Annotated in this window: 50 protein-coding genes (1 of these 50 only partly in view); 21 read left to right on the plus strand and 29 right to left on the minus strand. The window is 58.8% G+C overall.

The genetic code is table 11. The annotated features are described in order from the left end of the window. Positions 1 to 1,457: the 5' portion of a DNA primase gene (gene dnaG, locus HMPREF2614_RS00415; protein ID WP_083300179.1), read on the minus strand. Its footprint begins 475 nt before the window's first position; 1,457 of the gene's 1,932 nt are visible here — the first part of the coding sequence; its start codon is at positions 1,455 to 1,457; the stop codon falls past the left edge of the window. A gap of 120 nt (positions 1,458 to 1,577) precedes the next feature. On the opposite strand from dnaG, the gene HMPREF2614_RS00420 reads away from it, so the two are divergent. After that, on the plus strand, positions 1,578 to 2,084 hold the full coding sequence (locus tag HMPREF2614_RS00420) for a guanyl-specific ribonuclease (RefSeq protein ID WP_070559727.1): 507 nt from the start codon (positions 1,578 to 1,580) through the stop codon (positions 2,082 to 2,084). 27 nt (positions 2,085 to 2,111) lie between these two features. On the opposite strand, the gene HMPREF2614_RS00425 is transcribed toward HMPREF2614_RS00420, so the two are convergent. Continuing rightward, on the minus strand, positions 2,112 to 2,801 hold the full coding sequence (locus HMPREF2614_RS00425; protein ID WP_070559760.1) for a GAP family protein: 690 nt from the start codon (positions 2,799 to 2,801) through the stop codon (positions 2,112 to 2,114). A gap of 90 nt (positions 2,802 to 2,891) precedes the next feature. Between HMPREF2614_RS00425 and HMPREF2614_RS00430 the strand changes: the two genes are divergently transcribed. Further along, complete coding sequence (locus tag HMPREF2614_RS00430; protein ID WP_070559729.1) at positions 2,892 to 3,470, plus strand: TetR/AcrR family transcriptional regulator; 579 nt, start codon at positions 2,892 to 2,894, stop codon at positions 3,468 to 3,470. Between the two features lie 12 nt (positions 3,471 to 3,482). On the opposite strand, the gene HMPREF2614_RS00435 is transcribed toward HMPREF2614_RS00430, so the two are convergent. After that, a complete protein-coding gene (locus HMPREF2614_RS00435) occupies positions 3,483 to 4,775 on the minus strand; it encodes a deoxyguanosinetriphosphate triphosphohydrolase (protein ID WP_070559731.1) in 1,293 nt (430 codons plus the stop codon). Between the two features lie 28 nt (positions 4,776 to 4,803). Here HMPREF2614_RS00435 and HMPREF2614_RS00440 point away from each other — a divergent pair, with 28 nt between their 5' ends. Next, positions 4,804 to 6,837 carry a TPM domain-containing protein gene (locus HMPREF2614_RS00440; protein WP_222867288.1) on the plus strand — a complete coding sequence of 678 codons (2,034 nt, stop codon included), beginning with the start codon at positions 4,804 to 4,806 and terminating at the stop codon, positions 6,835 to 6,837. Between the two features lie 8 nt (positions 6,838 to 6,845). Here HMPREF2614_RS00440 and HMPREF2614_RS10990 read toward each other — a convergent pair whose 3' ends face one another. From HMPREF2614_RS10990 to HMPREF2614_RS00455, 3 genes are all read right to left on the minus strand, one after another. Beyond that, on the minus strand, positions 6,846 to 7,091 hold the full coding sequence (locus HMPREF2614_RS10990; RefSeq protein WP_038626020.1) for a hypothetical protein: 246 nt from the start codon (positions 7,089 to 7,091) through the stop codon (positions 6,846 to 6,848). Between the two features lie 158 nt (positions 7,092 to 7,249). Next, positions 7,250 to 7,819 (minus strand): hypothetical protein, encoded by a 570-nt coding sequence (locus HMPREF2614_RS00450; RefSeq protein ID WP_070559738.1) that lies wholly within the window; start codon positions 7,817 to 7,819, stop codon positions 7,250 to 7,252. Next, entirely contained in the window at positions 7,819 to 9,204 is a 1,386-nt protein-coding gene (locus tag HMPREF2614_RS00455; protein ID WP_048732689.1) for a glycine--tRNA ligase, read from the minus strand. Before HMPREF2614_RS00455 ends, HMPREF2614_RS00450 begins: the two co-directional genes overlap by 1 nt. Positions 9,205 to 9,394: 190 nt before the next feature. Here HMPREF2614_RS00455 and HMPREF2614_RS00460 point away from each other — a divergent pair, with 190 nt between their 5' ends. Beyond that, on the plus strand, positions 9,395 to 9,889 hold the full coding sequence (locus tag HMPREF2614_RS00460; RefSeq protein ID WP_038626026.1) for a Fur family transcriptional regulator: 495 nt from the start codon (positions 9,395 to 9,397) through the stop codon (positions 9,887 to 9,889). A 29-nt stretch (positions 9,890 to 9,918) separates the two neighbouring features. On the opposite strand, the gene HMPREF2614_RS00465 is transcribed toward HMPREF2614_RS00460, so the two are convergent. From HMPREF2614_RS00465 to HMPREF2614_RS00520, 12 genes are all read right to left on the minus strand, one after another. Next, positions 9,919 to 10,641, minus strand: coding sequence for an isoprenyl transferase (locus tag HMPREF2614_RS00465; RefSeq protein WP_016423112.1), 723 nt, complete (start codon positions 10,639 to 10,641; stop codon positions 9,919 to 9,921). Positions 10,642 to 10,669: 28 nt separating this feature from the next. Continuing rightward, the gene (gene recO / locus HMPREF2614_RS00470; RefSeq protein WP_016423113.1) at positions 10,670 to 11,419 is read right to left on the minus strand and encodes a DNA repair protein RecO; all 750 of its coding nucleotides are present in this window, start codon (positions 11,417 to 11,419) and stop codon (positions 10,670 to 10,672) included. A gap of 4 nt (positions 11,420 to 11,423) precedes the next feature. Further along, on the minus strand, positions 11,424 to 12,365 hold the full coding sequence (era, locus tag HMPREF2614_RS00475) for a GTPase Era (RefSeq protein ID WP_052155617.1): 942 nt from the start codon (positions 12,363 to 12,365) through the stop codon (positions 11,424 to 11,426). A gap of 4 nt (positions 12,366 to 12,369) precedes the next feature. Beyond that, on the minus strand, positions 12,370 to 13,698 hold the full coding sequence (locus HMPREF2614_RS00480; protein ID WP_038626034.1) for a hemolysin family protein: 1,329 nt from the start codon (positions 13,696 to 13,698) through the stop codon (positions 12,370 to 12,372). Continuing rightward, complete coding sequence (gene ybeY, locus HMPREF2614_RS00485; RefSeq protein WP_005511056.1) at positions 13,695 to 14,228, minus strand: rRNA maturation RNase YbeY; 534 nt, start codon at positions 14,226 to 14,228, stop codon at positions 13,695 to 13,697. Before ybeY ends, HMPREF2614_RS00480 begins: the two co-directional genes overlap by 4 nt. Before the next feature lie 16 nt (positions 14,229 to 14,244). Beyond that, a complete protein-coding gene (locus tag HMPREF2614_RS00490) occupies positions 14,245 to 15,273 on the minus strand; it encodes a PhoH family protein (RefSeq protein ID WP_070559740.1) in 1,029 nt (342 codons plus the stop codon). A gap of 12 nt (positions 15,274 to 15,285) precedes the next feature. Next, a complete protein-coding gene (locus HMPREF2614_RS00495) occupies positions 15,286 to 16,065 on the minus strand; it encodes a 16S rRNA (uracil(1498)-N(3))-methyltransferase (RefSeq protein ID WP_038626038.1) in 780 nt (259 codons plus the stop codon). A gap of 44 nt (positions 16,066 to 16,109) precedes the next feature. Beyond that, positions 16,110 to 17,240, minus strand: a complete 1,131-nt coding sequence (gene dnaJ, locus HMPREF2614_RS00500; RefSeq protein WP_070559742.1) for a molecular chaperone DnaJ — start codon at positions 17,238 to 17,240, stop codon at positions 16,110 to 16,112. Between the two features lie 2 nt (positions 17,241 to 17,242). Beyond that, positions 17,243 to 18,280 (minus strand): heat-inducible transcriptional repressor HrcA, encoded by a 1,038-nt coding sequence (gene hrcA, locus HMPREF2614_RS00505; protein ID WP_070559744.1) that lies wholly within the window; start codon positions 18,278 to 18,280, stop codon positions 17,243 to 17,245. Between the two features lie 9 nt (positions 18,281 to 18,289). Continuing rightward, the gene (gene hemW / locus HMPREF2614_RS00510; protein WP_038626044.1) at positions 18,290 to 19,453 is read right to left on the minus strand and encodes a radical SAM family heme chaperone HemW; all 1,164 of its coding nucleotides are present in this window, start codon (positions 19,451 to 19,453) and stop codon (positions 18,290 to 18,292) included. Next, positions 19,450 to 20,136 carry a hypothetical protein gene (locus HMPREF2614_RS00515; protein ID WP_016423121.1) on the minus strand — a complete coding sequence of 229 codons (687 nt, stop codon included), beginning with the start codon at positions 20,134 to 20,136 and terminating at the stop codon, positions 19,450 to 19,452. The genes hemW and HMPREF2614_RS00515 overlap by 4 nt, the downstream gene beginning before the upstream one ends. 224 nt (positions 20,137 to 20,360) lie before the next feature. After that, positions 20,361 to 22,193 (minus strand): AMP-dependent synthetase/ligase, encoded by a 1,833-nt coding sequence (locus HMPREF2614_RS00520; protein WP_038626047.1) that lies wholly within the window; start codon positions 22,191 to 22,193, stop codon positions 20,361 to 20,363. Between the two features lie 154 nt (positions 22,194 to 22,347). On the opposite strand from HMPREF2614_RS00520, the gene malQ reads away from it, so the two are divergent. Then, the gene (malQ, locus tag HMPREF2614_RS00525) at positions 22,348 to 24,567 is read left to right on the plus strand and encodes a 4-alpha-glucanotransferase (protein WP_070559745.1); all 2,220 of its coding nucleotides are present in this window, start codon (positions 22,348 to 22,350) and stop codon (positions 24,565 to 24,567) included. A 358-nt stretch (positions 24,568 to 24,925) separates the two neighbouring features. On the opposite strand, the gene HMPREF2614_RS10995 is transcribed toward malQ, so the two are convergent. Then, entirely contained in the window at positions 24,926 to 25,141 is a 216-nt protein-coding gene (locus HMPREF2614_RS10995; protein WP_141745455.1) for a hypothetical protein, read from the minus strand. 75 nt (positions 25,142 to 25,216) lie between these two features. After that, complete coding sequence (locus HMPREF2614_RS00530; RefSeq protein ID WP_070559763.1) at positions 25,217 to 27,271, minus strand: M3 family metallopeptidase; 2,055 nt, start codon at positions 27,269 to 27,271, stop codon at positions 25,217 to 25,219. A 100-nt stretch (positions 27,272 to 27,371) separates the two neighbouring features. On the opposite strand from HMPREF2614_RS00530, the gene HMPREF2614_RS00535 reads away from it, so the two are divergent. The 6 genes from HMPREF2614_RS00535 (at position 27,372) to HMPREF2614_RS00560 (ending at position 36,020) form a co-directional block, all read left to right on the plus strand. Further along, complete coding sequence (locus HMPREF2614_RS00535; RefSeq protein ID WP_038626053.1) at positions 27,372 to 28,646, plus strand: carboxylesterase family protein; 1,275 nt, start codon at positions 27,372 to 27,374, stop codon at positions 28,644 to 28,646. A gap of 224 nt (positions 28,647 to 28,870) precedes the next feature. Continuing rightward, positions 28,871 to 29,359: a PH domain-containing protein gene (locus HMPREF2614_RS00540; RefSeq protein ID WP_038626055.1), complete on the plus strand. Its 489-nt coding sequence runs from the start codon at positions 28,871 to 28,873 to the stop codon at positions 29,357 to 29,359. Beyond that, on the plus strand, positions 29,360 to 30,739 hold the full coding sequence (locus HMPREF2614_RS00545) for a PH domain-containing protein (RefSeq protein ID WP_070559747.1): 1,380 nt from the start codon (positions 29,360 to 29,362) through the stop codon (positions 30,737 to 30,739). A 107-nt stretch (positions 30,740 to 30,846) separates the two neighbouring features. After that, entirely contained in the window at positions 30,847 to 32,658 is a 1,812-nt protein-coding gene (gene treS, locus HMPREF2614_RS00550) for a maltose alpha-D-glucosyltransferase (protein ID WP_070559749.1), read from the plus strand. A 32-nt stretch (positions 32,659 to 32,690) separates the two neighbouring features. Continuing rightward, positions 32,691 to 34,043 carry a maltokinase N-terminal cap-like domain-containing protein gene (locus HMPREF2614_RS00555; protein ID WP_038626062.1) on the plus strand — a complete coding sequence of 451 codons (1,353 nt, stop codon included), beginning with the start codon at positions 32,691 to 32,693 and terminating at the stop codon, positions 34,041 to 34,043. Positions 34,044 to 34,103: 60 nt separating this feature from the next. Further along, positions 34,104 to 36,020 carry an ABC transporter ATP-binding protein gene (locus HMPREF2614_RS00560; RefSeq protein WP_038626064.1) on the plus strand — a complete coding sequence of 639 codons (1,917 nt, stop codon included), beginning with the start codon at positions 34,104 to 34,106 and terminating at the stop codon, positions 36,018 to 36,020. A 57-nt stretch (positions 36,021 to 36,077) separates the two neighbouring features. On the opposite strand, the gene HMPREF2614_RS00565 is transcribed toward HMPREF2614_RS00560, so the two are convergent. Beyond that, positions 36,078 to 37,037, minus strand: a complete 960-nt coding sequence (locus HMPREF2614_RS00565; RefSeq protein ID WP_038626066.1) for a diacylglycerol kinase — start codon at positions 37,035 to 37,037, stop codon at positions 36,078 to 36,080. A 225-nt stretch (positions 37,038 to 37,262) separates the two neighbouring features. On the opposite strand from HMPREF2614_RS00565, the gene HMPREF2614_RS00570 reads away from it, so the two are divergent. The 3 genes from HMPREF2614_RS00570 (at position 37,263) to HMPREF2614_RS00580 (ending at position 42,475) form a co-directional block, all read left to right on the plus strand. Continuing rightward, the gene (locus HMPREF2614_RS00570; RefSeq protein ID WP_083300178.1) at positions 37,263 to 38,957 is read left to right on the plus strand and encodes an FAD-binding oxidoreductase; all 1,695 of its coding nucleotides are present in this window, start codon (positions 37,263 to 37,265) and stop codon (positions 38,955 to 38,957) included. Between the two features lie 685 nt (positions 38,958 to 39,642). Then, positions 39,643 to 41,226 (plus strand): glycerol-3-phosphate dehydrogenase/oxidase, encoded by a 1,584-nt coding sequence (locus HMPREF2614_RS00575; RefSeq protein WP_038626068.1) that lies wholly within the window; start codon positions 39,643 to 39,645, stop codon positions 41,224 to 41,226. Between the two features lie 97 nt (positions 41,227 to 41,323). Continuing rightward, positions 41,324 to 42,475, plus strand: coding sequence for a MalY/PatB family protein (locus HMPREF2614_RS00580; RefSeq protein WP_038626070.1), 1,152 nt, complete (start codon positions 41,324 to 41,326; stop codon positions 42,473 to 42,475). A gap of 8 nt (positions 42,476 to 42,483) precedes the next feature. Here the strand turns inward: HMPREF2614_RS00580 and HMPREF2614_RS00585 are convergent, their stop codons facing one another. The 4 genes from HMPREF2614_RS00585 to HMPREF2614_RS00600 form a co-directional block, all read right to left on the minus strand. After that, a complete protein-coding gene (locus HMPREF2614_RS00585) occupies positions 42,484 to 43,842 on the minus strand; it encodes an acid phosphatase (protein WP_038626072.1) in 1,359 nt (452 codons plus the stop codon). A 280-nt stretch (positions 43,843 to 44,122) separates the two neighbouring features. Beyond that, positions 44,123 to 44,989 (minus strand): 3-hydroxybutyryl-CoA dehydrogenase, encoded by an 867-nt coding sequence (locus HMPREF2614_RS00590; RefSeq protein WP_005510660.1) that lies wholly within the window; start codon positions 44,987 to 44,989, stop codon positions 44,123 to 44,125. Positions 44,990 to 45,179: 190 nt separating this feature from the next. Then, a complete protein-coding gene (locus HMPREF2614_RS00595; protein ID WP_038626076.1) occupies positions 45,180 to 45,797 on the minus strand; it encodes a hypothetical protein in 618 nt (205 codons plus the stop codon). Next, a complete protein-coding gene (locus tag HMPREF2614_RS00600; protein ID WP_038629105.1) occupies positions 45,797 to 46,120 on the minus strand; it encodes a putative quinol monooxygenase in 324 nt (107 codons plus the stop codon). Before HMPREF2614_RS00600 ends, HMPREF2614_RS00595 begins: the two co-directional genes overlap by 1 nt. 109 nt (positions 46,121 to 46,229) lie before the next feature. Here HMPREF2614_RS00600 and HMPREF2614_RS00605 point away from each other — a divergent pair, with 109 nt between their 5' ends. Then, positions 46,230 to 46,781 (plus strand): gamma carbonic anhydrase family protein, encoded by a 552-nt coding sequence (locus tag HMPREF2614_RS00605; RefSeq protein ID WP_370547258.1) that lies wholly within the window; start codon positions 46,230 to 46,232, stop codon positions 46,779 to 46,781. Between the two features lie 62 nt (positions 46,782 to 46,843). Here HMPREF2614_RS00605 and HMPREF2614_RS00610 read toward each other — a convergent pair whose 3' ends face one another. After that, entirely contained in the window at positions 46,844 to 47,551 is a 708-nt protein-coding gene (locus tag HMPREF2614_RS00610) for an isochorismatase family protein (RefSeq protein ID WP_070431908.1), read from the minus strand. A gap of 171 nt (positions 47,552 to 47,722) precedes the next feature. Here HMPREF2614_RS00610 and HMPREF2614_RS00615 point away from each other — a divergent pair, with 171 nt between their 5' ends. Then, entirely contained in the window at positions 47,723 to 48,709 is a 987-nt protein-coding gene (locus HMPREF2614_RS00615) for a DUF808 domain-containing protein (RefSeq protein ID WP_038626080.1), read from the plus strand. Between the two features lie 3 nt (positions 48,710 to 48,712). Here the strand turns inward: HMPREF2614_RS00615 and HMPREF2614_RS00620 are convergent, their stop codons facing one another. Then, positions 48,713 to 49,249: a YchJ family protein gene (locus HMPREF2614_RS00620; protein ID WP_311199638.1), complete on the minus strand. Its 537-nt coding sequence runs from the start codon at positions 49,247 to 49,249 to the stop codon at positions 48,713 to 48,715. A gap of 80 nt (positions 49,250 to 49,329) precedes the next feature. After that, positions 49,330 to 50,763, minus strand: a complete 1,434-nt coding sequence (locus HMPREF2614_RS00625; protein WP_049181340.1) for a GuaB1 family IMP dehydrogenase-related protein — start codon at positions 50,761 to 50,763, stop codon at positions 49,330 to 49,332. Between the two features lie 152 nt (positions 50,764 to 50,915). Here HMPREF2614_RS00625 and HMPREF2614_RS00630 point away from each other — a divergent pair, with 152 nt between their 5' ends. From HMPREF2614_RS00630 to HMPREF2614_RS00650, 5 genes are all read left to right on the plus strand, one after another. After that, entirely contained in the window at positions 50,916 to 52,166 is a 1,251-nt protein-coding gene (locus HMPREF2614_RS00630) for a glutaminase (RefSeq protein ID WP_069359252.1), read from the plus strand. A gap of 96 nt (positions 52,167 to 52,262) precedes the next feature. After that, positions 52,263 to 53,135, plus strand: coding sequence for a patatin-like phospholipase family protein (locus HMPREF2614_RS00635; protein WP_038626088.1), 873 nt, complete (start codon positions 52,263 to 52,265; stop codon positions 53,133 to 53,135). A gap of 296 nt (positions 53,136 to 53,431) precedes the next feature. Further along, positions 53,432 to 53,956, plus strand: coding sequence for a CBS domain-containing protein (locus HMPREF2614_RS00640; protein ID WP_070559751.1), 525 nt, complete (start codon positions 53,432 to 53,434; stop codon positions 53,954 to 53,956). A 124-nt stretch (positions 53,957 to 54,080) separates the two neighbouring features. Further along, positions 54,081 to 55,253, plus strand: a complete 1,173-nt coding sequence (locus HMPREF2614_RS00645; protein WP_053088410.1) for an MFS transporter — start codon at positions 54,081 to 54,083, stop codon at positions 55,251 to 55,253. 146 nt (positions 55,254 to 55,399) lie between these two features. Next, entirely contained in the window at positions 55,400 to 56,284 is an 885-nt protein-coding gene (locus HMPREF2614_RS00650; protein WP_070559753.1) for a hypothetical protein, read from the plus strand. 98 nt (positions 56,285 to 56,382) lie between these two features. Here HMPREF2614_RS00650 and HMPREF2614_RS00655 read toward each other — a convergent pair whose 3' ends face one another. Beyond that, positions 56,383 to 56,877 (minus strand): 2'-5' RNA ligase family protein, encoded by a 495-nt coding sequence (locus tag HMPREF2614_RS00655; protein ID WP_070559755.1) that lies wholly within the window; start codon positions 56,875 to 56,877, stop codon positions 56,383 to 56,385. Positions 56,878 to 57,143: the final 266 nt, after the last annotated feature.

Consider the following 57,143-nt stretch of genomic DNA (forward strand, 5'->3'; position numbering starts at 1 on the left):
ACAGAGTCCCGCGGATTTGGATACGGCAGTGCCGGGTTGCGCCGGCGCCGCGCTTCCTCCGCCTCTTCGCGGGCACGGGCCTCTTCTTGGCGACGCTGGTAGGGAGTGCGTTTTTCGCTCTGTGGCCGACTGGCCTCCTCGCGGACGCGCTGTACCAGCTCGGCCTCATCATTCCAGCCGATCCAGCCGGCAACTTCGCGGGCATACTCATCGCGCAGCGCCGCGTCCTTGAGCTGGGCCAGGACAGGCACCACGCGGCGCAGCCCGGAGACCCTGCCATTAGCGGTGGTCAGGTCGTAGTCGGCCAGAAGTGTGCGGAGGACGAATTCGATCAATGGTCGTCGTGAAGCGACGAGGTCGCGCACTGCGGCCTCGCCCTTCTTCTGGCGCAAGTCGCACGGATCCATGCCGTCCGGCGCGACTGCGACATAGGACTGGCCAGTGAAATTCTGCTCCCCCTCGAAGGCGCGCATGGCGGCCTTCTGCCCTGCCTCGTCGCCGTCGAAGGTGTAGATGAGTTCGCCGCGGAAGAAGTTGTCGTCGAGCATGAGACGGCGCAGCAGCTGGAGGTGTTCCTCGCCAAAAGCGGTACCACAGGACGCGACGGCCGTGGTCACACCCGAGGCGTGCATGGCCATGACGTCGGTGTAGCCCTCAACGATCACGGCCTGGTGGCCAACAGCAATGTCCTTCTTGGCCAAATCCAGGCCGAAGAGCACCTTGGACTTCTTGTACAGCATGGTCTCGGGAGTGTTCATGTACTTGCCCAGGTTGTCATCGTCGAAAAGCTTGCGGGCACCGAAGCCGATGACATCGCCGGACATATTGCGAATCGGCCACATGAGACGACGGTGGAAACGATCGATCGGCCCCATCCGCCCCATCTTGGAAAGACCCGCCTTATCCAGCTCTTCGAAGCTGAAGCCCAGACGCTGCAGGTGCTTGGTTAGAGTGTCCCAGCTGGCCGGCGAGTAGCCACAGCCGAACTGTGCCGCGTGCTCGGCGGTGAAGCCACGGTTTTCCAGAAACTCTCGCGCGGGTGCTGCCGCTGGCGTGGAGAACTGTTCGCGGTAGAACTTCTGTGCCTCGCGGTTTGCGGCGATGAGACGCTGTCGGGTTCCCGGTTCCTCGCGACGACCTGTGCCGCCGCCCTCATAGTTAATGTGGAAGCCAATTTTCTCCGCACAGGCTTCGACAGCCTCCGGGAAAGACAGGTGTTCCATCTCCATGAGGAAGCTAAATACATCACCGCCCTTGCCAGTGGAAAAGCAGTGGTAATAGCCATGATTGGGGCGTACGTGGAACGACGGCGTGCGCTCGTCTTTAAAAGGCGAAAGCCCTTTCAGAGAGTCCGCGCCAGCCGGTTTGAGGTTCACGTATTCCGCAACGATCTCCTCAATCGGAGTCCGCTCGCGGATCGCCGCGATATCGGAGTCCGGAATTCTTCCCCTAGCCATGAAAATAACCTTACCCAACCCGTCCAATCGACTCCGCCGTAGAGGTTTCGCTTAACGACGAGCCGCCCGCGCCCAACCCAAAAACGTGCCGGTGGCAACAGATATGGAAAGATACTAGCCATGGCTGAATGGAAGAAGATTGCGAGCGGCGTAGGCGCTGCCGCCCTGGTGTTGGCTGGTAGCTATCTGGGGCTCGATGGTGGAGATCAGAACTCTACGGCACCCGAGAACTCACAGGGGTCGCAGAATTCCGAATCGCAGAGTTCCACTGCCTCCAGCGCTAAACCTGGACCCAACTCGGGCAGCAACAAGGCTGGTGCCAAGGGTGCCACTTGCACGGTAAATACCCTGCCGGAGGAGGCCGACGATGTTATCGACCGCATCCTGACCGACCAGGACCACATTTATTCGCAGCACGACGGCAAGCACTTCGGCAACTACGAGGGACGCCTGCCGAGGCAGCGCGGTGAGTACTACCGCGAATACACCGTGACCACCCCGGGCAATTCCAGCCGCGGTGCACGTCGCATTGTTGTCGGCGGCGGTTCCGAAAATGACCCGGATGTCTGGTACTACACCGACGACCACTACGAGAGCTTCTGCGAAATTCCAGACGCGGAGGACTGAGCCAAGGTAGCACGGCGGCGATTAGCGCTAGCCGATAAAACCGAGTTGATTCGCGCTCCGGGCAATAAGAACGATGCCAATTATTGCTGCCACCCACAAAACAGTGACCTTTGTTTCATATTCCAACCGGGGGATAACGCTCACTACCTGGTTATAGACCTTGTCTCCAAAGGTCGCGAAGAGCACTCCAACAATCACTGCAGGCGCAATCATCACTACGCAGTAGAGCGCGAGGATAAGCAGTTGCACTACGAAAGGCACTGCCATCGTCTCAATGATTCCGATTGCCGCCAAGTACGGCAACATCGTACCGACCTCGACAACTGCTGCCGCTAAGGCTAAACCCACCATCGCAGGGAGGCCGGCAGAACCTTTCTTAGTGTCCTCCGATCGAGATTCAAGTACCTCTTCGACGGTCCGTTTCTTGGGATTCGGTGCCAGGATTCCATAAGCAGCTAACAAAATACCCAAAATCATCATCACCCAACTGAACCAAGTGTTGGATGCAATGCCTGAGACTGCGTCTAAAGCCTGACGCAAGCCGAAAAAGAGCGCGATGCCAACTGCAAAGTAGGACAAGACAATTGTCCCTAAATAGGTAACGTATGCGGCACCCCTCATCCTCCGCCAGACGATTAGCAGAACTACTGGAATCAGCAGGGTTCCAGCACTGAGGATGTCAAGAAGCGCAAGCCCCACAAGAACAAGATAGTCCATCTCCGTCACTCCCTCGTACATTCGTACAGTAAACTACCATACAGTCGTACGGGAAGTAGCGCGAATGAATCCCCAAAGGAGTTTTAGGACATGAGCACGATGTCACCTCAAGAAAAATCGATTTCCGATGCAGCAATCAAAGTAATTGTTAACCAGGGATTCGACGTCGTAAGCGTTCGAAAAGTGGCTCAACAGGCGGGCGTAGCCCCTGGAACAGTGCAGTATTTTATGGGCACGAAAGACGAACTACTCAGCAGGGCACTCCTGCGCTCGGCAGCACGACAACATGAAAGAGTCTCGTCGCTACGCTTTCCATCAAATACCCCGCCGTTAGAACAGCTCACCCAATCACTGCTCGAACTGCTCCCCATCGGCCCAATACAGCGCGAAGACGCAGCACTGTGGGTTATCCTCGGTGCCGCTGCATCAACACGCAAAGTCCTGGCCCAGGAGTACCAGAACGAACTCAGTAGATTCCAGGACCGTCTCATTTCAGCACTGTCCGCCGCAGACGTCCCTGGAGATACAACTCAGACGGCCCGCCTCGTCACCGCCCTCGTTAATGGCCTAACCCTCGATTACATGCATGCAAAGCCCAACGCAGAAACTACAAAGGCGCTTTCCGCTGACCTCAGCAATGGCCTTCAGCGGATACTGCAAAAATGGTAATCGCCGACCGCACTATCCCCACGCCGCGGCCACACCGGCAATCTGGCGATCAAGCCGCTCTACACGCGACTCCGTCATCGACGCTAGCTGATCAACGATAACCCGCAGCCGCGCTTGGTCACTCTCCGCCCGGGAATAGAGCCACTGGAACATCGGATCAAGCGTTCCCGGAGCGCCCTCCTGCAGATACTCGGCCACCCGGAAAAGACGATCGCGCTCACGCTCCTGACGGCGAATATGACGCGGAAGATCCATCACATACAACACGGCGATGGTCTTCAGCATGGTGACCTCCGCCAGAATCGAGCTGGGCACGGCGAGGTCCGCGTCGTAACGCCCGAGCGGAAGCGTCGACCCGGAGGCAGCACGCGTACCCGCGACGGAAGCCGTGACAAAACGGCCAACCAGCTCCGAGGTCATCCGTTTCAGCGCGACCAGCGAACGCAGCGAACCATCATAGGACGCCGCAGCTGATACCACCGGCAAGCTGGCAAGACGCCCGGCAGCTTCGACGAGCTCTGCCGGATCGCCGCCGAATGCGGCAGCACCCTTGTCAGCGAGCGCGGCCAGCTCCACGGTGTCCCACAGAACGCCCAGATCAACGCGGCCAGAGACGATGCCATCCTCGACATCGTGGACGGAATAGGCGACATCGTCAGACCAGTCCATGATCTGCGCCTCAAGACACTGCTTGCCGTGCGGAACGCCCTGTCGAATCCACTGCAGAATCGCGGCATCTTCCTGGTAGGCGCCGTACTTGTGGCGGAGCTGACCATCGGGACCGATTGGTGTCCAAGGGTACTTACAAGCGGCATCGAGCGCCGCCCGCGTGAGATTGAGTCCACAGGGCTCACCTGTACCATCGAGTACTTTCGGCTCGAGGCGAGTGAGAATACGCAGCGTCTGCGCGTTGCCCTCGAACCCGCCGCAACCAGCGGCAATCTCGTTGAGAGCGCGCTCACCGTTGTGGCCATACGGCGGATGCCCGATGTCATGCGTCAGGCCGGCCAACTCTGCGAGATCCTCATCTGCACCGAGTTCGCTGGCGATTCCGCGGGAAATCTGTGCGACCTCCAGCGAGTGAGTCAGGCGTGTGCGCGGAGTATCGCCCTCACCTGGTCCCACAACCTGAGTTTTGTCAGCCAGCCTCCGCAGCGCTGCGGAGTGCAGGACGCGAGCGCGATCTCGTGCAAACGCCGCCCGGTGGGATTCCAAGGACTGCACCCCGGGCAGCAATGACTGCTTCGGAGACTCCTCGACAATACGAGCGAGTTCAAAAGATGAATACGAATATTTACCGGCCACGTAATTATTGTTACGTATCCTTGTAGATATGTCTGACAGGAATCGCGTGTTTCGCCCCCTTTACCTTGCCGCATCGGGTGCTTTCCTCGGCCTGAGCATGCCGCTCATCACAGCTGCGATACCAACACAGCCGCCGGTTCATGCACCTGCATCGCTACTGGCACTCGTACCGTCAGCACCGTTGGCGCACGCCGAAGCACCGGCGGATGTGTCAGGTGCCGTGGACGATCTCGCAGGTGTGCTGAGCAGCGGCGAAGAGGCTCGCTTAAAGGAGCAGATTCAGCAGCTCAAGACCGACAAGCGGCTCCTGTTCTCGGTGTTTTACATCAAGAGCTTCGACGGCATTCAGGGCGAACAATGGGCGCAGCAGGCCTGGGAGCACCTCGGTGCTGCTGACAACCGCGGTGTCCTGGTCGTCGCGGTGGAAGACCGCAATCTCGGCGCTTTCGTCGGCAACTCCTTCCCCAGCAATGCAGAAGCCGTCAACAGCGCCGCTCAAGGGCAGTTGTTAGAGGACGACAACTGGGCGGCTGCGGGCGAAGCTGCCATCGCCGAGGCAGGCGGTGGCAGCGGCTCCGCCGGTGGGTGGGCACTCGGCGCCGGCCTCGGTGGTGCCGCCGTTGTCGGTGGCACCACCTGGGCCGTGGGCCGTCGCAATAAGAAGAAGCGCGACGAGGAAGAGATTGCTCGTGGCCACAACATCGACCCCAAGGATGTCTCTTCGCTGGACTCGCTGAGTACCAGCTCGCTCGATGTTCTTGCGCGCGATGAGATTGTCAGTACCGATGAGTCCATCCGCAAAGCCAGCACCGAACTCGACCTCGCTCGCGCTGAGTTCGGCACCGAACGCATCCGCAGCTTCGACAACGCACTGAAGCACTCTCAGTCCACGCTCGAGCGCGCGTTTGCACTTCGCCAACAGCTTGACGACGGCTCCGTAGCCGACGAAATCGAGCGCCGCAGTGTCCTGCTAGAGATTATCTCCACCTGTGGTGTAGCGGATGACCAGCTCGACGGCGAGGCCGCAAACTTCCAGAAACTCCGCCAGGAGTTGATGAATGCTGAAGCGACCATTTCGAAGCTCACTCAGCGAAGTGTCGAGCTGCGCTCACGTATGCCGCGTGCCAGCGAAATTCTCGACGGTCTGCGCGCACGTTACGAAGAGCAGATGCTCAGCTCTGTGACCGACAATATCGACATGGCCACGGAGCACCTGAATCAGGCTGACCAGTCAATGACTGAAGCCCGCCGCATCGCGGACCTACCCGCCGGTGAGCAAGGTGGTCTGATTGATGCACTGTCGGCCACCGACTTCGCGCTCACACAGGCGGAGAGTCTTCTGGAGGCCATTGAACACGCCGATAGCGATATTCACGCTGCAGTCGCTGGACTGGCTTCCCTTATCGCCGAAGTCCGCGGTGAAATCGATGAGGCCTCGCACCTGATGTCGGCACCGCAAGGCGCCAACATCAACCGCGAGCGTCTCAATGCGGCCATCGAAGCAGGCCGTGAAGCACTCGGCGTGGCAGCCAATAAGTCCGAAGCGGATCCACTGAGTTCCTGGACCGCACTGACCGATGCCGATGAGCTGCTCGACGAAGCCCTGGACTCCGCTCGAGACAAGGCCGCGTCGTTCGCCCGAGCTACCGCCACTTTGCAGCACAGCATGCAGGATGCCGACAATCACATTCGCGCCGCAGCTGACTTGATTGCTACCCGCCGCCGTGTGGTTGGCGCTGAGGCTCGCACTCGCCTGGCGGAGGCGCAGCGTGCTTACGGTTCTGCTCAGGGCTTGGCCAATGACGATCCGCGAAAGGCGTTGGCCTACGCACGTCGTGCGCGCAAGCTCGCGGCCGAGGCCGCTGACCTGGCTCGCCGTGACATCCGCCGCTACCAGGATCAGCGCCGCGGTGGCGGCAGCAATGGGTCGATGGTCGCTGGCATGGTGCTGGGCAGCATGCTCAGCAACAACAGCGGCTTTGGTGGCAGCATCGGCGGCTTCGGCGGTTTCGGCGGAGGTTCGAGCCGACCAGGCGGCTCCGGCAGCACAATGGGCTTCTAGATTCCCGCCTAAATTCGCATCTGGCGTGGTCCATCCACAGACCACGTCGCAAGTGCGGCGGCAATCAGCCAGTCTTCGAAACTCCCCCGGAAGTCTCCCTCCTGGGCATAGACACCAAATACCCCTCGGCCTAGGCTGTCCTCTCTGACGATTCGGGCGAGCTCATAGCCTGGACGCTCGATGTCGAAGACCGTGCGAATTCCCCGTCCTTCTCTGTTGAGGACGAAAGACTCCCCCTCGTCCGAATTCGTCATTACTAGCGCGTTCGTGCTAAAAAAGCGGGCTTTCACCTGCCAACCACGCCCTTGTGGCGAGGTGATCCAAAAAGCACTAAAGACCCCGTCCTGACAGCTCCAACCGTCGGACAGGGCCTTTTTGTTCTCGTCGTAAACGACGCCGTCTGCAATAGTTGCTACACGATCCACACCCAAATCATATAGGCAATCAGTAAGAGCAAGCAGACAGTGAGAATCCAGGTTGAGGAAACCATGCGGGACTCCAGCACTCGACGAGCACTGTAGACCAGGAAGATTTTCTCCTCTTCCGGCAGCGCACGGCCTTCGTCGGTGTCGAACTGCACCTCTGCGTGGCGCACGCCACGGGATGCACCGGTGAACTGGCCCCACTTCTCGCCGGTCTTTGCATTCTCGATGACGTAGTTCGTCGATCCCTCACACACCAGCTTGCCTTCGGGGCGATCCGGCCCAAAGGTCACTGAAAGCTGCTTGGCTCGCGAAATCTTGTCACGGTCAGCAGCAACGGTCGAGAACACGCGACCGTCGGGAAGCGTGGCGGAAACACGGTGATTAGCAGAGGCGTCAATGACCCACTCCCCTTCCGGGGTGTTGAGGCGATCGCCCTGCTCATCACGGCTGTACGTGCCGACTTCGGTGCTTTCCTTCAGAATCGGCCAGGTTTGCTCGGATTTTTCCCGGGAGCCGTCGCCGAGACTATAGGATTCCCAAAAAACTTCTTCGGCCATTAGCAGCCCACCAGGCGAGCTGCGAGGTAGCTCTCCAGCTCGTCAATCTTGACGCGCTCCTGCTCCATGGTGTCGCGGTCACGGACGGTCACAGCGTTGTCTTCGAGAGTATCGAAGTCAACGGTGACACAGAACGGAGTACCAATCTCATCCTGGCGACGGTAACGACGGCCGATAGCACCGGAGGTGTCGTAATCGACGGCCCAGTGCTGGCGCAGCTTGTCCGCGACAGCCTCAGCAGTCGGAGTCAGGGTGTCCTTCTTCGACAGCGGCAGAACAGCAACCTTAACCGGCGACAGACGCGGGTCGAGCTTCAGCACGGTACGGGTGTCGGTGCCGCCCTTTGCGTTCGGCACCTCTTCCTCGGTGTAGGCATCGCACAGGAAGGCCATCAGGGCGCGGGTCAGGCCGAAGGACGGCTCGATGACGTACGGGACGTACTTTTCGCCGGTGACCTGGTCGTGGTAGCGCAGATCTTCCTTGGAGTGCTCGATGTGGCAGCCGAGGTCGTAGTCCGTACGATTGGCGACACCCATCAGCTCGCCCCACTCGTTGCCCTGGAAGTGGAAGCGGTACTCGAAGTCAATCGTGCGTGCAGAGTAGTGCGCGCGCTCGTCCTTCGGAACGTCGAACTGACGCATGTTCTCCGGGTTAACGCCCAGGTCAATGAACCAGTTCCAGCAGGCGTCGACCCACTCGTCGAACTTCTCTTCCGCCTGGTCCGGTGCGACGAAGTACTCGATCTCCATCTGCTCGAACTCGCGAGTACGGAAGATGAAGTTACCCGGGGTAATCTCGTTGCGGAATGCCTTACCGGTCTGGCCGATACCGAACGGTGGCTTCATACGAGCCGTGGTCATAACGTTCTTGAAGTTGACGAAGATACCCTGAGCGGTCTCCGGACGCATGTAGTGCAGGCCCTGCTCATTGTCGACCGGGCCGAGGAAGGTCTTCATCAGACCGGAGAACATCTGCGGCTCGGTCCAATTGCCCGGCTGACCGGTCTCCGGGTCCGGAACGTCTGCCAGACCATTGGCCGGCGGGTGACCATGCTTGGCCTCGTAGGCCTCCAGCAGGTGGTCAGCGCGGTAGCGCTTGTGGGTATGCAGGGACTCCACCAGCGGGTCAGTGAAGGTAGCGACGTGGCCGGAAGCTTCCCAGACCTGGCGCGGCAGGATAATGGAGGAATCCAGGCCGACGACATCCTTACGACCGGTGACGAAGGTCTTCCACCACTGGCGCTTGATGTTTTCCTTCAGCTCCACACCCAGGGGACCGTAATCCCATGCCGAGCGGGTACCGCCGTAAATTTCACCACACGGGTAAACGAATCCCCTGCGCTTACACAGGTTGGCGACGGTATCGACAACTGACTTAGGTGCCACGGTCTAGACCACTCCTTATAAATGGCTTCGCATCGCACACCACACGCCTTTTCCGGACACTCGATTCAGCCCGTTCCGTGCGGCGAACGACGTAATGAAAAGCAAAATGTACTGACCCCGAGAGGCCAGTTAAAAGTTCCCCTATACTCTAGCGCATCTTGTCCAACCGATACCGGGTAGTGTCGTTTACATGGCTGGCGAAGATATGCACGAAGTTAGTTCTGGCGAAAACCCACGTGGTACGGGCTCCTCCGCTAGCCCCGGGGCGCACGCCTCCGCGCGGCCGACCGCAACGCGCATCGGCCAGCGCAGTACTCGCCAACGCCGCGCCGTCGTGTCGATTATGAGTGAAGCGCCGAATTTTCGCTCCGCAGCTGACATTCATAAGTCGCTGACGGAACGTGGGGACAAAGTCGGCTTGACGACGGTCTATCGGACGCTCCAGTCCCTTGCAGAAATGGACATTGTCGATGTTCTGCACAATGCTTCCGGAGAGGCTCTCTACCGGCTGTGCGGTGACCACCACCATCATCACCTAGTCTGCACCGATTGCGGCAGCACCGTTGAAGTCGCTGGCGGCCCCGTCGAGCAGTGGGCTCACAGCCTGGCGGAGGAGCACGGTTTTAATCTGACCGGGCACACTGCCGAGGTCTTCGGCCTGTGCAGGGACTGCCAGAAGAAGTAGCCCGGCTCCCCTCCCCAAAAATACCGGCTCTAGGCCTTGCCGAACCTACGGTCGCGCTTGGCGTACTCCACCACTGCGGCGCGCATGTCATCCCGACCGAAATCCGGGAAAAGCTTGTCCTGATAGACCATCTCCGCATAGGCGGACTGCCAGATCAAGAAGTTGGACGTGCGCTGCTCACCCGACGGACGCAGGAACAAATCAACATCCGGCATAGTCGGCTCATCCAGGAACTGTGCGAAAGACTTCTCAGTCAAGTCATATTCGCTGAGTTCCCCCGCTGCTGCCTGACGAGCAATCTCTCTAGCAGCGTCAACAATCTCAGCGCGACCACCGTAGTTGACGCACATATACAGAGTTAGCGCGTCATTGTCCTTCGTCTGCTCCTCGGCGATCTCAAGCTCTTTAATCACCGAGCGCCACAGGCGCGGACGACGTCCTGCCCAACGCACGCGAACGTTCTTCGAATCCAACTCATCACGACGTCGGCGCAGCACATCACGATTAAAGCCCATCAGGAATCGGACCTCATCGACAGAACGGCGCCAATTCTCAGTAGAAAATGCGTAGGCCGACAGGTGCTTAACGCCCATCTCCAAACAAGCATCGACGCACTCCATCAGCACGGCTTCACCGCGCTTGTGCCCCTCGGTGCGCTTGAGCCCACGCTGCTCGGCCCATCTACCATTGCCGTCCATCACAAGCGCGATGTGATTGGGCACGAATTGCTGCGGTACAGGAGGATTCAACACGCTTCCTATTGTGCCCCACCGCTACTATTTACTGCCAAAAAGCATCCACATGTTCCAGCGCCGGCACCCGGCGGCCCAGGTAGTACTGCAGGTACTTCGCCGTTAGGGTACGCGCCGTCGCCATCCGCCCCTCAAATTCGCTTGACGACGTATCGATGCCCGCCCATTGCTCATGAGCAAGCTGCCACATCAGATGCAGAACCTCGGTCGGTGGAGTATCTGCGCCCGGTGGCCTGCAGTTAGTGCACACTGCTCCACCCAGTGCGGGAGAAAACGCATGATGAGGCCCGGCTTTGCCACAGCCTGCGCATTCAAAGAGGCTTGGCTGCCAACCGGCCTGTGCCATTGCCCGCAGGATGTAGGAGGTCAACAACAAATCGGGGCGATGGCGACCGGCCGCAACGTCGTCGAGCGATTGGGTGGTGAGATCCCACAATTCGGGAGCCGGCACTTGTTCCTCGCCGACAATACGTTCGGCGACGTCCAGGACTGCACACGCACAGGTGTAGCGCGCATAGTCGTCGACAAGCGGTGCCGCCCACGTGCGCACAGTATCTGCGCCTGCGATAGTGGACAGCCCCCGGCGTGGGTAGATATTGACATCCACGTCGACGAATGGTGACAGGCGGGAGCCGAAGCGGCTCTTCGCTCGGCGCACGCCTTTGGCGACACCGCGGACTAGGCCGTGGTCGCGGGTGAAAAGGACGATGATGCGGTCGGCTTCGCCGAGGTCGTAGCGGCGTACGACCAGCGCACGGTCGCGATACGGCTCGACCAATTTTTTAGAATCCCAACTTGCCCAGCTGCTTCGGGTCGGACTGCCAGTCCTTCAACACTTTCACGCGCAGGTCAAGGTAAACATTCTGACCAAGCAACGCGATGAGTTCCTTACGAGCCTTGTGAATGGTGGTGCCCATGCGTCGACCGTCGCGCCCCATGAGAATGGATTTCTGCCCCGAACGCTCGACATAGATAACAGCGTGGACGTCCAGGACGCCTTCGCGGTCCTGGCTTGGTAGCACCTCATCAATCTGGACTGCCACAGAGTGCGGCAACTCATCGCGCAGACCGCCGAGGGCCGCCTCGCGGATGAGCTCTGCCATCCGAGTGTGCAGATCCTCATCGGTGATGTGACCCTTTGGGTACAGTCGCGGTCCCTCCGGCAACTGGGAAGCCATGACATCAATCAGCGTGTTGATGTTCTCGCCGGACTTCGACGACAACGGCACCAGCTCAGCATCCGGACCGAGCAACTCCTGCAGCTCAATCAGGCGCTCGATAATGGTGTCGCGAGAGACCTTATCCACCTTGGACACAATGCCCATGATGTTCTTGCAACCCTTGGAGACATTCTCGTAGATCCAACGGTCACCGGGGCCAATTTTCTCGTCGGCAGGCACAACCATCGCGACCAGATCCACATCGGAATAGGTCTCCTGAACCATGTCATTCAGGCGCTCACCGAGCAGCGTGCGCGGCTTGTGCAGACCGGGCGTATCCACGACAACAATCTGGCAGTTCTCGCGGTGAACCACACCGCGCACCGGGTGACGCGTGGTTTCCGGCTGATTAGCGGTAATAGCGATCTTCTCGCCCACCAGGGAATTGGTCAGCGTGGACTTACCCGTGTTCGGACGTCCCACAATGGAAACGAACCCGGAGCGAAAGCCCTCCGGCGCGCTGTAATCATCAGCATCGCCGCCAAGTCCGGCATTGGCCAGCATGTCATCAAGATTGCCCATCAGTATCTTCTTCCTCGGAGTAGAACTCCGCAGTCGGCTCCACCACCACAGTGCGTACCCGCATACGACCACGACGGTCACGCGAGCCCTCGGCGGTAAACTTCAGTCCTGCATATTCTACGTACGAACCGGGTAGTGGCACACGTCCAAGCGCATAGGCCAACAGACCGGAGACCGTATCCACCTCATCGGTGACCTCATCATCGAAAACGAGTTGGCGCCCGTGGGCTTCGTCGTAAAGCTCAATGAGCTCGCCCAAGCTGAGGCGCGCCTGCACGCGGTAGGAGGCATCCCCCAGCGGTTCGATGGGGGCCTGCTCGGCCTCGTCGTATTCATCGGCAATCTCACCGACAATTTCCTCGAGGATGTCCTCAATAGAGATAAGGCCGGCGACCGATCCATATTCGTCGATGAGAATGGCGATGTGATTGCGGGTGCGCTGCATTTCATCGAGCAGATCATCCAGTGGCTTGGAGTCGGGTACAAAAACGCAGTTGCGCATGACCTCGGAGACGCGAACGCCGCGGCCGCCATCAGTACGCGAGTACGTCTGCTGGACAATGTCCTTCAAGTAAATGACGCCGACGATGTCCTCAACGCTCTCGCCAATCACCGGCAGTCGCGAGTGCCCTGACTTCACACAAAGGGCCACTGCCTGACCACAGTGCTTATCTGCCTCGATCCACACCATCTCTGGGCGCGGAACCATAACAACGCGTGCCGACGTTTCCGCGAGATCAAACACAGACTGAATCATGCGGCGCTCATCGTGCTCCACAATGCCGCGCTCCTGGGCGATATCGACCATCTCGCGCAACTCGACTTCGGTGGCGAACGGGCCATCGCGGAAGCCACCACCAGGGGTGATGATGTTGCCGAACCAAATCAGCAACTTTTCCAGTGGTCCCAACACCTTGGCCATAAAACTCAGAACGACCGCGGTGGCAAGGGAAATCGAGTATGGATTCTTCCGACCCATCGTGCGGGAAAACACCCCGAGGACCAGGAAGGTGAACAGAGCCAGCAACACCACTGCAGCCACAATGGCCCAGCGCTCCGGCTCGAAAAGCTTAAGACAGACCGCCGCAAGCGTCACTGCACCGATTGACTCGCACAGCGTCCGCAAAATCACCAGCACATTGACGTGCCGAGCCCGATTTTCTACGACCTTGAGAAGCGCATTAGCACCCGCGACCTCGTCACGCTGCAGCTCTGCCACGCGTGCACGGGAAATCCCTGCGACCGCAGTTTCGACTGTGTTGAGTCCGCCAGCGCAGATCATCGCCACAACGGCGACAATTACCAAAGTGATCATCGCTCGTTAGAACGCTCCGGGAACGCATTGGGGTTGATTGGTTTTTCGGAAAAGCTCACGCCACGACGATCGATGTCGTCGTACCAGTCCGCCAACAGACCATTCTGCAGAGAGAACATCTGGCGCTCTTCCTCCGCCGTGACATGGTCATAGCCCAACAGGTGTAGTACGCCGTGCACGGTGAGCAAAACCAACTCGTGGCTCAGCGGATGGCCTGCACGCTCCGCCTGCCCCGCGGCAAACTCCGGGCACAACACAATGTCGCCCAGCATCGCAGGCCCTGGGCTAGCTGCATCCGGTCGGCCAGAGCCAGGAGTGAGCTCATCCATCGGGAAGCTCATCACATCCGTCGGCCCCGGCAGATCCAGCCAGCGCACATGGAGGTCTTCGATCGTCTTCAAGTCGACAATGTGAATGCTCAGCTCAGCTGCCGGATGCACGTCCAGGCGCCCCAGCGCATACCGGGCAACGTCGATAAGCGACTCTTCATTGACGCCCTGACCGGACTCGTTGAAAACTTCAATGCTCATGTAATTTCAGCGTCCTTTATCGCTTTGTGGCGGACTGTCGCTTTTGTGGGGACTCGGCGCCCTGCTCAATACCTTCGTTATAGGCATCGTAGTCATCGTAGGCCTCGACAATTGCGGTCACCAGCGGGTTGCGCACCACATCTGCGGCGGCCAACGCCGGAAAAGCGATTCCCGGCACGCCGCGCAGCACCTCACGGGCGACGGCCAGGCCAGACTTCTGCCCACGGGGTAGGTCGACCTGGCTGGCATCGCCGGTGATGACCATCTTCGAACCGAAGCCCAGGCGGGTGAGGAACATTTTCATCTGCGCCGGAGTAGTGTTCTGTGCTTCGTCGAGAATGATGAACGCATTGTTCAAGGTACGACCGCGCATGTACGCCAGCGGTGCGACCTCCACTACCCCAGTTTCCATCAGCTTTGGAATCAACTCTGGCTCAAGCATTTCGCGCATCGCATCGTGCAATGGGCGCAGGTAGGGGTCAATCTTCTCGTGCAGCGTACCCGGCAGGAAGCCCAGGTTCTCACCCGCCTCCACTGCGGGGCGAGTCAGAATAATGCGTTCTACCTGCTTATTCTTCAGTGCAGCAACGGCCTTGGCCATGGCCAGGAACGTCTTGCCCGTACCGGCGGGGCCGATACCGAAAACAACGTTATAGCGGTCGATGGCATCGACGTAGTTCTTTTGTCCCTCTGTCTTGGGACGCACGGTCTTGCCACGATGAGTCACGATGCCGCCACCGAGCACCTCGCTGGCGGACTTCTCCCCGCGACCCACAATGCCCACCGCGTGCCGCACCGACTCCGGGGAGAGCTCGTGCCCACGACGGGCCATCGCCTCCAGCTCCTTGAAAGCGCGGACAGCCAACGAAACATCCGCCGGAGCACCCTTGATTGTCACAACCCCGCCGCGGACATGAATATCCGCTGCCAGCAGAGATTCCAACAGCCGCAGATTCTGGTCCGCATAGCCGACCACGATCGGCGCGAGATTGTCATCGAGCTCGACGACGGCAGTGGTACGAGCAGTTACTGAATACTTTGTCATTATGCGTCTATCCTACTGACCACGCGTGGGTGCGCCGCCCCAGCGCTTTGTCAACGGCCCCAGTGCACAAAGAGCAGCAGCTCCAGCAAGGGCACTGCGGAGAACTGTCGGGCCGAGTACAACCGAGCTCGCACCTGCGCCGCAGAAGGCCTCGAGTTCCCCGGGGCTGACTCCCCCTTCTGGGCCGACGATAAAAAGAACCTTGTCAGCGTTTGCTGCCCGTGCGGCGAAGTCCACGAACGGAGCTGTTTCCTCCTCGTGCAAAACGGCTGCTGCACCACCTGCTGACGTGGTTTCCCGGATGAGTTGCTCAATATCGGCGGAGCTATGTAGGTCAGCGACCGGCGGAATCCATGCACGACGAGCCTGCTTGGCTGCCTCGCGCGCAGCCGACTGCCACTTAGCACGGGACTTAGTGACCTTCGCGGTACCCTGCCATCGGGCCACACAATTCACGGCCGCCCAGGGGATAATCTCATCGACCCCGGCCTCGGTCATCAAATCGACCGCAAGCTCAGCACGATCCGACTTCGGCAGCGCCTGCACCACGGTGACGTGCGGGCGCGGACGTGGACGTTCCTCGGCGGCGACCACACGAACGTGGACCTCACGCGGATCTACGTGCATGAGCTGTGCCCGCACCACCTTGTCCGCACCATTGGCAAGAAGAATCTCCGAGCCCTCTTTCAGCCTGCGAACGCTGATGTGTTTGGCCTCCGACCCGAGGATTCGAATGATTTCTTCCGGGCGCGGCAGCTCGGTGAACTCACCGAGAAATACGGGCAAACTCATGCGTGTTTCACACTCACTGGAGGGGGCTTTGGGGATGGCGTCTTTTAACGGCGGCGGAAACGGGAGAAGAAACCGTGGCGCTCATTCGAGTCTGCCACCTTGGCATCATCATCGCGGTGCTCGCGTAGCTTCTCCAGCAGCTCGCGGGACTTGCGGTCCAGCTTCGTCGGCACTGTGACATCGACGTGTGCGACCACGTCGCCATTGCCCTCGCCGCGCAGATGTGGCATTCCCTTGCCCGACAGGCGAATCTGCTCTGCCGGCTGGGTTCCCGAATCAACCTTGATGGTCATTGGCTCACCGAGCAGGTCGTCGACCTCAAACTCGGTACCAAGTGCGGCATCAGCCATGGGCACCTGCACGTTAAAGTGCAAATCATCGCCCTCACGCTCGAATACAGGGTGCGGGTCCATGGCAACTTCCACGTAGAGGTCACCCGCTGGGCCACCGCCCGGGCCGACCTCGCCCTGACCTGCCATGCGAATACGCATGCCATCAGAGATACCTGCTGGAACGTTTACCGTCAGATCACGGCGAGCACGCACGCGACCGTCGCCACCGCAGTTGTTACACGGATCGGGGATGATCTCGCCGGTGCCCTGACAAGTCGGGCACGGCCGCGAGGTCATCACATTGCCCAGGAAGGAACGCTGGACCTGTTGAATCTCGCCAGTGCCATCACAGCTGGTACACATCTTCGGCTTGGACTTGGACTTCGAGCCAGTTCCCTCGCACTGGTCACACAGCACCGCGGTGTCCACCGTGATGGGCTTGCGGACACCGGTGAATGCCTCATCGAGGCCCAGAGAAATACGCAGCAGCGCATCTGCACCTGGCTGCACACGCGAGCGGCGCTGGCGGCTACCTCCGGCACCGCCGAAGAATGCCTCGAAGATATCGCCGACTCCGCCGCCGCCGAAACCGCCGAAGCCACCGCCTGGCATACCGCCCTGCGGATTGAGAGGATCTCCTCCCATATCCACAACCCGGCGCTTTTCAGGATCCAGCAGGACCTCGTTCGCTTCAGAGGCCTCACGGAACTTCTCCGCAGCTTCTTCATCACCCGGATTACGGTCTGGGTGGTACTTGAGCGCCAGCTTTCGGTACGCCTTCTTAATCTCAGCGTCCGTAGCGTCCTTCTCCACTCCGAGGATGCCGTAATAGTCGCGTGCCAACTTTAGCTACTTCCTTTCAATACCCGGCCAACGTACTGTGCAACAGCAGCAACCGAGGAAATTGTTCCCGGATAATCCATAAATGTGGGGCCAACTACTCCCATGCCACCCAAAATCTCAGTGCCGGTGCCATAGCCAGTTGAAACAACTGAAGTAGCGCGCAGCTCCTCGTCCTCGTTTTCCTCACCGATAGAAACGCGAACATGGTGCAAATCCTGCGCGGCCGACAGCAGTTTCAGCACGACCACCTGTTCTTCGAGAGCCTCAAGAACCATGGGCAACGTAGAAGGTAAGCGACCGGCCATATTACCACGGGTCAAATTCGACGCTCCGGCCAGGATGAGTCTGTCATTCGGCTTCTCAATCAACGACTCCACCAGCACCGTCGAGCAGCGGATGATTACATCCCGCAAATCGCGCGGGGCGTTAGCTGCAAGATCGGAAATCGCGATCGACGCGTCGGCAAGTGTGTGCCCCGACATTGCACGGTTGAAATGCTCACGCAACAGCGGCACGAGATCGGGATCCATCGGTGCTGGCAGCTCAACATTGCGCTGCTCCACGCGCCCGGTGTCGGTGATGACTACCAGCAACAATCGCGCGTCGGCGAGCTGGACGACCTCGCAGTGTCGGACGCGGGAGACCTCCAGCGTCGGCACCTGCACCACCGCAACCTGACGGGTTAGCTGAGCCAGCAGCTGCACACTGCGGCGCAGAACGTCCTCCAAATCGACGCCGCCTTCGAGGAACTCGAGGATAGCTCGGCGCTCAGCCCGGGACAGCGGCTTAATCTGCGAAAGGTTGTCCACAAAAAGGCGGTAGCCCTTCTCAGTCGGGATACGCCCGGACGATGCATGTTCCTGCTGGATATAGCCCTCGGCCTCCAGCACAGCCATGTCATTTCTAATGGTCGCCGAGGACACACCCAGATTGTGGCGCTCCACCAGAGCCTTCGAGCCGACCGGCTCCTGGGAAGCTACGTAATCCGAGACAATTGCCCGAAGAACTTCCTGCCTGCGCTTATCCGTCTGAGATGACATGCGGATAGTTTAACTAAGGATGTCAACGATTATTGCGTCGGCCAGCAAACGGCCGCGATTGGTGAGCTGAATCCGCTGACCACCATCGACGGAAACAAACTCCACCATGCCCGCTTCCGCTTGCCGACGTGCCTTGTCCAATTCATCCTCACCGAGCAGATTGGCATCAATGCCCTCCGCCAGGCGGAGGCCCAGCATAATCTTCTCGGTGTGTCGATCCTCGGCCGTTAGCCCTTCTGAATCCTTGATTGGCAACTCGCCGCCGGAAATGGTCGCCGCGTAGCGAGCCGGATGCTTGACGTTGTAAAACCTCGTGCCATCCAGGTGCGAATGTGCACCAGGCCCCGCACCCCACCAATTTCCATCGCGCCAGTAGAGCATGTTGTGGCGACACTGGCCACCCGGCTTCGCCCAGTTGGACACCTCATACCAGGAGAAACCGACTTGACTCAGTGCAGCATCGATGCGCTCGTAGCGGTCGGCGAGATCATCGTCGTCAGGCATCGGCAGCTCACCGCGACGAACCTTACGCGCCATCGCGGTACCTGGCTCGACAATCAGCGAGTACGCCGAAACATGATCAACCTCCGTGGCCAGGACTGCCTCCAACGTCGTATCGAGGTCAGCCATCGACTCCCCTGGCGTGCCATAGATAACGTCGAGGTTGATGTGTTCAAAACCGGCCGCGCGGGCCTCCGCCACCGCTGCCGCAGGACGCCCCGGCGTGTGCGTACGATCCAAAGTGGCCAGCACATGCGGCACAGCCGACTGCATGCCCAAGCTCACACGGGTAAACCCTGCCTCGGCCAGGCCTTCGAAGAACTCCGGAGAGGTCGACTCGGGATTCGACTCAGTGGTGACCTCGGCGTCGTCGGCAAGCCCAAAACTGTTGCGCACACCGTCGAGCAGACGACGAAGACCGCTCGCTCCCAACATCGACGGCGTACCACCGCCGACGAATACGGTGTCGGCGCCACGCGCGAGTTCAGGGTGCTTTACGACGGCCATCTCGAGCTCAGCCACGATGGCATCGAGGTAGTCTCCCTGCGTCTCGCCACTGCCCAGCTGACCTGGCGTGTACGTGTTGAAATCACAGTAGCCACAACGGGTGGCGCAGAATGGGACGTGTAAGTAGACACCGAAGGAATCGGTGTGTGCGGAGGCTTCGCTCACGCATGCTCCTTGGCTCGACGTTGCTTGACGCGGCGAACAATTTCATCAATGCGGGCGCGTTCCATCAGGAACTCCGGAGGCCTGCGGCCGCGCAGCGCATTTGCAACTGCCGGATGAGTCTCGGGAACAGCAACGCACCAGGCAGCGGCAGCAGACAGCGCACGGCGACCAGACTGCGCGTAAAGCTGCGGAAGCACCACACTACCGAGCTTTTCCACGCCTCGGATGTTTTCGGCGGAAACCCAGTCGGCGAGTTCCTCCAGGTAGGAGGCCACGGCATCGGAGCGAGCAATCATTGCCTGCGTGACCGTAGGGACTGCAACCGGATGCTTCAATGGCGCCGGGATGAGTGACAGCGACTGCACATCCGGTGACTTCGGTGCCGGATGCGGGTGTCGTCGCGGTGTCGAAGCAGAGGAAAGAGTACCGATGCGCCCCGAGCGAATGCCGGAGGTAAACGCTTGGCGTAGCCCATCAAGTTCACCAATCAGAGGGCGGCAGTCCTCAACGGCCTCGTCAACGATGTCAGCGAGCTCGAGGACACATTCGTCCACCAGCTCACGATCTACATCAGCAACCGCCTGAGCGAGGTGCTCGATGTGTTCGGCAACTTCGTCACCAATGTCGTAGAGCTCTTGGGTCACTTCGCGCAGGCGTAGCCGAGCATCGAAGTGGTTAATCATTGCCCGCCCTCCCACGACATCTTCGGCCTCGGTGACATCATTTTCGTTTCGTCTTTCGAACTTCGACGAATTTCGGCGAATGCCGGAAAATATCGGCGAACTTCGGCGTTCGAAAACTGAAAACTCCTTAAAAATTTCTAGCGCCCCTCATCTTAATGGGGTGAGGGGCGCTAGCGCGGTAACAACACGCTGCCGTTTTCTATCGACAGCGGCTTGACAGTGAATTAACGCTGATAGAGAGCCTCAATGTCGCGCGAGTAGTTGTCCATGACAATGTTGCGCTTGACCTTCATCGTCGGGGTCAGCTCGCCGCTTTCCTCGGTGAAGTCCTTGTCCAGGATGTGGAACTTCTTAATAGCCTCTGCGTGAGAAACCAGCTCATTAGCGGAGTTGACGGCATCCTGAATCTCGGCGCGCAAAACTGCGCTGGAGGCAGCGAGTTCACGGATCGAGGTGTGCTCGGGGACGGAGTGCTCAATCTTCCACTTCTCCAGTGCCTCCTCATCGAGGGTGACCAACACGGAGACGAACGGACGACCATCGCCGATGACGACTGCCTGGGACACCAGCGGGTGCGCACGCATGCGGTCTTCCATCGGGCCCGGCGCGACATTCTTACCACCGGCGGTGACAATGAGGTCCTTCTTGCGGCCGGTGATCTTCAGGTGACCTTCTTCGGTCAGCTCACCGAGGTCGCCAGTCTTAAACCATTCGCCGTCGATGAAGGCATCCTTGGTTGCCTCTTCGTTCTTCCAGTAGCGGTCAAACACAACCGGACCGCGCAGCAGAACTTCGCCATCATCAGCGATAGCGGCGGAACAGCCACCAACTGGACGACCAACGGTGCCAATGATTTGCTCGCCCGGGTTGTTCACGGTGATGGCAGCCGTGGACTCGGTCAGACCGTAGCCTTCGTAGACAGGTACACCGAGACCGCGGAAGAAGTGCCCGAGGTCAGAGGACAGAGCCGAACCACCGGAGATGGTGTACTGAACGGCGTCACCCATAGCTGCGCGAATCTTCGAGAACAGCAGGCGATCGTAGAGCTGGCGACGCAGCTTCAAGACACGCGACGGACCTGCCGGAGTATCCAGCGCCTTGGAGTACTCGATGGCGGTGGCCTCAGCACGCTCGAACATGGCCAGACCGAATGCGCCCTTCTCCTTAGCGGAGGCGTAGGCGGAGTCACGAACCTTCTCGAACACGCGCGGCACACCGAGAATCAGGTGCGGACGAGAACGCTGGAACTCCAGGGTGACGGTCTTGGTATCAGCCCAGTGAGACTGGGTAGCACCAGCGATAATCGAAGCCAGGGACACTGCGTGAGCCAACACGTGCGCCAACGGCAGGAAGGTCAGAATGCGGTTACCCGGACGGGCAATCAGGCCAATCTCGTTGGTGAGGATGGCGCGGGCCTCCGCCAGCCAGTTGCTGTGCAGGAGCACGCAGCCCTTCGGACGGCCAGTGGTACCGGAGGTGTAAATCACGGTTGCCAGGTCGTCGGCCTTGGTGTCCTTGATGCGACGCTCGACCTCGTCGCCGTCAATGTCACGGCCTTCGTAGCTAATGGTGTCAGTAGCGGAAGCGTTAATCTCCAGCACACGACGCAGCTGAGACTCGCCCTCCGGGTTCTCGGCGCCTTTTTCGACCAGCAGCGGCTTCATGCGGTCGGTATGCTCACGCGACTCAGTAAATGCGAAAACAGCACCGGAGTTTTCAATAATCCAACGAATCTGGCCAGACGAAGAAGAGCCGTAAATCGGGACAACAGCGGCGCCCGCCATCCAGATAGCGGTATTGATCAGGTTCCACTCGTAGCGAGTCTCACTGAGCAGCGCTACGCGGTCGCCCGGCTGAACACCATTGGCGATTAGCCCCTTAGCGACCCCCTTTGCCTCGTCATAAAACTCCTGAGCGGTGACATTTACCCACTCAAAGTTCTTGGGGCGGGTGAAAAGCACCAGCTTCGGGCGCTTCTGCACCAGCTCCTGCAGCGAGGTAATAATCGTTTCGTCCTCGCCGATGACGTATTTCGCCTCGGTAGTATATTCACGCATCGAGTTACAAACCCCTACTTTCGGTAGTTCTGTCCGTCGTTGGTTTCGTTAGGAATCAACTTAGAACATCAAACCCTGCGCCGTTGTGATTTCACTGAATATTTCGATAACGAAGTGATTTGTCTTACTACTGGCAAAGTTTTTCTAAACTGGCATGATGGAAAGAGTGACACAGGCAGCTTCCAATCCTCCCCTTTCCTCTCCGCTCGCCGACCTCGCTAAAGATGTCGGAGTTGGGGTTTCCTACTACTCCACCGAGGGCCAACTTGTGCACGTCTCTCGTGAGACAGTGCTAAAAACTCTCGCTGCTCTCGACATCGATTTGGGCCCAAATCCGAGTGATGCCGAAATCAACGACGCCCGTCGTGAGTGGGCGGACACGCAGTGGTCTCGCCTTCTCCCACCCGTGGTAGTTACCCGCCAGGGCATCTTCCACCGAGTTCTGGTTCACGTACCACACGGCAGCAATGTCAGCGTGACTGTGAAACTGGAGGATGGCGCAGAATGGCCCTGCGCACAGGTGCACCACTTGGTTCCACCACGCCAGGTCGGCGATGTGTTGATGGGAGAAGCCGCCTTCGCAATTCCAGAGGATCTGCCACTTGGTTGGCACCGCTTGCGTGCAGTCAACGACGACAACGTCGCTGAGTGCGATGTGGCCGTAACCCCCAACCGTCTCGCTACTGCCGACAAGTACGTGCAGAATCCTGCGCATGGCGTCATGGCACAGCTGTACTCGGTACGCTCCAGCCGCAGCTGGGGTATCGGCGATTTCGCTACCCTCGGCGACTTGGCACAGGTCAGCGCTCAGCACGCGGGCTCTGATTTCGTCCTCACCAATCCACTGCACGCCGCAGAACCGTTGCCTCCGGTAGAAGACTCGCCGTACCTGCCCACCACGCGCCGCTATGTCAATCCGCTGTACGCACGGCCAGAGCTTATCGACGAGTTCGGGTACCTGGACAAGGACGAGGCCGATGAAGCCCGTGCGCTAGCGAACTCTTTCCACCAGCTCAATCACAGCCCTGATGAGATTGATCGCAACCCCATCTACGCTGCAAAGCTCAAGGTATTGCGGGCAATCCACAAGATCCCCCTGTCCAGCGCACGCCAGGCGGAATTTGACCGTTGGTTAGAGGCCGAGGGCCGTGGCATATACGACTACGCGTCGTGGTGCACCGAGCGCGAGCTCGCGGATCGCGCTGCTGCCCGCGATGCTGCCCGCGCTGCCACTTCCGATTCTGGTGCCGTAGCCGAGAACGATATCGAGTTGGTTCCACCGTTGGGCAACCACGCCAGTGTCGAATCTCTGCGGGAGGAAATCTTCCAGTTCCACCTCTGGGTGCAGTGGATTCTCGATCAGCAGCTCGGCCAGGCACAAGAGGCAGCCCTGGATGCGGGTATGCGCATCGGCATCATGGCCGACCTTGCCGTCGGCGTGCACCCCGGCGGTGCGGATGCCAAGAACCTTGCGGCTTGGCTCGCTCCTGCTATCTCTGTTGGCGCACCACCAGACGGATTTAACCAGCGCGGCCAAGACTGGTCGCAGCCGCCGTGGAACCCGCACAAGCTAGCCGAGGCCGGCTATCGCCCGTGGCGCGACATGCTGCGCACAATCCTTCGCCACGCAGGTGGCATTCGTGTTGACCACGTGCTGGGTATGTTCCGCCTCTGGGTCATGCCGCGGATGGAGTCCCCCGTCAATGGCACCTACCTGTACTTCGACCACGAGGCCATGGTCGGCATTCTCGCACTTGAGGCCGAGCTCGCTGGGGCCGTCGTGATAGGCGAAGACCTGGGCACTTTCGAGCCGTGGGTGCAGGACTACCTAGCTTCGCGGGGCATCATGGGCACCTCAATCGTGTGGTTTGAATCCGAAGGCGACCAGCCGAAACCACCGAGCGCTTACCGCAGCCTGTGCTTGTCCTCCGTCACCACGCACGATTTGCCGCCGACAGCAGGCTATCTCGCAGGCGAACACATCAAACTGCGGGAACGCCTGGGGCTATTGCTTTCCGACGTCGCGGAGGAAGACCGCCGGGACTTCGAGTGGATTCGAAAGGTTTTGGGCGCGGCCAAGGAAGCCGGATGTTTCGGTGACACGGCTGCGGCAGACATGGATGTTCAGTCCCTCACCCGCGATAATCTGCCACCAATTGACGCGCTGGTCACGGGTTTGCACCGCTTCCTCGACCAGACGCCATCCGCGCTGAAGTGCGAGGCGCTGGTGGACATGGTTGGCGACCGCCGCACTCAGAACCAGCCGGGCACGTCCCACGACCAGTACCCGAACTGGTGTATTCCGCTAACTGATGCCGAGGGCAAGGCCGTGCTTGTCGAGGACCTGCCTCGCTTCCCCGGATTCAAGCGTTAATTGGTTCGTGAGCGACTAATCCCTCATTTTTGCTGTTCACCGATCTTTCAGGTTATGTGCCCGGCACTAAAACCGAGGCTAAAACTGGAAATCGGTGACTGCACCAGCGATGAGGATAAGGAGAAGCAAAACGATTAGGGCAAGTAGGACCTTCGAGTGCCTCGACCGATGCATGCTAACTCAGCTCCCTACTGCGAAATATTTGCGAACTACCCAACTCTAGCCTGTTGGGCAAATTTCCTAATACTTTAAGACATACCTTAGGGCAGCGATAGCGACCCAACACTTAAAGGGGCTTGTCCCAGCTCAATTCATCAAGCCTCCCGGTGAGCTATCCGCATGGCCACTACCTCATCGGCTAGCTCTCGCTGCCCGCTCCTCGACGCCCCTGCGAACGCTCCCGCCGGCGCACCGACCTCTGCCACAGACGACCGCTGACAACATCGATTGCACCAACGAGAACGAAAGCAACAAACCCTCCGACTACCAGCAGAACTGCGCATAGCACGCTGACCTGCGCAAGCAGTGGCAATTGAATAAGCCACTGCCCTACCCTGTCGAATGCTTCAGCCATGAGTGTCAACCTACCCTGCCGGTGACCGGAATAACTAGTGGGCGGCCGTCGCGGCGCTCGTCGTAAAGCGTGAAGCTAGGCATCAGTGCCCGACAGCCCGCGGCGTTCGAGGAGCGGCTGGATGTCCTTGTCGCGACCTCGGAAGGCACGGTAGGCGGCCATAAAATCGATGGCACCACCACGGGAGAGAATCTCCTCGCGGAAGTGGCTGCCGCCGCTGATTGTGGCACCGCCGTTGTCGGTGAACCAACCGAAACCGTCCGCGTCGAGAACCTCCGCCCACAGGTAGGAGTAATAGCCTGCCGAGTAACCGCCGGCGAAGATGTGGTTGAAGTAGCGGGAGCGGTAACGCGGAGCCAGGTGGGGAACGTCGAGGCCGAGTTCGGCGAGTGCTTCCGCTTCGAAAGCGTCAACATCAGTGACATGAGCTGCCTCCTCCTCAGTGAGGCTGTGCCAGGCGAGATCGATGGCGCACGCCGCGAGGTATTCAACCGTGGCGAATCCCTCACCAGCGGTGCGGGCCTTCTTCACCGACTCGACTAGCTCGGCCGGGATCGGCTCACCGGTACGAACGTGGACGGCGTAATTGGCCAGAATGGACGGCTCAAGCGCCCAGTTCTCGTTAATCTGGGAGGGGAATTCCACGAAGTCGCGCGGGACGTTAGTGCCCGAGAAGGTCGGGTACGTGACGTCGGAAAGCAGACCGTGGAGGGCATGCCCGAACTCGTGGAAAGCAGTGGTGACCTCGTCGAGCGTCAGCAGCACCGGAGTTCCCGGCTCGGTTTCGGCGATGTTCATCACGTTGACCACGACTGGCAGGCGCCCCAACAGACGGGACTGATCCCTAAACGAGCTCATCCACGCACCACCGCGCTTGGTCGGACGCGAGAAGTAGTCTGTGATAATCAGGCCGATGGTCTCCCCTCCGCCCTGGCGGACCTCCCACACAGTTGTGCCCGGCGCGTATCCCTGCAGGTCCTCGCGCTTGACGACTTCGATGTCGTAAAGCTTGCGGGCAGCGTAGAACACGCCGTCTTCGATGACACGGTGCAGCTCGAAGTAGTTCTTGAGCTCCTCCGTGTCGACTGCGAATTCTTCCGCTTTACGACGGCGCTCCCAGTACGGCCAGTCAGCGCCAGTTACCGTCTCATCGCCAGCCAGATCAGCGACCCGCTTGTACTCACCTTCAGCATTGGCAATGGCAGCTGGCGCCAGGTCTGCAATGAGCTTTCGAGCAGCCTCTGCGGTGGTTGCCGTCTCCTTGGCAATGACGTAATCCGCATGCGTGTCGTAGCCGAGCAGCTTGGCACGGCGGGCACGCAGGCGCGCCATTTCCAGCACAATGTCGGAGTTGTCGAACTCGCCGGAGGCAGCACCCGCACGTCCCAGTGAGGCTTCGTAGAGCTTGGCACGAGTAGCCGGATTATCGAGGTCAGCCAGCTGTGCAGGAGTTGATGGTAGGTCCAGCGGAATCAGCCACGGCGCATCGGTGTCTGCCTTTTTCGCGTAGGCGGCGAAGGACGCAATGGCATCGTCGGAAAGCCCGGCGAGTTCTTCGCGGTCGTAGATTTCCACGGCGCGCGCAACGGTGTCCTTCAGCAGGTTTTCGCCGAAGGCGGTGGAAAGCTCAGAGAGGCGGGAATTGATGCGACTGAGCTCGGTTTTGTCCTCGTCGCTGAGGTTCGCACCGGCGCGCTGGAAGTCCTCGCGGACCTTCTTCAGCAGCAGCTTCGCTTCTTCCGGGTTGGCGGCATCGTCAACGCTGTCAATGGCATTGATGCGCTGCCACAGGTCACTGCGCATGCGAATCTGATCCAGGTGTGCTGTGAGCTGCGGGGCAATCTCGGCTTCAATTTCCATGCGGACATCGGTGGCGTCCGTGCCGGCAACGTTGAAGAAATAAGCAGCGACGCGGTCCAGATCTTGGCCCGCCTTCTCCATTGCCTCGATGGTGTTAACAAAGGTCGGTGCCTCCGACGACGTGGCGATGGCGTCAATCTCGCGTGTATGGCTACGCATTGCTTCGCTAAACGCCTCGCGGACGTGGCTGTCATCGATTGCCGCAAAATCTGGCAATTCGCAAAACAATTCCGACGGTGTCAACAGTGGATTTCGTGCATCATTAGTCATAGTGAATTCAACTGTAGCGTGCTCGAAAACGCGAGCGCGACTACCACAGGCTCCCCGCCCTTCTGGCAGGACCAACAGTGACGAGGAGGCGTTTTCCGCCATGACAGAGACGACTATTTCCGCTCCCTGCGGGCAACTGACTGGCCGGATTCACGATGGCACAATACAAGTTTTCAATATCGATTACGCAGATGCTGCTCCGTTTGCCGCGTCGGCACCAGTGGCCGACGGCCCACAGTCAGGCACTCGGCGCTGTGAGCCCGAGCGCGAGTTAGTTCTCACCGTCACCGCACCGACTGGGCCCGCGGACGCTTCCTACCCCGTATTGCTGTGGATTCACGGTGGTAGCTACGAGTTTGGGCATCCCTCCGAGCCCTGGACGGACGCGACGGCTTTTGCGCAGGCCGGCATCATCACCGTTTCGCTCGGATACCGCAAGGGACTGGAGGGATTCTGGCGCGACAGTCAAACAGAGACCTACCGGGCCATTGATGATCTGTATCTGGGGCTGCAGTGGGCCCGTCGGAACGCGCCTGCCTTCGGCGGCGATATCGACAACATCACTATCTCGGGGCAATCGGCGGGTGCGGCGCTGGCGCTCACCCTCGCGGCCGACGAACGCACGCGCGGTCAGATTCAGCGCACCATCGCCATGTCGCCGGCCTTCTCGCTGCTGTCCGGCTCGCGCCTCCGCCGCACGTTGGCGGGCATCGGTGTGGGACGTGCGCCGTCCACCGAGGTCTTTTCGCGTGCCGACGAACGCAGGGTCGCTCGGGCCCAGAAATTGGTTTCGGCATCCTCGCCTTCGGATCCGGCAATTGGGCCTCGCTTTGACAGCTTTGCTCCCACACTGCCCACGATGGTGACCGCCACCAGCGAAGAGTTCTTCTCAGAACCTCCGGTTGTGGCGATGGACAAGTTGCCCATGCGGGAGTGGATGGCTCGGCGCTATGCCAAGGGGCATCGCGGCCACGGCGAATTTCCGACCGGCGCCTATGCCGAGCGTCCGATGGGAAATGTCATTTCTGACTCCGCGATTCGTTCTTACGCTGTTAAAGTCGCCGAACGGTCCGTGGCAGCTGAGCTGGATGTGTGGGCGGCACAGTTCGAACCGGGAGAAGGGTTGGGCTACGCACCTGCTGGCCGCACCAGTGGTGCTCCGCACTGCATCGATATTGCACGCTTCTTCGGTATGAAAGAGCCTAACCATCCATTCCACCAAGTGGCGGTCGAATTCATCCGCGAGGGCACTTCGCACATGCCCCGCTACAACGACGACCGCAAGATAACCACCTTTGCTGGCGCTGACGCACAGGCAGTTGAGGGCATCGCCATCGATGCGTGGGCGGCTCCGCGCCAGCTCTTTGGCGCATAAAACGGGATTAGGCGCATGAGGCGGCTGAGGCTTGCCATTGGCCGCACCGATTAGCGCTGCTATTTAGCTCGGCAAAGTCTGCATGTACTGATAAATCTCTACGCAGACCAAAATGGTAATCAGCGTGATGAGTACTGCTATGAGTTTCCTGCGATCCATAACCACCGTTCTTACCGATACACCAGGCGAGAGGCAAGCTTTCCCTCTGTGTTTAACTGTCAACTATGGAGCCGCTTAATCTATTAATCCCCGAGAATTCTGCGCTGCAGCCGGTCGACCCCGCGCTGGCTAATGTGAAGCGAATCGCGCACGCCGCTCCCCTGCTAGTTATCACGATTGCAGCTGTCGTCGCCGCTGTGATGTGGTCTCCGTGGATGTGGTTAGGTGTCCTCGCCTGCGTGCTCTACTTCGCATATATCTACTGGCTCATCGGCCGCCGAGTTCGTGCCCACCGGTACCTCGAAGGGGACAACGACTTCATCGTTGCTTCCGGACGCTGGTGGCGCTCGATCACTGTCATTCCCTACGGACGGATTCAGTTCATCGACATCGATGAAGGACCCCTCCTTCGACTATTCGGGCTGGCAACACTGAAGCTCAACACAGCATCGGCGAGCTCGGATGCTGCCGTCCACGGTTTGCCACGCGAAGAAGCTCTCGCCCTGCGCACCCGTCTATCTCAGCGTGCTCATGACCGGATGGCGGGTCTCTAAATGAAGCATAGAGTTCATCCACTATCCCCGCTGCTCAAAAGCTTCGCCACAATCGCTGCGGTGATTGCATTCGCAGTTGCGAATCAGTGGCAATTGGCCGTTGCTGTCGTGACTCAGCTCTACGACTGGGCATGGCTCGGCCTGCTTATCGGTACCGGTGCGGTCGCCATAATTATCGGCCTGATTGCTCTTTTCTCGTGGTTGTCCTGGAGGTATACGTTCTACGAACTTACCGACGATGAGGTTCGCTACGGCTCCGGATGGCTACTGCGTTCTCGACGCGCGGCAAGGCTCGACCGCGTGCAGGCGGTCGATATCAACCAACCATTGTTGGCGCGCATTTTCGGGCTCGCGGAAATTGTCATTGAAACAGCTGGCGGCTCCGATTCACACTTCGCAATCAAATACCTCACTCCCCCGCAGTGCGAACGGTTCCGCGCCGACGTGTTGGGTGAGGTAGAAAAGCTGGACACCGAACTGGCGCATTCGCTTTACGACGGCGACAGCCCCGCCGCTGCTCAAGCCTCCAACGCCCACATGTCCTCCCGCATGTCCGACACGAAGACCATCTTTGGCCCTGTCGATGTCGGACGGTTGGTCGCATCCGTGGCCATTGGCCCCGGTCTTTTCGTAGGCATAGCTCTTGTCCTCCTCGCCGTTGTCTCTGCGCTGTTCACCGACTTCATCGTGGAAATCCTCAGCGGAGTAACCATCACTACTCTGATTGTGATTGGCAGTTTCGCGCTCGGCCTTTTCGGAGTACTAAATCAGTCGTGGGATTTCACGCTGAAGGTGTCGTCGGAAAGCAGACGCCTGGCGATTACCGCCGGACTGTTGTCGACGCGCGCTCAAACCATTCCCATAGATCGCATTCATGGTTTCAAAGTGGTGCAACCGCTCTGGTGGCGTCCGTGGAGATGGTCCCGTGCGGATGTCTCGGTGGCGGGCTATGGCCTAGACAGCACACAGTCGAACAACACACTGGTGCCATTGGCACCGGCACCGGAGACGGACGCGATTGTCGATTACCTGATGACTGAGATTGCGGAACCGGCAGCAGCCGATGACCTGTTGGGCTCTTGGCAGACTCCACGTTCGGCATGGTGGCTCAGCCCAATTGACTGGAAATTTCAAAAGGTGCAGGCCACGCGGCGGGGGCTGCTGGTGACCAAGGGGCGGTTCTGGCATACGCGGTTCATAGTCCCCTGGCAGCGCATCCAAGGGCATACGCTAACCATTTCTCCGCTGAAGAAAGCGGCGGGAGTGGCGAACGTCCGAATCGACATGGTGCCAGGAACTGTCACACCGGTGGCAACGGAGTTGGCGCTGGCTGATGCGTATCAACTCGCCGCGCTGATTCAGGAACACAAGGCTGTTTAAAAGGTGTTTCATGAGGTCTCCCAGGACAGCCGACTCGCGCGGTTTTGTGGGATCTCGCAGAAAGGTTCTCTCTGCAGGCTAGCGGCATAGTCATTACGCTGGGATGCATGACTATCGCCAAGAAAGATTACGAGTGGTACCGCAGCGCGGTGTTCTATGAGGTGCTCGTCCGAGCCTTCTTTGACTCCGACAACAACGGCTCCGGCGACCTCAAAGGGCTGACGGAAAAGCTCGATTATCTGCAATGGCTGGGCGTTGACTGCCTCTGGTTGCCGCCTTTTTACGACTCTCCGCTGCGCGACGGCGGTTACGATATCCGCGACTTCCGCGCCGTGCTCGACGAGTTTGGCACGGTCGAGGATTTCAAGGTGCTTCTCGACGAGGCCCATGCGCGCGGTATCCGCGTTATTACTGACCTGGTGATGAACCACACTTCCGATAGCCATGAGTGGTTCCAGCAGTCGCGCACTGACCCGGATGGCCCCTACGGCGACTTTTATGTCTGGACTGATGACCCGGACACCTACTCGGGCGCACGCATTATTTTCGTGGATACCGAGGATTCCAACTGGACCTACGACCCGGTGCGTGGTCAGTACTACTGGCACCGTTTCTTCTCCCACCAGCCGGATCTGAACTATGACAATCCGGCGGTGCAGGAGGCGATGCTCGATGTGCTGCGCTTCTGGTCGGATCTCGGCATTGACGGCTTCCGCCTCGACGCTGTTCCCTACCTCTTTGAACGCGAGGGTACTAACTGCGAGAACCTGCCCGAGACCCACGCTTTTCTGAAGCGCTGCCGCAAAGTCATGGATGAGGAATACCCGGGTCGCGTCCTGCTAGCGGAGGCCAACCAGTGGCCCTCCGATGTGGTGGAATACTTCGGCGACCCGGAGGTCGGTGGCGACGAATGCCACATGGCTTTCCACTTCCCGCTTATGCCACGCATTTTCATGGCGGTGCGCAAGCAGTCCCGCTTTCCCATCTCGGAGATCCTGGAGTCCACGCCAGAGATCCCCTCTTCGGCTCAGTGGGGTATTTTCCTGCGCAACCACGACGAGCTGACGTTGGAAATGGTCACCGATGCCGAGCGCGACTACATGTACGCCGAGTATGCGCACGATCCGCGGATGAAGGCCAACATCGGCATTCGCCGTCGGCTAGCGCCATTGCTGCAAAATGACCGCACCCAACTCGAGCTTTTCAACGCCCTGTTGTTGTCCCTACCGGGTTCGCCGGTGCTCTACTACGGGGACGAAATTGGTATGGGCGACAACATATGGCTCGGCGACCGCGATGGCGTGCGCACCCCCATGCAGTGGTCGCCCGACCGCAATGCCGGGTTCTCCAAGGCTGACCCGGGTCGGCTCTACCTGCCCACTATTCAGGATGCGACCTACGGCTACCAGGCGGTCAATGTCGAAAACCAGGCGAGCTACTCCAACTCCCTGTTGAATTGGGTGCGTCGACTAATTCAGGTCCGCAAACGCTATGAGGCTTTTGGACTCGGTGATTTCCGCGAGTTAAACAGCGACACGGCCTCTGTTCTGACTTATTTGCGCACATTCGGCGACGAAGTACTGCTGTGCGTCAACAACCTGTCCTCCTATCCCGCGGCCGTCTCACTAGATCTGTCCGAGTTCGCCGGTGCCACACCGGTAGAGCTCACGGGTTCGGTACCCTTCCCCACAATTGGCTCCGATTCCTACCAGATCACGCTTCCTGGCCACGGTTTCTACTGGTTCGAAATCCAGCTTCCGCCGGAGACAAACGCCGAATCGAGCGTCTCAATGTCCGCGCCGACAATCCCGGTTGCACAGGCGATATCGGACGCGCCGGTGACGTCATCACGCGAGCACTCTGGCACCGCCACCGATGCCAATGCCGATGCCGTCACAAACGCCGATAATAGAGAGTGATCTTTTAAGTCCCGAAAGGCGAATGAACTGAAATGACTATTCCCACCGCCGATTTCATTGCCGAAGAGCTGGCAGACACACTGGTCAGGATGCGCTTTTTCGCTGACAAGGTCTCAGACATCGACCACGTCGAGATCCTCGCGCTTGACCCCGTACTGCGCGACAATCCCAACAGTCCCGATGTCGATATCGCATTGGTGAGAGTGCACACCGCCCATTCCGCACCGACCTATCAGCTGCCCATCGCTTGGGCGCAGGACGTCCCCGAGGGCCACGAGCAGTCCCTACTGGTTCGCGCCGAGGGCATCGTCGGCTACGACGCTCTGATCGATTCGGATGCCATCACGGCACTCGGCCAGAAGCTTTCCGACGAAGGCAAGCTCGGCCGCATGGAACTGCGGCGTGTGCCGGGCTCTGAGCAGCCCCGACCGGAATCCGGCCGCCCTATGGGAGTCGAACAGTCGAATACCTCGGTCATTTTCGACGACCGCGTGATGTGCAAGTTCTTCCGTCGCCTCTACCCCGGCACTAATGCCGATGTGGAGCTGCTGGCCGCACTGGCCCAGGCGGATTGCAAGTTCGTCCCTGAGCTCTACTCCTGGGTAGAGACCACTATTGGCGAGGACACCTACACCACCGCCATGCTGCAGGAATTCGCACCGAACTCGGTCGATGGCTGGGAGCTGGCTCTTGGCGCAGTCCGCGACGCCATCCGCGACAGTCAGACCCCGCTGGAAGATTTGGGCACCGACTTTACCTCCGAAGCCCGTGCGCTCGGCGAAGCAGTGGCCTCGGTGCACAGCAGCCTCGCCGCCGCTGTCGCGGTAAAGGAACGCCTGACCGGTGCGGAGTTGGTGGCTCCCCTGCGTGCTCGCCTGGACTTCGTCGCTGGTGTGGTGCCACAAATTGCGGAGGTCAAGGATAAAGCGCAGGCTATCTTCAATCGCGCAGAGGCTGCGGTACCGGAAGGTGGTGCCGTCGTCCAGCGAATCCACGGTGATCTGCACTTGGGGCAGGTATTGCGCACTCCAAGCTCATGGCGCTTGATTGACTTCGAAGGCGAGCCGTCGCGCCCGTGGGAGGAGCGCCGTCTGCCGGACCACCGCCTGCGCGATATCGCCGGCATGATTCGATCCTTCGATTATGCCGCTCACTATCCGCTGCTGACAGGACGTGAGGACACCGAGGCAGCGACCGAGCGTGTTGAGCAGTGGGCTCGCCGCAATATCGATGCCTTCCTGGAAGGCTATGGCGACAGCAGCGACCCGGTGCTGTTGGAAGCGTTTGTGCTGGATAAGGCCATCTATGAGTGCCTGTACGAAGCCCAGAACCGCCCCAACTGGCTGCCACTGCCGCTTGGTGCTGTGCGCTCGCTGTTAGGATAGGGCTTTTGTCGCAGTAATTTCATAGCGGGGAGTCATCATCCCGCAAGATAGAGGTCTTTCGTGCGTCTGCTCAGCAGAATTCTATCCACTACGCGAGTGCTCTGGCCTTTCTATATCGGGGTCATCATCTGTTCGCTGGCCACCGCCGCCGCGTCGTTGATTAGCCCTTTCCTCATCCGCGATGCCACCGATGCCATCGTCGGCGCGGTGTCCAGCGATGAAGGCTTGAGCCAAGCGGCGATGTCCAACACCACTCGCACCGTGATTTGGCTGGTCATCGGACTGCTGATTGCCGATCTGACGCAAACCATCGTGCATAACATCGGTGGTTACCTGGGTGATGTGATGACCGCGCGCATGCGCGAGATTCTGTCGACCCGTTACTATGCAAAACTGCTGTCTCTGCCGCAGCGCTATTTCGACAGCCAGGTCACGGGCACAATTATCGCCCGCTTGGAACGCTCGATTACCAATATCACGCAATTTCTCCAGGCGTTTTCCAACAACTTCTTCCCGATGTTGTTGACCGTCGGTGCAGTGCTGGCCATCACTGCTTGGTACTACTGGCCGCTGGCGGTGCTGCTGATTATCGTTTTCCCGGTCTACACCCTGCTCACCGCATTGACGTCGAGACGCTGGCAAAAGGTTGAAGCCAAGAAAAACGAACAAATCGATATCGCCGGTGGCCGTTTTGCCGAGGTCATCGGCCAGGTCAAGGTTGTTCGATCCTTCACCGCGGAGCTGCGCGAGATTGCTTTCTTTGGTTCCCGTTTCCGCCGCACCATCTCCCTGACCCACGAGCAGTCAACGTGGTGGCACCGCATGGATGCCCTGCGCGGCGGCATTTTGAACGTCATCTTCGCAGGTATCTACCTGCTGCTTTTCCTTCGCACCTTGTCGGGTGAGTTCTCCATCGGCACCATGGTCATGCTCATTCAGCTGATTAATATGGCGCGCCAACCGGTGACCATGATGAGTTTCTTGGTCGACGCTGCCCAGCGCGCAGTCGCCGGTTCCCGAGACTACTTCAAGGTTATGGAACTCACCCCAGAGGCCCGCACGCAGCCGGAGCTGCTCAGTGCAGCGACCGCGAATAACGGCAACGTCGATCCCACCGCTGAAGGTTCCACCTCAGCCAACGTCGCCAGCGACAGTGTCTACCGCTCCTCCCTGGAACGCGCAGCCGAGCAGGAGGCTATAGACGCTCCCGTCGTCGACTTCGATGCAGTGGACTTCGCCTACGAAGAGGACAAGCCGGTGCTCTCCAACGTCAGCTTCCAGGCGTACTCAGGTCAAAAAATCGCCTTGGTCGGCGAATCGGGTGGCGGCAAGTCCACCATCGTCAACCTGCTGCTCGGCTTTTATGCCCCGACCGCAGGCCACTTGCGCGTTCTGGGGTCGGATGTCTCCGAGGTTTCCGGTTCCACTCTGCGCGCCGACTCTGCCGTCGTGTTCCAGGACTCCTCGCTGTTCTCCGGCACGATTCGGGAGAACATCGCCTACGGCAAACCCAACGCTACCGATGAGGAAGTCATCGCTGCGGCCAAAAAGGCCAATGCCGACGACTTCATTCGCAGCTTCGCCGACGGCTACGACACCACTATTGGTGAGCGAGGGTTGAAGCTCTCGGGTGGCCAGAAGCAGCGCATCGCTATTGCGCGCGCAATTTTGAAGGATGCTCCCCTGCTCATCCTGGACGAGGCCACTTCAGCGCTGGACACCAAGGCAGAACGCGAAGTTCAGCGTGGCTTGGACAAGCTGATGGAGGGGCGCACCACGGTTATCATCGCCCACCGCCTGTCCACGATTTCCGATGTGGACACCATCGTTACGCTGCGTGACGGTCACGTCGACGAGGTGGGCGCACCCGCCGAATTGGCACAGACTGACGGCATCTACGCCGAGCTGCTGCGCCTGACGGCCTCGGCTTCTGCGGCGGATCGTCTGCGCCTGAAGAGCTACGGAATCAAGGGGTAACGCGACGTCGTCAAGCATGCGGAAAAAGCTTGACGACGAGAACCCCCTTGCGCTCTTTTACGGACGGGGAACGATGTAGCGGCCAGCGCCTGGAACGACTTCCACCGTAACTGGCATCGGGAACATGAGGTCACCGTCAGCGTAGGCATTCATCTGGCGTGGCGGGCCAATATATTCCACGTAAGCCTTCTTAGCGCGATAGGTACTGACCTCACCGATTTTTTCAACGGTGCCGTCAAATACGGACTTGAAAGCAAGGGCGGCCTTGATCCGTCCGGCCTTGCCAATGACGGTGATGTCCATCAGGCCATCGGAGTGGTCTGCAGACGGGCAAATCTTCATACCACCGCCGTAAGAACGGGTGTTGCCGAAAGCGGCCAGCGTGATGGGATCTTCGAGAACCCGATGGTCGTCAAGCGTGATGCGAAATGGCAGGGAGTGGAAAGCCAAGAATTCGCGGACGATGGCCAGGTTGTAGCGGTTGCGGCCGTGTGGCCAGGTCATCTGATTGACGCGGTCGGAGACAATGGAGTCGAAGCCGGCACACATGATAGTGCCGAACCAGCGCCGGTCCCCTGTTGCGCTCGTAATGCGGCCGAGGTCAGTGGTTGTCCAGAAACCGTCGGCGATAACATGAGCAGCATCGCGAGCATTGCCACGCGGCAGATTGTATTCACGGCCGTGGTCGTTTCCGGTGCCAGCGGGGATAATACCGAGGGGGATGCCGGTCTGTGCCTGTTCCTGCAGCGCGAGGTTAATCATGCCGTCGCCACCGCAAACTGCCAAGGCATCGATTCGGCCGTCGGCGATGACCTCACGAATGAGCTTGCGGGCATCGTCGGGGTTAGCACCTTGTAGAGCGATGACGTCGATACCGCGATCCGCGAACACTCGACTTGCCCGAGCTGAGGCAATCTGCGAGGCGCCATGACCGGCGTGGGGGTTAGTGACCAGAGCGAGGGTACGAATCTTAGTTGTTCCCAGCGGGTAACTGAGATCTTTGTCGTTAGCGTTCATCGAAGAATTACCTACTTTTACGTGGGCTTTTGACCGGCCGAAACTGGCCTTTATGCGGTTTTGCTACCGCACCTAACTAAAGCCTACCAAGAATGATTGACATTTTTCGAGAAAACGTAACGCAATACCGCTATAATACAAAGATGTAAAGATGTGCTTCTGCACAAGTTACACATAATTCCGCAGTTCAGGCTCTCAGCACCGATGCCCAAGGAGAAGCTCAGGATGTCTAACAAGCTCACGATTCCGTACCGCATGCGCTGGTGGGGCTGGGGTGTTGACGGCAACGACAAGCCAATCACCGCGGCCAGCGAGAAGCTCCTGCAGCGCGAAATCGGCATGTCATTGGACGCAAACAACCCGCCGCGCAATATCGCCGATGTCACCATCTCCGATAGTCGCCTCAGCAACAAGGATGTCGAGGCCCTGGGGGCTATTATCGGCGCGGATGCCGTCGCCACCGACCATGACACCCGTGTCAAGCACGCGGTCGGCCGCTCCTACCCCGACCTGGTTCGCCTTCGCGCAGCCAAGCTCGATGTCGCCCCAGATGCTGTTGTACTACCGAAAACTGAAAAGCATATCGAGGACCTGTTCAAGGTCTGCGCTGAGCGCAAGATTGCAGTCGTCCCCTTCGGCGGCGGCACCTCGGTCGTCGGCGGCGTGGAGGCTATTGACGGAGGCATGGGTAAGGCCATCGCAGTGTCCATGACCGCCTTTAACAAGATCATCGACATTGACAAGGTCGCTGGCACCGTCACCGCCCAGACCGGCGTTTTCGGCCCCGACCTGGAAAAGGAGCTGTCCAAGGCCGGCTTCACCGCTGGTCACTTCCCGCAGTCCTTCGAGTACTCCACTGTCGGCGGTTGGGTTTCCTGCCGCTCCGCAGGCCAGGAATCCTCTGGTTACGGTCGCATCGACCGCAATGTGATTGGCATGCGCGTCGTCACGCCAGCCGGCACCATGGAGTTCCGCGACATGCCGTCGTCGGCATCCGGCCCAAACCCGCGTGAGCTTTTCCTGGGGTCGGAGGGCACCCTGGGCATCATCACGCATGTGACGATTGCCCTAAATCAGCGTCCGCAAAAGGAGATGCTCTTCGACACCTACTTCTTCAACTCCTTTGAGGAAGCCGCCGAAGAGCTGCGCAAGTTGGAGCAGAGCGGAAATATCCCGCACCTAGCGCGCATCTCCGACGAGAAGGAAACGCTGTTTGGCCTCACTCAGCTGGGCTCCGCCAGCATGTCCGAGAAGGTCACAAAGTACCTGAAGCTGCGTGGCATCGATACCCCGTGCATGGTGATTTTTGGCTTCGCCCAGACTGATCCGGTCGGCGCCCGCGTCACCCGTGAGCGCCTGGCCGGTCGCCTGCTGACCAAGAAGTGCGTCCGCATGGGCTCCATTCCGGGCATGGCTTGGGTTAACCACCGCTTCTCCTCGCCGTACCTGCGCGATGTCATGATGACCCGCCGCGTCGGTGTCGACACCCTGGAGACCGCCACCACCTGGGATAACGCCGCTACACTGCGCCGCGAAATCGCCTCCGCAATGGAAACCGCTGGCGAGAAGCACGGCACCCCGGTGTACGTCTTCTGCCACATCTCGCACATGTACGAATCCGGCTGCTCGCTGTACTTCACGTACTTCTTCCGCGAGACCGAGGGCGAGATTCTCCAGCAGTGGATGGACATCAAGTCCGCGGCATCAGAGGCCATAATGAAATTCGGCGGCACCATCACGCACCACCACGGCATTGGCCAGGATCACAGCCCGCAGTACTACGAGGAGAACACCGAATTGTTCGCCAAGGTCATGCGCGCAATTAAGGACGAACTCGACCCCGCTGGCATCCTCAACCCGGGCAAGTTGGCTACCGGCCCGCGCTCCTTGGAAGAGCGTTACGACGGCAACATGATCTAACCCTGTCGCCGCCAGCTTCGGCCCAACCGCTATTTGCTGCTGACCACGGCAAAACCCGGCCTGTCTAGCCGCCAGCCTCGGTTAGCGAGCTAGACTGACCAGTTCACTGGCGTAGATTTCTGGCGACGTTGGGCCGTCATAAATAAACAGTGAAACGTAATCGTCAAGGGTAAAAGATTCGAGTGCTGCGGTCATTGTCGCTGTCGCTTCTTCCTAGAATTCCAAGCGAGAATGCTCGGATGGTGGGATGGGTCGGCTCAATCGGTGCGATTTCGTCCGTGCGACCGCAAACAGCGTGGCGTTTTACATGCCTAAGCGCGTCTTTTTAGTTACGACCTGTCTGGGGCGGCACGGACTGGAGACAGCAGCAACACATCTGCAGCGATGGTGCAGTAGCGGCGAAAGCTCGGTTCATGGACTCAGAGCGGTTGGACGCTGGGTGCATAGCCATCGAGGTGTCTCCTTCCTTGTAATCCCCGGGAAATGATTCGCAACCAAGAAAGATTCCTTGAATCAATATCCGTGCCGGTCGTTGATAATGAACAACTTAGTCTATTTCTAATTGCCTTGCAATGGGTTACGCCCCGAAATAGTTCACGCTCACTACGCACTCCACAACTTCATCACGTACGCCAGATCGTTTCATCACTATTACCGTCTTCGGGAAAGTCGAGGAAGAAAGACTATGACTGCCACGCACGCTCCTCAGCGCGATCGCTCAGCTGCGGTTTTGAACAAGGCTCGTCGGCAAGCGGATTTGAATCGTCTGCGCGAAGATACCGCTAAGGGCGCGATCCCTGATCTGCTGGTCATCGGCGCCGGTATCACTGGTGTCGGCATCGCTTTAGATGCAGCATCGAGGGGTTTGAATACCGTTCTCGTCGAATCGAAGGATTTAGCTTTCGGTACCTCTCGTTGGTCGTCGAAGCTCGCCCACGGCGGCCTGCGCTACCTTGCCAGCGGCAATGTCGGTATCGCTCGCCGCTCAGCTATTGAACGTGGTGCGCTGCTCGACGTCACCGCTCCGCACCTGGTGCATAACCTGCCGCAGGTCGTACCGGTGATGGATAAGTTTGCACCGCTGACCCGAATTTTGCCACGGTTAGGCTTTTTGGCCGGTGACTTCCTGCGCATTATCGCTGGTACCTCCGCCACTACCCTGCCGCTGTCCCGCACTGTCGGTTCCCGCCGAGTCAGCCAGCTTTCGCCGACCGTACGTAAGCGCGAGGTGAGATTCGGCTACGTCAACTACGACGGTCAGCTGCGTGACGACGCACGCTTGGTCACCGCTATCGCTCGAACTGCCGCTAGCTACGGTGCAACTATTCTGACCCGGGTGCGCTGCGAGACTGCCTCTGGCACGAGCGCCACACTAATCGACGAGCTCACTGGCGATTCCTTCGAGCTGCCTGCTCACGCTGTGGTCAATGCCACTGGTGTGTGGGCAGCCGAACTGGCGACGAACATCAAGATTCGCCCATCTCGCGGCACACACCTGGTTCTCGACGCCGCGAAGCTAGGCAACCCTACCGGCTCTCTCACGGTACCGGTGCCCGGTCACACCAACCGTTTCTGTTTTGTCCTGCCCGCAGAGCACAACCGCGTCTACATCGGCCTGACAGATGAGGATGCACCGGGCTCGATCCCGGATATTCCGGAAGTACCGGAGGATGACATCGTTTTTCTGCTCGATGTCATCAACCAGGCACTCGAGGTTCCGCTCACTCGCGGCGATGTCATCGGCGCTTTCGCCGGCCTGCGTCCACTTATCGACGCCGGCGAGGCACACACCGCTGACCTCTCTCGCGAACACGCCTTGTTGGAGGCCCCGAACGGCCTGATTTCCATTACTGGTGGCAAACTCACCGAGTACCGTCTTATGGCTGAGCAAACCGTGGATAAGGTCGAAGAGAAGCTCGGTGTTTCGCTTGCCCCGTGCTCTACCCGCACGATCCCTGTGCTGGGCTCCGAGCCGGAGGAGCTCGACCGCGCTCGCACCGCTGCCGCTGCAGGCCGTATCCCGATGCCGCTGTTTAATCGCTACGGTGCCGAATCCTTCGAGGTCATCGAATCCTGTCCGCTCGACCGACCGCTCGCCCCGGTAGCGGAGGGTCTCGATGTCACCCGCGCCGAGTTCGCCTGGCATGTGACGCACGAGGGAGCTCTCAGTGTCGACGATATTCTCGATCGCCGCACACGTCTGGGGCTGGTCAAGGCTGATCGCGAAGCTGCCCTGCCAGCTGCTGAGGAGGCACTGAGGCTGACCTAGCGCTGGTCATTGCTGTGGCTGCTTCTGATGTGGCCGTAGCTACTGGATAAAACGGGGAGTCTTCGGACTTCCCGTTTTTTCTGTATACACGGAAACTATGAGTGTAAATAACGCTGTCACATTCCCCTCCCTCGATAAACTCCGCTCCCGCGGGACAGTCAAATGGACCGCATATTCCCCGGACGTGCTGCCACTGTGGGTCGCCGAATCCGATGCCACAACCTGCCCTGCGGTCAGCGCCGCAATCGACGAGGCGTGTCAGCGCGAACAGTTCGGATACCTCTCGCAAGACATCACCGCGCTTACGACCGCAACCGCGGACTTTTCCGCAGCACGCTACGGATGGCGCCCGAACCCCGACAATATCTTTGCAGTCGCCGACGTCGTCCGCGGTGTCACGCTCGCGGTTGAACGCTTCACCCGCCCCGATTCTGCAATTGTCGTCCCCACTCCTGCCTATATGCCGTTCTTCCAGGTAGGTCCCGCGCTGGGACGCGAGACAGTGTGCATTCCCACGCTTGCCGACGGCCCAGATCTCAGCGCCCTCGAACGCGCCTTCGCCGACGGTGCCGGTTGCCTAATCTTGTGTAACCCGAATAACCCTCTCGGCTTTACCTACTCCCCCGAAAAACTGCGTGAGATTACCGATTTAGCCGCTCGCTTTGGTGCACGAGTTATCTCAGACGAGATTCACGGCCCAGTAGTTCTAAATGGCACTCACACTCCAACCGCGTCGGTGTCGGATACCGCGGCGGCCGTGACTATCACAGTGACTGCTACCTCGAAGGGCTGGAATACCGCTGGCCTCAAGTGTGCGCAGATTATCTTTAACGACGAAGATGCCAAAACCTGGCTTGAGCTGCCCTTCATTGTGCGCGAAGGCGCCTCTATTCTTGGTGTCGCCGCTGCCACCGCCGCCTACCGCGATGGTGTGCCCTGGTTGGACAACTTTATCAATGTCCTGCGCACCAACCGTGAGACTCTGCGAACACGTTTGTCCACTATTGCGCCGCAGGCTCGCTTTACCCCGCCGCAGGCATCATTCTTGGCGTGGTTGGACTTGGGTGACGTGCCTGGTGTTGACAGTGATGACCCAGCTGCGTGGTTGGTTGAAAACGCCAAAATAGCACTAAACCCCGGCTTCGCATTCGGCGAAGGCGGGGCTGGGCATGTGCGGCTTAACTTTGCGACCTCCCCGGAAATCCTCAGTGAGGCCCTGGACCGTCTCGACGCGGCCCTGCGCTTGTAGTTGACGTTTTAGTTGGTGACAGTGACGCTGCCATCGGCGTTGACAACAACGTTGGCGGCCAGAGCGCGAGCCAGGTTCATGCGAACGTGCTGCCCCTCACCGTCGGTGCGGTCGAGCGGGTAACCGGATGGGATTGCAGTCTGAGCAAGGATGGAGTTGCGCTGTTCCTCAGTCAACTGCGGGAAGCGAGTCTCCAGCAACCCTGCGTAACGCTTCGGAACAACAACTGGCTCATTAGCCGGGCCAACCTGCTTGAAGTCGTAGGTCATGCGCTCGGTGTACTGCTGAACGGCAGCTGCGGTGCTCATGTACGGGGTGTCCTTGGCAACGCAGTTGGCGATGGTGTCGCCACAGCGGTACTCGAGCTCCGTACGCAGCTCATCCATTGCTTCTTCGATGAGTGGGCGGAACTCTGGGTCTGCCCAACGGTCAGCTGCGGCCTGGTTGCCCATCATGCGGCCGCCCATGACGTCCAGAGGGTAGTGGACGCCCATGACAAGGCGAGAATGACCGGCCTCGGACGCACGCGCCTGAATCTGTGGCGCAACCTCCGGCAACATTAGGGCCAGCAGGGTTGAAGTCCATGCAGCCTTGTTGGTGTGACCCGACGGGTAGGACGGCGTGGTCGAGTACGGGTCATCCTGGCCTTCGCGGTAGTAGCGCTCGATGCGCTCCGGCGCCACCACAAACGGGCGATCGTAGCCGTAGACGTACTTCTCGAAGAAGGTCGAGCTGACCAGACCGCCGCCGCGAGCAAGGTTGCCGGACAGCAGGGCCTTCACCTTCGGCAGCCGATCCTCATCGTAGGCATCACGGAAGTGCTGACCCAGGCTTGCACCGAAAGCAGTGGAAATATTGGCCAGTGGGTCTAGGTAGTCGTCATCAAGAGCGAGTTCCTGTGCCTGCGGGTCATTCTTGGCAGCGTTGTTAATGCGGACGACCGTTTCGAGGTTCTGGTCCATGACCTCTGGGTGGCTCTTCTCCAGCTCCACGAAAGGATGCACAACGTAGAAGTAGAACCAGTTATCGGTGGCGGCATCCGATGGGTAAGCGCGCGCAATCTGGTCCGGGCGGTACGAGGTTGGCTTCGGCGCATTCGGGTCGGTGTTTTCCCCGGAAGATGATGGCAGCGAAATGGAATCCGGGACCTCCAAGCCACCGCCGGGCAGCTTAATTCCCTCTGGAGCGGCCACATTAGCTGGGAGATCAGAAACAGAGTCCAGGCGGTTGCCCAGCTCGGCCAACGGGTTGACCGGAGCTGCCACGGCCGTTGCCGGCGTAAGCCCCATTACAACTGCCACTGCTGCGGTAGCAGCGCCGACGCGAGTACGAGTTGCAATGCGCTTGTGCGGCTTCAAAGAAGACACTGAAACATTCCTTTCCAGATTGCTGCGTGGGAGGCACCAGTTGTGAAGTGCTCTATAAGCCAAGGTCTGACAAAATCTTCACTTATGTTAAGCGCACTGTGAGGTTTCGGCTCGTTGAAAAGAAACAAGTTTTCAAGATGCTAGCGCCAATCGTGGGAACTTTCCCCCTCAGACGCCGGGTTTTCACTGATAAATGCATAAAAGAAACCGGTTGGCGGGATAAACGCCCGTCAACCGGTAAGAATTCAATACTCGCCCCAAACGGGGCTAAAAGCGTGGACTACTTGGAGTAGTCGTAGAAGCCACGTCCGGACTTGCGGCCGAAGTGACCCGCCTCAACCATGCGCTTGAGCAGCGGAGGTGCCGCGTAAGTCGGCTCCTTGTACTCATCGAACATGGCATCGGCAATGAACTTGATGGTGTCCAGACCAACCATGTCGGCCAGAGTCAGCGGACCCATCGGGTGCGCACAGCCATTGACCATGCCGGCATCGATGTCCTCTGCGGTAGCGATGCCGTCCTGCAGCATGCGGATAGCGCCGAGGATGTACGGAACCAGCAGAGCGTTAACAATGAAGCCCGAGCGGTCCTTAGCGCGAATGACGGTCTTGCCCAGCGCCTCGGAAGCGTACTCGTACGCACGCTCCGACTGAACATCACCGGTCGTCAGAGTAACGACATGCTCTACCAGAGGCAGAACCGGAACCGGGTTGAAGAAGTGCAGGCCCATGACACGCTCCGGGCGCTTGGTGGCTGCAGCAATGGACTGAATTGGTAGCGAGGAGGTGTTGGAAGCCAGGATGGCATCGTCCGACTCAACAATCTCATCGAGCTGCGAGAAGACGCTGGCCTTTACTTCCGGGTTCTCCACGATGGCCTCGATGACCAGTTCACGGTCAGCGAAGTCTTCCAGCTTGGTGGTGAAGCTAATACGCCCCAGAATCTCGTCACGTGCAGACTGCTCTAGCTTGCCACGGGAAACGGCCTTATCCAGCGACTTTTCAATACGGGCGCGACCGGACTCAAGGAACTCTTCCTTGGCCTCCCAGACCTTGACATCGCTACCGGCCTTCGCACAGACCTCAATAATTCCGGAGCCCATCTGACCGGCGCCGACGATACCTACTCGCGAGATGCTATTTGCCATTGGCGTATTTTCCTACCTTCTACTCTGGGCTATTAGTCAGCATTGTGCTTCATCCGAGTGCGCATTCGCTTGACGACGATCACAGCGCACTGGCTTTATTTACACGCTACTCACTTCCCCGGTTCCCCGGGCACGCTTTGCAGGACTTTTTTACTTGAATTTCCCCCCCCCCACGAGGTTTGGGCAGCGGCTAGTACTGCATACGTTTTTCCAGCGCCTGCTGAATATCTTCCAGCTGCTGCTGAGAAGAGCGTGCCAATTCTTGCAGGTCGTTTCCGCCATGCTTTTCCAGTTCTTCCCACTGGCCGAGCATCTTATCCAGGCTGCCTTCCATCAACGTCAGATAAGCCATATCTGCGTGTGGCCCCTCCTCGTTTTCGAGGCGAGTCATGGTGGCGGTGTCGAGCTTGGTCTCAGACGGATCGACATCGACGCCGAGAGTCTTGACTAGCTGCGATTCCTCTTCAGCAAAGATTGGCTCCGCCTGCTGCGCAATCTTTCGGGTCTCTTCCGAGACCGTTTCCTTCGCAATTAGCGCCTGCGATGCTTTCTTCAGCGCCGCAGTATCCGCCGCCAGCTGAGCCAAGTTATCCCGAATAGCGGCGGTGGAGGCAACAGCACTCGGCGCCTGGCTTGACTGATGTTGGCTGCCTTCCAAAGCTGCCTCATCGCTGTCCCCACAGGCACTGAGACCAACGACGAGAGCAGAGGCCAGCACAGCAGAGCCAATACGCAGGCCGCGTCCAATCAGAGAATAGGTGTCGCTGCTGGAAGCGGCTGCGCCATCGCGAATGGTGTCTGAGGACATTAGTCGACCTGCAGCTCGCCCATGCGATCCCAGTCCTGCTTATCTGGCAGTACCTGCGAGACAATCTTCGGGGTCTCAGCGAGCAGCGGCTTCATCGCCTCCAGCCCCTTGGCGAAGTGCTCGGAATTGACGTGGGCTTCACCAGCGTCATCATCGAATGCCTCGACGAGAATGTACTGGTTGGGGTCTTCTACGCTGCGGGACCATTCAAACCACTTGTTGCCAGCCTCTGCGCGGGTGGCAGCGGTGAACTCGGCGACGTGGTCCATCCATTCGTCGGCAAACTCCGGCTTAACTTGGTAATTCACAACGATAAAAATCATGTCGCCCACTGTAGGCGCGTCCAAGCAGAATTGCACCCTTCGAAGAATAGAGTTTCGCTAAGAATTTTTCTTACGCTGACCTCAGGTGACAGTTATATTGGTTTGTATGATGAACACTCCGCTCATTCTCACCTACCAAGATAAGACCCCACGTATTCATTCCAGCGCCTGGATTGCGCCCGGCGCGGTCATTATCGGTGATGTCGAAATCGGTGCGGATAGCTCCGTGTTCTACGGTTCTGTTCTCCGAGGTGACGTCGCACCGATTCGCATTGGCCAGCGCACCAATATTCAGGACAACTCCACGGTCCATGTCGACCGAGGCGTGCCCACAATTCTCGGCGATGATGTCACCGTCGGACACATGGCCTTGGTTCACGGCACCACGGTTGAAGATGGTTGCCTCATCGGCATGAAGTCCACCCTGCTTTCACGTTCCCGTATCGGCGCTGGCAGCCTCATTGCCGCAGGTGCCGTGGTATTGGAAGATCAGGTCATCGACCCCAGATCACTGGCTGCAGGCGTTCCCGCCAAGGTGCGTCGTCAACTCTCGGCTGAGGAAGCAGAGGGCTTCATCGCCCATGCAGGGCGTTATGTGGAAACAGCGTCCAACCACCGCCACCTCCGCGAGGTCGACCTGGATATGGTGACTTTTAACTAGGTGGCTGCCGAAGCACCTAGCTAAGCGGCTAGTCGGATAGTTTGACGGTTAACGTAGCAGCACTACACCACAGTCGCGCCCGCCGCGGCCAATTCCGCTAGTGCAGCCTTGCCGCGCTCCGGGTCCACCGCCGCGACCTGATTGCTCAAAACGCGGACGGAAAAACCCTCCTTGAGACCATCCAGCACAGTGGCGCGGACACAGTGGTCAGTCGCAACACCCACCACATCGATTTCTTCGATGTCAGAGGCGCGGAGAGCGTCGGCAAGCGAAACGTCAGCCTCCGTTGTTCCCTCGAAACCGGAGTAGGCGGCGGCGTACTCCCCTTTCGTAACATCGATGCGCACAGCAGCGGGGTTGAGCTGCTCAAAAAACGCAATAGCGCGCTGCATGCCGGGGTGAATTTCCGCACCCGGGGTACCTGCGACACAGTGTTTCGGCCAGGTATCGACGAAATCCGGGGTTTCAGAGAAGTGAGTGCCTGGGTCGATGTGATTGTCACGGGTGGCCGCGAGAACCGAGTACTTGTTCGCTGTGCCCGCGACATGCAGATAGGTAGCGGTGTACGCTGCCTCAGCACCGTCGACGGCAAGTGCGCCGCCGGCGGAAAAATCATTCTGAGCGTCGACGACTACCAGTGCCATGCGGGGGCGCGCCGGGCGTTGTTGTTCCTCGGAGCCGGCATCGTTGCTGGTATCTGACTCGTTGTCCGCGTTATCGGCGTTGTCCGCGTTGACCTGTCGGTAGATTTCGGAGAAGGAAGCGTTCATGGTCTATATCTTGCCACGCGCGCACATTTAAAGGAGCACGCTAACTATCGACAAGACTTCAACAAGCTACCGACAACAAAGAGTCAATCCGGTGTAGCGGTTAAAATTGCTCCGGTAATTCTTTGATACGACGACGACTCCTGGTCGCGTCCTCCAATGCGGGAGGTTTTTATGGCAGGCGGACTTGTCGCGCTGCTTGACGACGTTGCCACGATTGCACGCGCTGCAGCGGCAACAACAGACGATATTGCGGCTGCGGCCGGCAAAGCTAGCGCTAAAGCCGCCGGTGTTGTGGTTGACGACGCTGCGGTGACGCCTAAATTCGTCGATGGTGTCTCGCCGAAACGCGAGCTGCCGATTATTTGGCGTATCACCAAGGGCTCCTTGGTAAATAAAATTGTCATTATTCTGCCGATTGCGCTGCTGCTCAGTCAGTTTCTGCCTTGGGCGCTGACGCCGATTTTGATGCTCGGTGGCTCATACCTGTGCTTTGAGGGCATGGAAAAGGTCTGGGAGAAGATTAAGCACCGGATCTCTCCCGATCAGACTGAGCAGGAACGGATGGAGGCGGCGACCAACCGCACACCGCAGAATGAAGATTCGCTGGTGAAGTCTGCAATTTTCACCGACTTAATTCTCTCTGCGGAAATCATGGTGATTTCTCTCAATGAGGTCGCTGATCAGCCGCTGCTCAACCGCGCGCTGATTCTTATCGTGGTGGCACTCATCATCACGCTTGCGGTCTACGGCGTGGTGGGCTTCTTGGTCAAGATTGATGACATTGGCCTGCACCTGCAGTCCAAGGAGTCAGCCGGTATCAGCAAGTTTGGTGCGGCGCTGGTCAAAGCCATGCCAATCGTTCTGAACACGATCGGCATTATCGGCACGTTTGCCATGTTGTGGGTCGGTGGCCACATCATGGTGGTCGGTCTCGACGAGCTGGGCTGGCACCTCCCCTACCAGCTAGTCCACAACCTTGAGCAGCTGTTTACCGGCGGCTTCCTCGGCTGGTTGGCCAACACCACCGGCTCACTGATTTTCGGCACCATCTGGGGTGCAATCATTGTGGCGATTGTCGCCGTGCTGCCATTCGACCACGGCAAGCACGACAAGTCTGACCAGGAAAATGCAGCGAAGGCCTCTGCCAAGGAAAGCTGACGCTTAGGAGTAGGTGACCTCGCCGTCGACGTAGACCCAACGTCGCGCACGACGAACAAAACGGGAACGCTCGTGCATCGTGCCGACACCGTCATGGTCATGAAAGGCCGCTTCAAATTCCACGATGCCTTCGCGGTCGTCCTCGCCACCATCGACAGTGTTGATGATGGTGAGTCCTTCCCATTCGACACCGTCATCGACATTGATAACTTCCGGGCGGTACCGCGGATGCCACGTCCGCCAGATGTAATCCACCTCGTGGGCAGCGTAAGCGCTGTACCTCGCTGCCATCAGCTCAGCTGCGGTCAAAGCCTCCCGCTCACCGCGGTGCAGCGGGCCACAGCACTGCCCGTAGAGTCCCCCACCGCACGGGCACAAATCGGAATCAGTAACGCGGGCGCGAGCGAAAAATGCGTTCCCGCTTCCTGCTCTAGCACCGTTTCCTGTTCCCAATCCGGCCTCCGTTACAGCACTGTTTTCTCTTAACTGCCGACCCATAGTCGCCAGCCCCTCCCCAATCTCACACGTGGTACTAAACACGTCCTAACAACGTCTTTACATACCTACCAATTGGCCGGCAGCGCCGCTAGTCGGTTTAGCCCCGAGAGGCTTGACGACGGCTAACGCGTCGCCCTCGGCATTCCTTCCGCAAAGCCCGCAGCGGATTGAATTCCCACCACTGCCCGCTCAGCGAACTGCTCGATGGTGGCCGAACCCGCGTATGTAAACGACGAACGTACACCCGAGATAATGCGATCGATCTGGTCTTCCACACCTTCGCGGCCGGGCTCCAGGTAGATTTTCGCAGTCGAGATGCCCTCTTCAAACATCTCACGCCGGGCCTTCTCAAAGGCCTCTACCTGCGCATTTCGGCTCTCCACCGCACGGTGTGAAGCCATGCCAAAGGACTCCTTGAACATGCGCCCGTCGACGTCCTTCTGGACATCTCCTGGGGACTCGAAAGTGCCGGCAAACCACGAGCCAATCATCACGTTGGACGCACCCGCAGCCAACGCAAGCGCAACATCGCGGGGATCCTTCACTCCACCGTCAGCCCAGATATGCACGCCGCATTCACGAGCAGCTGCAGCGCATTCGAGCACGGCGGAGAACTGTGGACGCCCAACACCGGTCTGCATTCGGGTTGTGCACATCGCACCCGGACCGACGCCGACCTTAATAATGTCGGCTCCCGCCTCCGCTAGGTCGCGAACACCATCGGCGGTCACGACATTGCCAGCGGCAATTGGCACAGGCGGGTTGAGCGCGCGGACTCGTCGTAAAGCACGGAGCATCGATTCCTGATGACCGTGCGCGGTATCGACAACGAGCACGTCGGCGCCTGCATCGAGCAGTGTCTTCGCGCGCCCTTCAACATCACCGTTGATGCCGAGCGCCGCACCGACGCGCAGCTTTCCCTCAGTGTCAACAGCGGGCTTGTAAAGCGTCGCACGCAGCGCGCCCTTACGCGTGAGAATACCCACCAGCGCACCATCGGCGTCCACCACCGGAGCGAGCTTGCGCCCGGATGCAGTGAGCTGGTCGAAGGCGTCACGGGGCTCAATGTCAGCCGGAAGCGTAAATAGCGAAGTGGACATGAGCGTCCCCACCTGCGCAAAGTTGTCAACGCCCGCCAGATCACGGCCGGTGATCAGACCAACCGGTTTGTTGTCTTCCACCACCACTGCCGCACCGTGCGCGCGCTTCGGCAGAAGATGGCGCGCATACCCTGCGGTGTGGTGAGGCTTGACGACGATCGGGGTGTCGAAAACCAGCCCAGCGGACTTGACCTTGCGAATACTCTCAGCGGCAATATCAGCTGGAACGTCCTGCGGCAGGATGGCAATTCCGCCTCGGCGGGCGGTGGTTTCGGCCATCCGGCGCCCGGAGATAGCCGTCATATTGGACACCACAATCGGAATGGTTGTGCCGGTGCCATCATTAGTGGACAAATCGACACCCATGCGAGAGCCGACGGATGACTTCGACGGCACCATGAACACATCGCTGTAGGTCAGCTCATAGGGCACGGACTGATTGTTGAGGAATTTCACATACCCCAGGATATGCTGATTTTTCCGGCGCGCACGGTGAGAGTGCACAGAGGTGAGCATCAGTGGCCGGCCTTGCCTGGTGTAGGTTCGAACGGGACTCCACTGACTCAACCGGGATTACCTTTCCCAGGAAAGATGCTTAGCAAAATCTGATGAAAACGCCGATCAAAGATTACCTTTCCGAAATCGTCGAATCCGTCCGCCCCGATGAGTCTGGCGAGGTGGCGGACTATATTCCCACCCTTGCTGAAGCTGATCCCGACCGCCTGGCACTAGCTATGACCACGGTGTCAGGCCGCACCTACACCGCGGGCGACACCGATACTGAATTCACGATTCAGTCGATGTCCAAGCCCTTCGCTTATGCCGCAGCCATCACTGAGCACGGCAAAGACAAAATCGACAGTATTGTGGGCACCGAGCCTTCCGGTGAGGCCTTCAACGAATTGTCGTTGGAGCAAGGCACGCACCGACCAAAGAATCCGATGATTAACGTCGGCGCACTGGCGATCAACCAGTTCGTATGCCAGCCAGGTGCCAACTGGAAGACTCGCACCAAGCACATGGTGGAGCTTCTCTCAACTTTGGCTGGCCGCAAGCTCCGCGTTGACTACGACGCCTATGAAAGCGAAATGGACTCCGCGCATCGAAACATGTCCATCGCGCATATGCTGGCAGCTTACGGTTTTATCGAAACCACGCCCCACGATGCTGTCCGCGGCTACACCGCACAGTGCTCCGTGCTGGTCAACACCCGCGATGTCGCCATGATGACCGCAGTGTTGGCCAACGGCGGCGTTAACCCGGTTACCAACCAGACTGTGCTCGGCCGCTCGGTTGTTCGCCGAGTCTTGTCCGTGATGGCTATTGCCGGCATGTACGACGAGGCCGGTGAATGGTTTACCGAAGTCGGAATTCCCGCCAAGAGCGGTGTCGCCGGCGGCTTGCTGGGCGCGCTGCCTGGACAGGCGGGTCTCGCAGCCTTTTCACCGCGATTGAACGACCACGGCAACAGCGTCCGCAGCATTGCCATCTTCCGGAAGCTCTCCGAAGATTTGGGCCTTCATCTCATGGATGCCGATGCGATTGGTTCGCGTGCGCTGCGCGGTACGCGCGTCAGCAATGGCCGCTCGATCATCGAGATTCAGGGGCCAGTCAACTTCACTGCGGCCGAGATTGTTCTCAACAGGTTGGCGACTTCCACACCGTCGGAAAGCGAAGTTGTCTTCGACGTCAGCCGCGTTGGCGTTGTCAACCCGGTGGGGCGCACCTTGATTCTGGAAGCGATGCGACGTCTGAGCCACGAGGGCAAGGAGATCTTGTTCTACGACCCGGAGGGCGTACTGCCGAACCCAGATATGGGCGAGGGGCTGCTGCCGGTCATCATCCAGGATGCGCCGTAAACTACGCTAACCGAAATCCAATATGGTGGTTCGGGTAGTCTTGAACAATCGTAACCCCCGAAAGACAGCAGCGCGATAACAACCGGAGGGATATAAATGCAGGTCAGCGATGTAGCATTAGTCTTCGAGGGCGGAGGGACTCGCAATAGTTACACGGCACCTTTCGTCGAACGGCTACTTCGCGAGGACATCGATGTCGGTTGGGTCGGCGGGGTAAGCGCCGGTGCCTCTCACGTAGTCAATTACCTTTCCCGGGATATCCAGCGCTCCATAAATAGCTTCACTGACTTCATTGCACAGCCGGCCAGCAGCGGCTGGCGCCCAATGTTGCGCGGACGCGGCTATTTCGATGCCGAGTACATCTATGAAGACGCGGGGCTTCCCGACGGCGCCATGCCCCTGGATTACGAGACTTTTAAGAACAATCCAACTCCCTATCGGATTTCTGCTGTCCGAGCGGATACGGGCGAGACCATCAACTGGGGGCCGGACAATATCCCAGATCTACCCACGCTGATGAAGTACACTCGCGCCAGTTCGACGATTCCGGGCGTCATGCGTATGCCCTATATTGATGGCGTTCCCTTCGTCGACGGTGCACTGGGATCATCAGGCGGTATCCCAATCGATGCCGCAGAAGCCGACGGCTTTAAGAAGTTCCTCATCGTTCTGACCCGTCCGAAGGGATTCCGCCGCACCGCCCCTAAGCGCCCACAGCTGCTGCGGCAGATTTTCCGCAGTAACCCGGTGGTGGCTGAGCTACTTATCACCAGGCACGAGCGCTACAACGCCTCCCTCGATTGGGCTGCTGAGCTTGAACGAAAAGGCCAAGCATATGTTTTCTACGCAAATAATATGAGCATCACAAAGGCGGAGCGGAAGCGGTCGAAGCTGATACACAACTACGAGCTCGGCCGGGCGCAAGCCGATGCCGAATGGCCAGCAATTCTAGAGTTCATGGGCTTGTAGCTTCCGCCACCTTTAGGAAGCTTTTCGTTCATTCCTCTTTACTGCGTACGTAACCTTGTGTTAACCTTTGCGTAGCGAACAACCTCGTTAGGTAAGGCTCCTATATCTACATAGGCCGCTGCCCTCCACTTTATCGAGAGTTTCGAACGACTCCCGAGGCAAGGGTCCATCTGAAGTGGCCACCTTTAGTTACGGTATTACATTGCCAACACTCTTAGGCGAAGGAGCCATAATTTTTCAATCAACAGAAATTCCCTCCTAGCAAAGGAGCTGGGATACCTGGAAAAGGATCCACAATGACACAGACACAGAACACCATCGCCAACTTCTTCAAGCCGAAATCTTCAATCAGCCCGTACAGCCTCCTGCCTGACACCGTAAGCATGCACATGACGGATTCTTACATTGCGCTGCCGGAGGACATCACTGTCGGTGAGGCACTGAGCACCTACGCAGCTGAATTTGCTCGTCTCGATGACGATAACTGTGTCTTCCTCGTCGACGATGAAGGCTACCTGACCAGCGACATTACGCTGAAGGAACTCCGCGAATACGCCGACCGCGATGCCTATATGAACACCGTCGGCGCTCCTGTGAAGGTCTTCGTCAAGCCCGAGGATCCAGCTGCCATCAGGGCTCGCCAGCTTATCGACGGGCGTCGCAGCGAGTTGCCCGTCGTCAGCAGCGGCAAGCTGGTAGGGGTTCTTACCGACCGCATCTCTGAGCGTATTCTTGGCAGGACTAAGGCAGCTAAGAAGGCAAAGAAGTCTAAGGGATTCTTCTCACCGATTACCGCGTTTTTCGGTGCCTCCAATAACTAGAGCGACTGGCTTGGGATGGTAACCCGAGTAACTCGAAAGGCCAGCTAGCGTTTGCTAGCTGGCCTATTCTTGTTGACACACTGTTTTATCCCCCCACAGGAGAGAAGTCGACAGGAGGCAGATCGTGGCACGAGACTGGATTCGGGTAGCCCTGGGCATGTTCGCTGTTGCATTTGGCGCCAACCTCTTTGCTCCACTCCTGCCCGCGTATCGAATAACCGATGCTCTCAACCAGTCCCAGGTCACCTTTCTCTTCGCCATCTACGTCGCAGGGCTCATCCCGGCGCTACTCGTCTGCGGCCCACTTTCCGACCGGCTCGGCCGTCGCGCCATCATCCGGCCCGCACTCATAACCTCTGCCGCCGGCTCCGTCGTCCTACTCACCGGCGTCTGGTTCCACTTCCCATCACTGCTGATAGGACGCCTTGTCGTCGGCATTTCGATGGGTATGGTAATGGCCGCCGGCGCCTCGTGGATCAAAGAGATTGCGCCCGTCGCACCTCAAATTTCCGCCCGGCGCGCAACCGTTGCGCTCTCCGCCGGGTTCTCCCTCGGTCCCCTGGCTTCCGGGTTGGTCGCGGAGTTTGCTCCCCGTCCCGACGTCATCCCCTATCTTGTTCATCTCGCGCTGCTGCTTAGCATCGCACCATTGACATGGAACGCCTCCGGCGGACTGCCAACCTCAGCGCCCAGCGACACCCCGCAACGGTTCTTCTCCTCTGCCACCCTAAGCCCGAGATTCCTGTGGGCAGTCGCCGCTTGGGCACCGTGGGTCTTCGGTGCCGCGTGCACATCGTTCGTCGTCCTTCCGACAATCGCCGAATCCAGCTACCCCATTGCCTTTGCCGGACTCATCGCCTGCATCACGATGGGCACCGGCGTTCTGGTGCAACCACTGGTCACTCGAATCAGTTCCAGCAGCTTTATCCCGCCAGCTATTTTCGGTCTTGGCTTAACGACGGTCGGAATGCTGCTCAGCCTCATCGTCGCACTCACCCAGAACGTGTGGAGCGTTTTCCCCGCCGCTCTGACCCTCGGTGCCGCGTACGGCGTAATGATGGTCTCCGGCCTCCGCGAAGTGCAAATTATCGCACCGCCAGCCGAGTTGGGCGCTGCCACCGCTATCTACTATTCGCTGACCTATGTTGGTTTCTTCGCTCCTTTTGTTATTTCTTTCGCAGCGCCGAAATTCGGGTTTGTGCCCGTTTTCATCTTCGGTGCGATTATTGCATTGGTATCCATGTATCCCGTGGCAAAGGTTGCGCAGTCTGCGGTGAGGTCCGACGGAGCATCGTAAAGCAGACGCGACTGAAATTCTTGTTTTTGGGAAGCGTGCTGAGACGAGCTCTTGTATTCTTTCTTTCACAAAAGCTTGGCTCCGGCCCAGGGCTCCTGGGCGGGTTGCATAGGTTGTTGAAATTCAGCTCGATGGAATGAGGAATCATGAAGCAGCGCAGCTCTGGAATGTGGAAGAAAATTGCGGCAACCGTTGTCGCAGGTTGTACAAGCGCCGCCCTGCTCACCGCATGTGGCTCGGGGGAAGAAAGCAGCAATGCCGGTGGTGAGGCAGGCAAAGAGTCGACCAGCAAGATGACGAAAGCAGATGGGTCAGCTCCTGCTGCAGCCGAGGATCAGCTCCTGCTCACAAATGAAGTTCAAGGGGCGGACTTCTCCGGAAACAAGATCACCGGGTTCAAAGATGCCATGGAGATGTTTTCGGAAGATTCCATGAAGTTTGAACCGGCCGAATGCGCCACTTTCACCAACTCAACTGAGGAATTGGAGAATGCTGCCGGCGCTTACACGGACATTAAGGAAGAGAACGTCACTGTCAGCGTCTCGATATTGAAGAATCCTGAGGCGTACCAAAAGTACGAGGACAGCCTCGAAAAGTGCTCCGACGTGACGGCTACGATGGATGCTTCCGACATTCTGAAAGACTCCATGGAAGGTCAGGAGATTTCTCCTGAGATGCAGGACATGTTTAATGACATGGACATGACGACCACAATGAAACTGCACCGAGAAAAGTGGGAGCCAAATCTTTCCGTCAAGCCAGCTGAGTTCACTGCACACGAGACCAGTGCGAGCATCAACGCCGGTGGCACGGATACTACGGCCACCAGCTACGACATTGTCGGGATCGTCAATGGCGTAATGGTAATGGTGTCCGCCGCCCCGACTCCGGATGTACCAACTGGCAACATGGAAAACACGACGGATCCCATGCAGATTCCAGAGGCAGCTCCGGAGTCTAAGGAAGCAGCAAAGAAGCGCGCCTTGGAGGTCTTCGATGCCCAGGCAAAGAAGATTATGGACGCTGCTTAGTTTTTGTTCTTAGCCTACTGTTTTCTGAAACCACAGTTTTTGCGACATAGCGGGACGCAATCGCTGAGGAACAGCAGCACACAAGTACTGGAGTCTCCCTAGAACTCCGTTAATTCCTGCACTTTGGGACTCCAGAATGCAGCTCGTGGCGCGTTGAGAGTTCTAAAGTGCGGGTTCGTTATTTCGTCAAGTGCGTGCACGTAGTCCGGCACAATATCCCGTGGAATTCTCAGCCCCATCGTAAGGTGCGGAATCCAGCGGTCCCCACGACCGTCGGGATTGAGACGACTGATTTCGCGAGCAGCTTCTTCCAGCTCGTCGCTGGTTTCCAGCAACCAGGCAACAGTCTGCTTACTCTTGGTGCCGAAGATGACCGTTCCCACTCTGCGAAACTCCGCTGGCATAAGCGGCGGGAGAATTTCGGCTGCTCGTTGAATTGCCGCTGGGCGCATGGTCGGCGCGAAAGTGACCGTGATGTGCGGCGTTTGATTTTGCTGCGGAAAGCCACTCTCTGCGAGTTGTGCAAAGATTTCTTTTACTTGCGTCTCTTGCTCAGGCAGAAGGTACATCAGGATGTTGTCGGGTGACACCATGTGACGTTTACTCCTCCCCTATTGCTGTCGGTCGCCTCACTTGAAGCACTGACGAAGAGCGCCATTACTAGAGCTCTTCACCTAAGGCACTCAGGACCTTGCACTCCAGAGCATAGCGTAAGGATTTTCCACAATTTATAACCTACCTATAGGAATTTCTAGCCTCTTATTATTTCTCCTGTTAAAAACACCTTTTCATTGGGATAATGGGGATGGGCAGGCTCCCTGAAAGCGGCTCTTCCGGTTTCGGAGTGCGTAGCGGGGTG

Origin of the sequence: Corynebacterium sp. HMSC074C11, from assembly GCF_001809455.1 — a bacterium.
Taxonomy (GTDB): Bacteria; Actinomycetota; Actinomycetes; order Mycobacteriales; family Mycobacteriaceae; genus Corynebacterium; species Corynebacterium amycolatum.

What these genes read in the sequence shown, in the direction of transcription:
- HMPREF2614_RS00420 (WP_070559727.1), top strand. Translation starts at nt 1,578, where the DNA reads ATGGCTGAATGGAAGAAGATTGCGAGCGGCGTAGGCGCTGCCGCCCTG.
- HMPREF2614_RS00425 (WP_070559760.1), bottom strand. Translation starts at nt 2,801, where the DNA reads ATGGACTATCTTGTTCTTGTGGGGCTTGCGCTTCTTGACATCCTCAGT.
- HMPREF2614_RS00430 (WP_070559729.1), top strand. Translation starts at nt 2,892, where the DNA reads ATGAGCACGATGTCACCTCAAGAAAAATCGATTTCCGATGCAGCAATC.
- HMPREF2614_RS00440 (WP_222867288.1), top strand. Translation starts at nt 4,804, where the DNA reads ATGTCTGACAGGAATCGCGTGTTTCGCCCCCTTTACCTTGCCGCATCG.
- HMPREF2614_RS10990 (WP_038626020.1), bottom strand. Translation starts at nt 7,091, where the DNA reads ATGACGAATTCGGACGAGGGGGAGTCTTTCGTCCTCAACAGAGAAGGA.
- HMPREF2614_RS00450 (WP_070559738.1), bottom strand. Translation starts at nt 7,819, where the DNA reads ATGGCCGAAGAAGTTTTTTGGGAATCCTATAGTCTCGGCGACGGCTCC.
- HMPREF2614_RS00460 (WP_038626026.1), top strand. Translation starts at nt 9,395, where the DNA reads ATGGCTGGCGAAGATATGCACGAAGTTAGTTCTGGCGAAAACCCACGT.
- era (WP_052155617.1), bottom strand. Translation starts at nt 12,365, where the DNA reads ATGCTGGCCAATGCCGGACTTGGCGGCGATGCTGATGATTACAGCGCG.
- HMPREF2614_RS00480 (WP_038626034.1), bottom strand. Translation starts at nt 13,698, where the DNA reads ATGATCACTTTGGTAATTGTCGCCGTTGTGGCGATGATCTGCGCTGGC.
- ybeY (WP_005511056.1), bottom strand. Translation starts at nt 14,228, where the DNA reads ATGAGCATTGAAGTTTTCAACGAGTCCGGTCAGGGCGTCAATGAAGAG.
- HMPREF2614_RS00490 (WP_070559740.1), bottom strand. Translation starts at nt 15,273, where the DNA reads ATGACAAAGTATTCAGTAACTGCTCGTACCACTGCCGTCGTCGAGCTC.
- HMPREF2614_RS00495 (WP_038626038.1), bottom strand. Translation starts at nt 16,065, where the DNA reads ATGAGTTTGCCCGTATTTCTCGGTGAGTTCACCGAGCTGCCGCGCCCG.
- hrcA (WP_070559744.1), bottom strand. Translation starts at nt 18,280, where the DNA reads ATGTCATCTCAGACGGATAAGCGCAGGCAGGAAGTTCTTCGGGCAATT.
- HMPREF2614_RS00515 (WP_016423121.1), bottom strand. Translation starts at nt 20,136, where the DNA reads ATGATTAACCACTTCGATGCTCGGCTACGCCTGCGCGAAGTGACCCAA.
- HMPREF2614_RS00520 (WP_038626047.1), bottom strand. Translation starts at nt 22,193, where the DNA reads ATGCGTGAATATACTACCGAGGCGAAATACGTCATCGGCGAGGACGAA.
- malQ (WP_070559745.1), top strand. Translation starts at nt 22,348, where the DNA reads ATGATGGAAAGAGTGACACAGGCAGCTTCCAATCCTCCCCTTTCCTCT.
- HMPREF2614_RS10995 (WP_141745455.1), bottom strand. Translation starts at nt 25,141, where the DNA reads ATGGCTGAAGCATTCGACAGGGTAGGGCAGTGGCTTATTCAATTGCCA.
- HMPREF2614_RS00530 (WP_070559763.1), bottom strand. Translation starts at nt 27,271, where the DNA reads ATGACTAATGATGCACGAAATCCACTGTTGACACCGTCGGAATTGTTT.
- HMPREF2614_RS00535 (WP_038626053.1), top strand. Translation starts at nt 27,372, where the DNA reads ATGACAGAGACGACTATTTCCGCTCCCTGCGGGCAACTGACTGGCCGG.
- HMPREF2614_RS00540 (WP_038626055.1), top strand. Translation starts at nt 28,871, where the DNA reads ATGGAGCCGCTTAATCTATTAATCCCCGAGAATTCTGCGCTGCAGCCG.
- HMPREF2614_RS00545 (WP_070559747.1), top strand. Translation starts at nt 29,360, where the DNA reads ATGAAGCATAGAGTTCATCCACTATCCCCGCTGCTCAAAAGCTTCGCC.
- treS (WP_070559749.1), top strand. Translation starts at nt 30,847, where the DNA reads ATGACTATCGCCAAGAAAGATTACGAGTGGTACCGCAGCGCGGTGTTC.
- HMPREF2614_RS00555 (WP_038626062.1), top strand. Translation starts at nt 32,691, where the DNA reads ATGACTATTCCCACCGCCGATTTCATTGCCGAAGAGCTGGCAGACACA.
- HMPREF2614_RS00565 (WP_038626066.1), bottom strand. Translation starts at nt 37,037, where the DNA reads ATGAACGCTAACGACAAAGATCTCAGTTACCCGCTGGGAACAACTAAG.
- HMPREF2614_RS00570 (WP_083300178.1), top strand. Translation starts at nt 37,263, where the DNA reads ATGTCTAACAAGCTCACGATTCCGTACCGCATGCGCTGGTGGGGCTGG.
- HMPREF2614_RS00575 (WP_038626068.1), top strand. Translation starts at nt 39,643, where the DNA reads ATGACTGCCACGCACGCTCCTCAGCGCGATCGCTCAGCTGCGGTTTTG.
- HMPREF2614_RS00580 (WP_038626070.1), top strand. Translation starts at nt 41,324, where the DNA reads ATGAGTGTAAATAACGCTGTCACATTCCCCTCCCTCGATAAACTCCGC.
- HMPREF2614_RS00590 (WP_005510660.1), bottom strand. Translation starts at nt 44,989, where the DNA reads ATGGCAAATAGCATCTCGCGAGTAGGTATCGTCGGCGCCGGTCAGATG.
- HMPREF2614_RS00595 (WP_038626076.1), bottom strand. Translation starts at nt 45,797, where the DNA reads ATGTCCTCAGACACCATTCGCGATGGCGCAGCCGCTTCCAGCAGCGAC.
- HMPREF2614_RS00600 (WP_038629105.1), bottom strand. Translation starts at nt 46,120, where the DNA reads ATGATTTTTATCGTTGTGAATTACCAAGTTAAGCCGGAGTTTGCCGAC.
- HMPREF2614_RS00605 (WP_370547258.1), top strand. Translation starts at nt 46,230, where the DNA reads ATGAACACTCCGCTCATTCTCACCTACCAAGATAAGACCCCACGTATT.
- HMPREF2614_RS00610 (WP_070431908.1), bottom strand. Translation starts at nt 47,551, where the DNA reads ATGAACGCTTCCTTCTCCGAAATCTACCGACAGGTCAACGCGGACAAC.
- HMPREF2614_RS00615 (WP_038626080.1), top strand. Translation starts at nt 47,723, where the DNA reads ATGGCAGGCGGACTTGTCGCGCTGCTTGACGACGTTGCCACGATTGCA.
- HMPREF2614_RS00630 (WP_069359252.1), top strand. Translation starts at nt 50,916, where the DNA reads ATGAAAACGCCGATCAAAGATTACCTTTCCGAAATCGTCGAATCCGTC.
- HMPREF2614_RS00635 (WP_038626088.1), top strand. Translation starts at nt 52,263, where the DNA reads ATGCAGGTCAGCGATGTAGCATTAGTCTTCGAGGGCGGAGGGACTCGC.
- HMPREF2614_RS00640 (WP_070559751.1), top strand. Translation starts at nt 53,432, where the DNA reads ATGACACAGACACAGAACACCATCGCCAACTTCTTCAAGCCGAAATCT.
- HMPREF2614_RS00650 (WP_070559753.1), top strand. Translation starts at nt 55,400, where the DNA reads ATGAAGCAGCGCAGCTCTGGAATGTGGAAGAAAATTGCGGCAACCGTT.
- HMPREF2614_RS00655 (WP_070559755.1), bottom strand. Translation starts at nt 56,877, where the DNA reads ATGGTGTCACCCGACAACATCCTGATGTACCTTCTGCCTGAGCAAGAG.